Annotated in this window: 48 protein-coding genes (1 of these 48 cut by a window edge); 23 read left to right on the forward strand and 25 right to left on the reverse strand. The window is 54.3% G+C overall.

Annotated features, from left to right (window positions below; translation table 11 throughout):
• From L215_RS10260 to rlmN, 10 genes are all read left to right on the forward strand, one after another.
• Window positions 1-186: hypothetical protein (locus L215_RS10260; protein ID WP_211247120.1), on the forward strand; the 186-nt coding region annotated here is incomplete at its 5' end.
• A gap of 330 nt (window positions 187-516) precedes the next feature.
• The gene (locus tag L215_RS0104530) at window positions 517-1182 is read left to right on the forward strand and encodes a class I SAM-dependent methyltransferase (RefSeq protein WP_025884254.1); all 666 of its coding nucleotides are present in this window, start codon (window positions 517-519) and stop codon (window positions 1180-1182) included.
• An 11-nt stretch (window positions 1183-1193) separates the two neighbouring features.
• Window positions 1194-1814, forward strand: a complete 621-nt coding sequence (locus tag L215_RS0104535; RefSeq protein WP_027451411.1) for a TetR/AcrR family transcriptional regulator — start codon at window positions 1194-1196, stop codon at window positions 1812-1814.
• A 92-nt stretch (window positions 1815-1906) separates the two neighbouring features.
• Window positions 1907-4243 (forward strand): TonB-dependent receptor, encoded by a 2337-nt coding sequence (locus L215_RS0104540; RefSeq protein WP_027451412.1) that lies wholly within the window; start codon window positions 1907-1909, stop codon window positions 4241-4243.
• Between the two features lie 38 nt (window positions 4244-4281).
• On the forward strand, window positions 4282-5535 hold the full coding sequence (locus tag L215_RS0104545) for a hypothetical protein (RefSeq protein WP_025884253.1): 1254 nt from the start codon (window positions 4282-4284) through the stop codon (window positions 5533-5535).
• Window positions 5536-5837: 302 nt separating this feature from the next.
• Window positions 5838-6563 carry a UMP kinase gene (pyrH, locus tag L215_RS0104550; protein WP_025884252.1) on the forward strand — a complete coding sequence of 242 codons (726 nt, stop codon included), beginning with the start codon at window positions 5838-5840 and terminating at the stop codon, window positions 6561-6563.
• Between the two features lie 31 nt (window positions 6564-6594).
• Complete coding sequence (gene frr, locus L215_RS0104555; protein WP_025884251.1) at window positions 6595-7155, forward strand: ribosome recycling factor; 561 nt, start codon at window positions 6595-6597, stop codon at window positions 7153-7155.
• 161 nt (window positions 7156-7316) lie between these two features.
• Window positions 7317-8261, forward strand: a complete 945-nt coding sequence (rsgA, locus tag L215_RS0104560; RefSeq protein WP_025884250.1) for a ribosome small subunit-dependent GTPase A — start codon at window positions 7317-7319, stop codon at window positions 8259-8261.
• 34 nt (window positions 8262-8295) lie between these two features.
• Window positions 8296-10473 (forward strand): ribonuclease R, encoded by a 2178-nt coding sequence (gene rnr, locus L215_RS0104565; RefSeq protein ID WP_027451413.1) that lies wholly within the window; start codon window positions 8296-8298, stop codon window positions 10471-10473.
• Window positions 10474-10487: 14 nt separating this feature from the next.
• Window positions 10488-11513: a dual-specificity RNA methyltransferase RlmN gene (gene rlmN / locus L215_RS0104570; protein ID WP_025884248.1), complete on the forward strand. Its 1026-nt coding sequence runs from the start codon at window positions 10488-10490 to the stop codon at window positions 11511-11513.
• 266 nt (window positions 11514-11779) lie between these two features.
• Here the strand turns inward: rlmN and L215_RS0104575 are convergent, their stop codons facing one another.
• The 4 genes from L215_RS0104575 to L215_RS0104590 all read right to left on the reverse strand — a co-directional run bounded on the left by L215_RS0104575 (window position 11780) and on the right by L215_RS0104590 (window position 16345).
• Entirely contained in the window at window positions 11780-12379 is a 600-nt protein-coding gene (locus L215_RS0104575; RefSeq protein ID WP_027451414.1) for a hypothetical protein, read from the reverse strand.
• Between the two features lie 30 nt (window positions 12380-12409).
• On the reverse strand, window positions 12410-13024 hold the full coding sequence (locus L215_RS0104580) for a hypothetical protein (RefSeq protein WP_025883274.1): 615 nt from the start codon (window positions 13022-13024) through the stop codon (window positions 12410-12412).
• Window positions 13025-13342: 318 nt separating this feature from the next.
• On the reverse strand, window positions 13343-15025 hold the full coding sequence (locus tag L215_RS0104585; RefSeq protein ID WP_082239919.1) for a SulP family inorganic anion transporter: 1683 nt from the start codon (window positions 15023-15025) through the stop codon (window positions 13343-13345).
• A gap of 141 nt (window positions 15026-15166) precedes the next feature.
• Window positions 15167-16345, reverse strand: a complete 1179-nt coding sequence (locus L215_RS0104590) for a Coenzyme F420 hydrogenase/dehydrogenase, beta subunit C-terminal domain (protein WP_025883273.1) — start codon at window positions 16343-16345, stop codon at window positions 15167-15169.
• Between the two features lie 310 nt (window positions 16346-16655).
• Here L215_RS0104590 and L215_RS0104595 point away from each other — a divergent pair, with 310 nt between their 5' ends.
• The 8 genes from L215_RS0104595 (at window position 16656) to L215_RS0104630 (ending at window position 27539) form a co-directional block, all read left to right on the forward strand.
• A complete protein-coding gene (locus tag L215_RS0104595) occupies window positions 16656-17690 on the forward strand; it encodes a hypothetical protein (RefSeq protein WP_025883272.1) in 1035 nt (344 codons plus the stop codon).
• Between the two features lie 132 nt (window positions 17691-17822).
• A complete protein-coding gene (ileS, locus tag L215_RS0104600; protein WP_027451416.1) occupies window positions 17823-21236 on the forward strand; it encodes an isoleucine--tRNA ligase in 3414 nt (1137 codons plus the stop codon).
• Window positions 21237-21319: 83 nt separating this feature from the next.
• The gene (locus L215_RS0104605) at window positions 21320-21700 is read left to right on the forward strand and encodes a TraR/DksA family transcriptional regulator (RefSeq protein ID WP_027451417.1); all 381 of its coding nucleotides are present in this window, start codon (window positions 21320-21322) and stop codon (window positions 21698-21700) included.
• An 18-nt stretch (window positions 21701-21718) separates the two neighbouring features.
• On the forward strand, window positions 21719-22399 hold the full coding sequence (locus L215_RS0104610; protein WP_025883269.1) for a lipoprotein signal peptidase: 681 nt from the start codon (window positions 21719-21721) through the stop codon (window positions 22397-22399).
• Window positions 22400-22405: 6 nt separating this feature from the next.
• On the forward strand, window positions 22406-23368 hold the full coding sequence (locus L215_RS0104615) for a DUF4296 domain-containing protein (RefSeq protein WP_025883267.1): 963 nt from the start codon (window positions 22406-22408) through the stop codon (window positions 23366-23368).
• A gap of 42 nt (window positions 23369-23410) precedes the next feature.
• Window positions 23411-23641 carry a hypothetical protein gene (locus L215_RS0104620; RefSeq protein WP_025883266.1) on the forward strand — a complete coding sequence of 77 codons (231 nt, stop codon included), beginning with the start codon at window positions 23411-23413 and terminating at the stop codon, window positions 23639-23641.
• Between the two features lie 173 nt (window positions 23642-23814).
• On the forward strand, window positions 23815-26433 hold the full coding sequence (gene alaS / locus L215_RS0104625; protein WP_027451418.1) for an alanine--tRNA ligase: 2619 nt from the start codon (window positions 23815-23817) through the stop codon (window positions 26431-26433).
• A gap of 11 nt (window positions 26434-26444) precedes the next feature.
• Window positions 26445-27539 carry a 3-dehydroquinate synthase gene (locus tag L215_RS0104630; protein ID WP_025883265.1) on the forward strand — a complete coding sequence of 365 codons (1095 nt, stop codon included), beginning with the start codon at window positions 26445-26447 and terminating at the stop codon, window positions 27537-27539.
• A 123-nt stretch (window positions 27540-27662) separates the two neighbouring features.
• Here L215_RS0104630 and L215_RS10395 read toward each other — a convergent pair whose 3' ends face one another.
• The 21 genes from L215_RS10395 to L215_RS0104730 all read right to left on the reverse strand — a co-directional run bounded on the left by L215_RS10395 (window position 27663) and on the right by L215_RS0104730 (window position 52820).
• Entirely contained in the window at window positions 27663-27794 is a 132-nt protein-coding gene (locus L215_RS10395; RefSeq protein ID WP_262498991.1) for a hypothetical protein, read from the reverse strand.
• An 87-nt stretch (window positions 27795-27881) separates the two neighbouring features.
• On the reverse strand, window positions 27882-28220 hold the full coding sequence (locus L215_RS0104635) for a DUF2149 domain-containing protein (protein WP_025883264.1): 339 nt from the start codon (window positions 28218-28220) through the stop codon (window positions 27882-27884).
• Window positions 28204-28821 carry a MotA/TolQ/ExbB proton channel family protein gene (locus L215_RS0104640; RefSeq protein ID WP_025883263.1) on the reverse strand — a complete coding sequence of 206 codons (618 nt, stop codon included), beginning with the start codon at window positions 28819-28821 and terminating at the stop codon, window positions 28204-28206. Before L215_RS0104640 ends, L215_RS0104635 begins: the two co-directional genes overlap by 17 nt.
• A gap of 24 nt (window positions 28822-28845) precedes the next feature.
• Entirely contained in the window at window positions 28846-29550 is a 705-nt protein-coding gene (locus L215_RS0104645; protein WP_027451419.1) for a hypothetical protein, read from the reverse strand.
• Between the two features lie 3 nt (window positions 29551-29553).
• Entirely contained in the window at window positions 29554-33804 is a 4251-nt protein-coding gene (locus L215_RS0104650) for a cobaltochelatase subunit CobN (protein ID WP_027451420.1), read from the reverse strand.
• 31 nt (window positions 33805-33835) lie between these two features.
• Window positions 33836-35794 (reverse strand): TonB-dependent receptor plug domain-containing protein, encoded by a 1959-nt coding sequence (locus L215_RS0104655; RefSeq protein WP_025883255.1) that lies wholly within the window; start codon window positions 35792-35794, stop codon window positions 33836-33838.
• Between the two features lie 122 nt (window positions 35795-35916).
• Window positions 35917-36585, reverse strand: coding sequence for an HmuY family protein (locus L215_RS0104660; RefSeq protein ID WP_025883254.1), 669 nt, complete (start codon window positions 36583-36585; stop codon window positions 35917-35919).
• Between the two features lie 1048 nt (window positions 36586-37633).
• Complete coding sequence (locus L215_RS0104665; RefSeq protein ID WP_027451421.1) at window positions 37634-38134, reverse strand: OmpH/Skp family outer membrane protein; 501 nt, start codon at window positions 38132-38134, stop codon at window positions 37634-37636.
• A gap of 40 nt (window positions 38135-38174) precedes the next feature.
• Window positions 38175-38693: an OmpH/Skp family outer membrane protein gene (locus tag L215_RS0104670; RefSeq protein WP_025883252.1), complete on the reverse strand. Its 519-nt coding sequence runs from the start codon at window positions 38691-38693 to the stop codon at window positions 38175-38177.
• Window positions 38694-38790: 97 nt separating this feature from the next.
• Window positions 38791-41511 (reverse strand): BamA/OMP85 family outer membrane protein, encoded by a 2721-nt coding sequence (locus L215_RS0104675; protein ID WP_025883251.1) that lies wholly within the window; start codon window positions 41509-41511, stop codon window positions 38791-38793.
• 39 nt (window positions 41512-41550) lie between these two features.
• On the reverse strand, window positions 41551-42267 hold the full coding sequence (locus L215_RS0104680; protein WP_025883250.1) for an isoprenyl transferase: 717 nt from the start codon (window positions 42265-42267) through the stop codon (window positions 41551-41553).
• Window positions 42264-42998 carry a hypothetical protein gene (locus tag L215_RS0104685; protein WP_025883249.1) on the reverse strand — a complete coding sequence of 245 codons (735 nt, stop codon included), beginning with the start codon at window positions 42996-42998 and terminating at the stop codon, window positions 42264-42266. Before L215_RS0104685 ends, L215_RS0104680 begins: the two co-directional genes overlap by 4 nt.
• Window positions 42999-43016: 18 nt before the next feature.
• Window positions 43017-44387, reverse strand: coding sequence for a DUF6242 domain-containing protein (locus tag L215_RS0104690; protein WP_025883247.1), 1371 nt, complete (start codon window positions 44385-44387; stop codon window positions 43017-43019).
• A gap of 183 nt (window positions 44388-44570) precedes the next feature.
• Window positions 44571-45686 carry an Mrp/NBP35 family ATP-binding protein gene (locus L215_RS0104695; protein ID WP_025883245.1) on the reverse strand — a complete coding sequence of 372 codons (1116 nt, stop codon included), beginning with the start codon at window positions 45684-45686 and terminating at the stop codon, window positions 44571-44573.
• A 29-nt stretch (window positions 45687-45715) separates the two neighbouring features.
• Entirely contained in the window at window positions 45716-46510 is a 795-nt protein-coding gene (gene trmB / locus L215_RS0104700) for a tRNA (guanosine(46)-N7)-methyltransferase TrmB (protein ID WP_027451424.1), read from the reverse strand.
• A 19-nt stretch (window positions 46511-46529) separates the two neighbouring features.
• Window positions 46530-46865 carry a hypothetical protein gene (locus L215_RS0104705; RefSeq protein WP_238296405.1) on the reverse strand — a complete coding sequence of 112 codons (336 nt, stop codon included), beginning with the start codon at window positions 46863-46865 and terminating at the stop codon, window positions 46530-46532.
• Window positions 46866-46907: 42 nt separating this feature from the next.
• Window positions 46908-48011 (reverse strand): methylmalonyl Co-A mutase-associated GTPase MeaB, encoded by a 1104-nt coding sequence (gene meaB, locus L215_RS0104710; protein ID WP_025883242.1) that lies wholly within the window; start codon window positions 48009-48011, stop codon window positions 46908-46910.
• Window positions 48012-48098: 87 nt separating this feature from the next.
• On the reverse strand, window positions 48099-49196 hold the full coding sequence (locus L215_RS0104715) for a DUF1573 domain-containing protein (protein WP_025883240.1): 1098 nt from the start codon (window positions 49194-49196) through the stop codon (window positions 48099-48101).
• A 120-nt stretch (window positions 49197-49316) separates the two neighbouring features.
• Window positions 49317-49715: a DUF1573 domain-containing protein gene (locus L215_RS0104720; protein WP_025883239.1), complete on the reverse strand. Its 399-nt coding sequence runs from the start codon at window positions 49713-49715 to the stop codon at window positions 49317-49319.
• A gap of 726 nt (window positions 49716-50441) precedes the next feature.
• Window positions 50442-51605, reverse strand: a complete 1164-nt coding sequence (locus tag L215_RS0104725; RefSeq protein ID WP_025883066.1) for an OmpA family protein — start codon at window positions 51603-51605, stop codon at window positions 50442-50444.
• A gap of 51 nt (window positions 51606-51656) precedes the next feature.
• Window positions 51657-52820, reverse strand: coding sequence for an OmpA family protein (locus L215_RS0104730; protein ID WP_025883068.1), 1164 nt, complete (start codon window positions 52818-52820; stop codon window positions 51657-51659).
• 365 nt (window positions 52821-53185) lie between these two features.
• On the opposite strand from L215_RS0104730, the gene L215_RS0104735 reads away from it, so the two are divergent.
• The 5 genes from L215_RS0104735 to L215_RS0104755 all read left to right on the forward strand — a co-directional run.
• On the forward strand, window positions 53186-53968 hold the full coding sequence (locus L215_RS0104735; RefSeq protein ID WP_027451425.1) for a type III pantothenate kinase: 783 nt from the start codon (window positions 53186-53188) through the stop codon (window positions 53966-53968).
• 56 nt (window positions 53969-54024) lie between these two features.
• Window positions 54025-55332 (forward strand): BamG family beta-barrel-assembly machinery protein, encoded by a 1308-nt coding sequence (locus tag L215_RS0104740; RefSeq protein WP_025883069.1) that lies wholly within the window; start codon window positions 54025-54027, stop codon window positions 55330-55332.
• A gap of 36 nt (window positions 55333-55368) precedes the next feature.
• Window positions 55369-56739 carry a tetratricopeptide repeat protein gene (locus L215_RS0104745; protein WP_025883070.1) on the forward strand — a complete coding sequence of 457 codons (1371 nt, stop codon included), beginning with the start codon at window positions 55369-55371 and terminating at the stop codon, window positions 56737-56739.
• Window positions 56740-56871: 132 nt separating this feature from the next.
• Entirely contained in the window at window positions 56872-57480 is a 609-nt protein-coding gene (gene lptC / locus L215_RS0104750) for an LPS export ABC transporter periplasmic protein LptC (RefSeq protein WP_025883071.1), read from the forward strand.
• 68 nt (window positions 57481-57548) lie between these two features.
• Window positions 57549-57671 carry the 5' portion of a hemolysin family protein gene (locus L215_RS0104755; protein WP_027451427.1) on the forward strand. 1143 nt of this gene lie beyond the right edge of the window, so the window shows 123 of its 1266 coding nt (coding positions 1-123); its start codon is at window positions 57549-57551; the stop codon falls past the right edge of the window.

Genomic DNA, 57671 nt, shown 5'->3' on the forward strand with positions numbered 1-57671 from the left:
GTCTTAATCCTTGTTCTAATGGAAGATGCTCTGCGAGAGCCAATTTTAAGACGCACTGACTATCAGCTGGTTACAGCACCATTTTCGGAAAATCCGCTTGATTTTCAAGGAAAAAGTGTACCTAACTGCCCGCAAATATACGAATTTTCCAGATCTCCCCATGAGGCGACACATTATACAGAGTGACTTCATCTACGCCTCTATCAAGGAATTCGAAAGATGCCTCGGTGGAGATTGTGGATTATCCAAAGAGGTACGAACAAATTCTTCCGAAGTTTCATTTGATTCCTCCGAAGTTTCATTTCGCCTCCACGTGGAGGATTTTCATTTTCCACCTGGGAATCTTCTTTTCCAACGGCAGAAGTGATTCGTCCCAACGGGGAGGGTCGCTGTCTGGCTCGTGGGTTCGTGAGTGGTACCTACTACTGGGTAGGTTTGCGGGGGCGTTTCCTTCGTAAAGAGGTATAACTTTGCGGTGTAATAGATCCATACAAGCTGTACACCTCGCAGAAACTGATGGCTAAGGCTCAGCATAACGCATATACCAAGCAGATGCACCGCTACGATGCGCTCATGACGGGACGCTCCTGGTGGGGGCATCTCTTTATGAATGGTCTCTGGCAGGTGAATCAGCTACAGATGGCGGCAGAGGTCTTGGCCATGATCCCCGATGACTTTGCGGGGCGGCTACTAGATGTGCCAGTGGGGACTGCGGTCTTCACCTGCGACAAGTATAAGCAACTTGCCAAGGCTCAGATCACTGCGCTGGACTACTCCGAGAAGATGCTCGAGATGGCTGCCCACCGCTTTGAGGTGGAGGGGGTGACCAATGTATCGCTCGTGCAGGGTGATGTGGGGGCGATGCCCTTTGCCGATGGGGAGTTTGACTATCTGCTCACGATGAGTGGTTTGCAGGCCTTTCCCGACAAGGAGCGAGCCCTCCGTGAGATGCACCGTGTGCTAAAGCCTGGAGGGAGACTGTGTGGATGCTTTTACGTGCGTGGGGAGCACCGCGTGGGCGACTGGATAGCTCGCCATATATTGGAGCGCAAGGGGTACTACTGCCCGCCACACTACACAGCCCCGGAGGCGGTGGCAATTCTTCGGGACCTCTTTGGGGAGCGTATCTCCGTACATCAGTACCACGCTATGCTCATCTGCTCAGTAATCAAAGATAGGTAAGCAAACGAACTATGAATAGTCCGACACCAGATATACAGCAGCGTATCGAGGAGGGTGCCTTGCGGCTCTTCTCTCGGCATGGCTACATAGGCACCTCGATGCGTATGGTGGCCAAGGAGGCTTACGCCTCGCTGGGCAGTATATACTACTATTATGAGGACAAGGAGGCACTCTTTCGCTCGCTCGTAGAGCCTGCGATCAGAGGGCTAGAGGCACTTTACGCCTTACCGCCTGAGGATCAAGATATGGAGATGGATATGCTGGACCCCGAGGAGCGTAAGCGGAGGGGCTACTCGAAGTCACCCTTCTACCAGTACATCATCGATCATGCGGAGGCTCTGCGACTGGTCTTCTTCGCCAGTGCAGGCTCCTATCTGGATCACTACGAGGATCGGCTCAATCAGCTGAGCAACGAGGCGACCATCCGCTACTTCGAGCGGTATCGGGAGCTGCATCCCGACTGGAAAGCCGAGGTCGATCCTTCCTTCATCGATATTTACTCAGCCTTTATCACGGCAACCATCAAAACTATACTACAGCGGTCCGACACCAGTCCAGAGGAGCTGGCACGGTTCTGTCAGTGCCACGAGAAGTTTAGCTTCGGCGGTTGGCGAGCACTCTTAGGGGGCTAGTGAAACAGTTCACTAGACCCTTTTTTTGAACACTTAGCGAAAGACGTTCAGTTTCCCCTCTCTTCCCAATAAGCAAATCAACTAACTAATCAATGAGACGATACAGACTACTATTACTAATCACGCTACTCTCCCTCAGCGCAGCAGTAGCTCAGGAGTACCACTACCGTGGCAACGTACTAGATGACGCTACGGGCGAACCCCTCATCGGTGCCAATGTCTATGCCGAGCCAAAAGGTGCTGGAGCCGTCACCGATGCCGAGGGACACTGGGAGCTCACCTCCAAGCAGCGGGTCAAGAGACTCGTCGTGAGCTATGTGGGCTACAAGAGCAAGCGCATCACATCACCACGGCAAGATGGCAAGCCGATCAGCGTGAGACTAGAGGTCGACGAGACGACGCTAGGCAGTGTCGTCGTCGTTGCCAAGCGTCAGGAGCGCGCTCTGCGTGAGTCCGCTATGCCTATCTCGGTCATCTCGATGCGACAGCTACAAGGTACCGCCTCCTCGATAGACGAGGTGCTGTCTCGCACTACGGGTGTGACGCTGCGCAATACGGGCGGACTAGGGAGTGCCTCGCGCATATCGCTACGTGGACTAGAGGGCAAGCGAATGGGCATCTACATTGACGAGACACCCTTTGGCGAGATGAGCGACTTCATCTCGATCAATGACATCCCGACCGATATGATCGAGCGGGTGGAGGTCTACAAGGGGATCGTACCCTACAAGTTTGGCGGCTCAGCTATGGGCGGAGCGGTGAATGTGGTGCTCAAGGAGTACCCGCCGAAGTACTTTGACGCTTCGTATGAGGTAGGGTCGTACAATTCGCACATGCTCTCGACAGTCTTCAAGCGTACCCTGGAGGATGCAGGCGTGCAGTTTGGCGTAGGCGGTACGCTCGCCTACTCGGACAACAACTACAAGATGGAGTTGCCACACTACAAGGATCGGATCGTGAGGCGCGACCACGATCAGTTTCGGAAAGCGATCCTAGGCGGTAGCCTCAAGGCGACGAAGTGGTGGTTTGACGAGATCAAGCTAGAGTGCGCTGGGACCTACATTCACAGAGAAATACAGGGCTTCGAGTGGGACGTACGAGAAGCTTTTACCCTCTCCAAGGGATTGGCTGTGGAGAGTACCTTCAAGCGTGCAGACTTCTTCCTTCCAGGGCTAGATCTAGACGCATCGGTCGGGGTGGTCTTCGGGCAGAATGGACTGACCGACAAGGCTGCGCATCGCTACGATTGGGATGGCAAGGAGTACCCCGCGGGCTCCTCTTATGGGGGCGAGCTATCGAGCATACCTACCGATGGGGTCAATCGAACGATCAACTTGGTGGACAAGGTCAACCTAAACTATACGCTAGACCGCCATCAAGCTTTCAACCTCAACCTGTGCCACACCTACGCTTATCGCAATCCTACGGACACGCTTATGGATCGAGCTTTGGGCTATAAGGCGAACTTCAAGAGCCGTATGAACAGCCTCACGGCGGGAGCTTCCTACGACCTCACGCTCCTTGATGATCGGCTCCAGAATGCGGTCACTGCAAAGTACTACAACTACCGCTCTCGCTCTAAGGTCATCGGAACCATCAGTATGGGCGACCTCAAGGATGTGGAGACTAACCGACACTTCTTCGGCTGGAGCGAAGCTATCCGCTACCGCTTCACGCCAGACTTCCTGATCAAGGCTTCCTATGCGGACGAGGTGCGCATACCTACGAGTGAGGAGCTACTAGGCAATGGCTACTCGATCAGCGCCTCGACCGACCTGCGCCCCGAGCATAGCCGTGGGGGCAACGTTGGCTTAGTCTATCGCAACTTCTCGCCCACGTCGGGGCAGTTGATCGAGGCTGAGGTCAATGCTTTCGGCTCTTACGTCACCGATATGATCCGCTTCATGCCAGGGATTATCCCCTCCATGAGTTGCTATCAGAACTTCGGAAGCATCCGCACGTGGGGCGTAGAGGGCGAGGTGAAGTGGGATGCCCTCCCCTGGCTCTACCTCTATGGCAATGCAACCTACCAAGACCTCAGAGACACGCGCCGACTGATCCCCTCGACGAATGTCGCTAACCCGACTTACCTCAAGCGTATGCCAAACATCCCCTACTTCCTAGCCAATGCGGGCTTGGAGCTACACAAGGAGAACCTCTTCGGCGGGGAGGGCTACAACAGCCGTCTGATGCTCGATGCCTCCTATGTGCATCAGTACTACTACGACTTCGAGGTGAGCCAGTACCAAGAGCGCAAGATACCGACTGCTCTGCGCCTAGACTTAGGACTAGAGCAGAGCCTGCGCAATAATCAGTGGACGATCACCTTCAAAGTCAAGAACCTGACCAACCAGCGTCAGATGTCGGAGCTAAACCGTCCGTTACCAGGTATTAACTTCTCGGTAAAGCTGCGATACCTCTTCAGATGACAACTACATATTCACCAATTCAAATAACAGATTTCACTATGAACAGATTCAACAAACTAACCAACAGGCTCACCCTTATCGCTACCCTCCTACTAGGGCTAGCGCTCACCAGCTGTGACAAGGAGCCTAAGCCGACACCCCAGACGGGTAGCGAGCGGATTCTCTTCTCCACCTCAATAATGAATGCGGACGGTGCCTCAGGCAATGGTTACCTGCAGGCTATCGGCGCTATCGAGGCGAAGAAGTACGATAACAGCCGTGGCGTGCCGGTCGGGTTCGGCACGGAGCCTATCTACTGCGGAGATCATCTCTACGTCCTACCCGACTATATGGGTATGGGCAAGACTGAGCTCGTCTACTACACCGTAAGCAAGGAGTTGCAGTTCACCAAGCGTGGCGCTATGGAGCTCCCAGGAGGAGCTGGTGCCTGCAATGTGGTCGAGGTCTCTCCTGAGAAGGCTTACATCAGCTTCCAAAACATCGGACAGGTCTGGGCGTTTAACCCCAAGACGATGACCAAGACGGCCGTGATAGACCTCAACCAGTACAAGCACGCTGATACCAATGTGATGCCTGGTGCTATGGCAGTACGCGACGGCAAGCTCTACGTAGGGCTCTGCCAGTTGGACTCCAAGTGGATGCCACTACACAAGGAGGTCGAGCTGGCGCTCATAGACATCGCAACGGACAAGGTGGAGAAGAAGATTTCCTCCTCCACCTCGGGGCTCTCTGTCGCTACCCGTCCGATCGTGGCTAACTCGATCTTCCTCGATGACAAGGGCGATCTGTACATACTCTGCATGGGGAGCTTTGGCTTCAACCCTGAGTTCCCTGGAGGTATCGTTCGCATCAAAAAGGGTGAGACCGAGATCGACCCCTCATGGTCTATGAATCTCTCGGAGATCAACATCGAGGTCAAGGGCGTCCTACCCCAGACGACCAAGCTCCCCGCCAACTACATCGGATCGATGCGCTACGTCTCTGGCTCTAAGGCGGTCGCCATCATGGGCATCTATGCGCTCGACCCCACGAGCAAGAACCCCTACACGGCTCTCTACTGTATTCCTACGGTCATCGACCTAGAGCAGCGTACCATCCAGCAGATTGAGGGTATCCCAGCGTCCAATCCTCACGCATTGGCCCTCGGGTGGTACAACGATCGGATCATGATCGGCTCGGCAGGCAAGGAGCGTAGCGGATTCTACTCCTACGATCCTAAGACAGGCGCTGTCTCCGACGGCCCCGTCTTTGAAATAGAGGGCAATCCCGTCTCCTTCTACCAGATGAAGTAGCCCTGCCACATCACCAAGAGAGGCTCCATCGCTCATTCAGCGGTGGAGCCTCTTGCTTTGTACCATCTTCCAAGGAGGAAGTGTTCAATAGCTCACGAGGAAACGAAAATTCCCCACGGAGGGCCGAAATAAAAGTTCGGAAGAATGAAATGAAACTTCGGAAGTATGAAATCAAAGTTCCGAAGAATTTTCCGACTCCTCCGTGGCGAATTTCAATCTCTTCAGGAGATTTCCCCAGCGCGGCTTCACCGCTAAGCTCTTTTTCCCTATCTTTGTAGAGGATACAATGAGATAAGACCATTATGGCTCACTACAAACGAGTACTACTCAAGCTCAGCGGCGAGTCGCTCGCGGCGGGCTCTAAGCAAGGCATCGACACGACACGGCTACACGACTACGCCTCGCAGATCATCGAGATCAGCGATATGGGCGTCGAGGTGGCGATCGTCGTGGGCGGTGGCAACATATTCCGAGGGATGGCAGGCTCTGCCGAGGGGCTGGACCGTGTGTCGGGCGACCGTATGGGCATGCTCGCCACGGTCATCAATGCGCTCGCCATCAGCGCTGCGATCAATGCGCAGTGCCCCGCCATACAAGGCACGCCTCGTGCGGTCGTCATGACCAGTACGCCGATGGAGCCCTACGCTCGCTACTACGATGCGCTCACGGCTCGCCAACTGCTAGCGCAGGGGCATATCGTCTTCATCGCTGGCGGTACGGGCAATCCGTTTTTCACCACCGACTCTGCCTCAGCTCTGCGTGGCATAGAGCTACAAGCTGACATTATGCTCAAGGGGACCCGCGTCGACGGCATCTACACAGCCGATCCAGAGCGCGACCCCTCAGCGACGAAGCTCTCTCGGCTCACCTACCAAGAGGTGTACGACCGTGGGCTCAGGATTATGGACCTGACCGCTATGACGCTTTGTCAGGAGAACCACCTGCCGATCATCGTCTTTGACATGGACACGACGGGCAACCTGGCTCGTGTGATGCGTGGCGAGGAGATCGGATCAATCGTTTCCTAATCAATAACCTAGAAACCAATCACAACGAAATATGAGTACAAGCCAATTTACTAAACCTGCTGAGCAGTCTATGCTCAAAGCTGTCGAATTCCTCCAGGACAAGCTAGACCGCATACGTGCGGGTAAGGCGAATCCTGTCCTTCTGGACGACATAACCGTCGAGGCTTACGGGGCACCGATGCCTCTCAATCAGGTTGCCACTGTGACTGTACCCGATGCGCGCACGCTCGCTATCACACCGTGGGACAAGAAGCTCATCAAGGATATCGAGAAGGGTATCCTCGACTCTAACCTAGGCATCACACCGACCAACAATGGCGAGATGATCCGCATCGCTATGCCCCCACTCACGGAGGAGCGCCGCAAGGAGCTAGTCAAGCAGTCTAAGGCTGAGAGCGAGGAGGCTAAGATCAGCATCCGCAACGCACGTCGTGACGCTATCGACGCTGCCAAGAAGGCGGTCAAAGCTGAGGATCTACCAGAGGATACGATCAAGCAAACGGAGAACGAAGCCCAGAAGCTTCACGACAAGTACATAGCTCGTGTCGAGGAGGCGCTTGCGGCTAAGGAGAAGGAGATCATGACGATCTAACTCTGCGCCACTCCCCTATCACACTTCACTCTATGCAAGTCACACCTACAGCCTGAGCGGGCAGGCGGAGCAGAGAGACTCTCTTTCGCATCGTCTGACCTTTTCCCCTCAAGCTGTGGGCTGTGGCTTTGCTCTTCCCATTTTCCCCATTTTCCTATCCTATGCGAGGCAGAGTCATCAAGGTCATCGGCAACAACTGTGCAGTACACGTCCCCGAGGAGGGGCGGGTCTACTCCTGCCTGATCAAAGGGCGGGTGCGCATACAGGGCATCCGCAGTACCAACCCCGTAGTGGTCGGTGACTGGGTGCACTTCACGCCTGATCCACAGCAAGAGGTCACTTATATAGAGTCTATCGAGCCGCGGCGCAACTACATCATACGGCGCGCCACCAACCTCTCGAAGGAGTCGCACATCCTTGCGGCAAACATTGACCTAGCCCTCCTGATGGTCACCATCGCTCGCCCTCGCACTTCCTACACCTTCATCGATCGCTTCCTAGCTACAGCTGAGGCGTACCGCATCCCCACCGAAATCCTCATCAACAAGGTCGACGACCTCAAGCCCGACGAGGAGGAGGTGATGCGCGAACTGACCGAGATCTACACCCCACTAGGCTATCCCTGCCACCCTATATCGGCTCTACAACAGCAAGGCACCGATGCGCTGCTATCGCTCCTCGAGGGCAAGTGCACACTCATCGCTGGGCACTCCGGCACGGGCAAGTCGACCCTGCTCAATAGCTTGATACCCGACCTAGACTTAGCCACGCAGGCGATCTCTTCGCTCTACGAGACGGGGCAGCACACGACCACTTACTCGGAGATGTATCAGCTACCGAGCCCGCACTCGGGCTGGATCATTGACACGCCTGGGATCAAAGCTTTTGGCACACTAGAGATGAGCGAGGAGGACACGAGCCACTTCTTTCGTGAGTTCTTCGCCTATTCGAGCGACTGTCGCTTTGCCAATTGCACGCACCTCCACGAGCCTGGCTGCGCTGTCCTCAAGGCGCTGGAGGAGGGACGCATAGCCCCCTCACGGTACAAGAGCTATCTGAGCATTCTCCAGGACGAGCACAGCGGGCCCTACCGACCCGAGCAGTAAGTCCCAAACGCATACACACATTAACCAAACGATTATGACGAAACCATCTAGAAAGAAAAACACACCCAAGAAGAATCCCTCCAAACGGTCCAAAGCTAAGCAACTTAACCTTGACGAACTGACACGAGCCGTCGTCAAGCTTTTTGCTGCAAACCCGACCCACACGTGGAACTACAAGCAGGTCTCCAAGCAGCTTGACATCACGGAGCACCCGATGCGCCTGACCATCAGCCGCATCCTGGATGTGCTCGCGATGGACGACACGCTCACACGTGTCAAGCCAGGCACCTACCGCTACAATCTCTCGGGGGCTCTGCTCTTCGGCACCTTCGAGCGTCGCTCCAATGGACGCAACGCGGTCATCTCTGACGAGGATGGCAAGAGCATCTTCATCGCTGAGCGCAACTCTATGCACGCACTCAACGGTGACCGGGTGCAGGCTCGTCTCTTTGCCAAGAGGCAGGGCGGAGAGCTAGAGGCTGAGGTGATCAATATCATTGAGCGGTCAAAGCATACCTTCGTCGGGCGACTAGAGTTCAAAAAGGACTGGGCCATCTTCGTCACCGAAGACCGCACCCTCTCGACCGACATACTGATCCCGCTCAGCGAACTACACGGCGCTCAGCGAGACTCCAAGGTGGAGGTGGCTATCACCGAGTGGCCTAGCTCGGACAAGATACCCACGGGGCGTGTCCTCAAGGTACTCGGCAAGGCGGGCGACAACGACACCGAGATGCGCGCCATACTGACCGAGTACAATATAGATTACGACTACCCACAAGCAGCTATTGACGAGGCGGAGCGACTTTCGGGAGAGATTACCCAAGAGCAGCTGGCACAGCGAGAGGACTTTCGCGAGGTGCCGACGCTTACCATTGACCCAGCCGACGCTAAGGACTTTGACGATGCGCTCTCCTACCGTGACCTCGGCGACGGTCGCCACGAGGTGGGCGTGCACATTGCCGATGTCTCCTACTTTGTCACCGAGGGATCCAAGATCGACGAAGAGGCTTATGCACGTGGTACCAGTGTGTACCTCGTGGACCGCACGATCCCTATGCTCCCCGAGGTGCTGTGCAACAATCTCTGTTCGCTACGCCCCAACGAAGATAAGTACGCTTACTCCTGTATCCTCACGCTAGACAACGCAGCGCACGTTCAGCAGTACCGCATCTGTCGCACGGTGATACGGAGTGACCAGCGCATGACTTACGAGGAGGCGCAGGATGTAATCGAGGGGCGCAGTGACACCCAGCAGGCGATCATCCAGCCACTCTTCGAGCTGTCCCAGCAGTTGCGCAAGCGTCGCTTTGACGATGGCGCGATCAAGTTCCAGAGCCAAGAGGTGCGCTTCACGCTAGACCCCAAGGGGCGCCCCACGGGTGTCGAGGAGGTGGTAGATAATGAGTCGCACCACCTCATCGAGGAGTTTATGCTTCTGGCCAATCGCACCGTTGCCGAGGACATTGGGCAGGTTCGTGCCAAGGGCAAGAAGGCGAAGAACTTCGTCTACCGTGTCCACGCACAGCCTAGCGAAGAGAAGCTGATGGCGCTCGCCTCTTTTGCCGGTAAGTTTGGCTACAAAGTCAACCTCAGTGGCGAGAATCGTCAGGTGAGCCGCTCCTTCAACAAGCTCCTCGACAGCGTCCAGGGCAAGCGTGAGGAGAATCTCATCGAGACGCTCGCCATCCGCTCTATGACTCGTGCCGAGTACTCGCCTGACAACATCGGGCACTACGGACTCTCCTTTGCCTTCTACACCCACTTCACCTCGCCCATCCGTCGCTACCCCGACCTTATGGTGCACCGTCTCTTGACACGCTACTATGCGGGTGGTCGCTCTGTGACAAAGGGCAAGCTCGAGGAGCAGTGCCAGCACTGTAGCGAGCAGGAGCAGATCGCTACGCAGGCAGAGCGTGACTCGGTGAAGTACAAGCAGGTGGAGTATATGAAAGCTCGCATGGGACAAGTCTTCGACGGAGTCATCAGCGGGGTCGCCGAGTGGGGCCTTTATGTCGAGCTCAAGGGGTCGCACTGCGAGGGGCTCATACCGATTCGCAAGCTCGAGGACGACTACTTTGAGTACGACGAGAAGAACTACCGCCTCCGTGGGCGACGCACCGGCAAGCGCTACAACCTTGGCGATCCGATCACCGTACGTGTCGCTCGTGCCGACCTAGAGCAGCGACAGCTCGACTTTGACCTTGTCTGATACGCCATTTCCTCATGACAGCAACGCATCAGATCCTCGGCAAAACACCCGCGCAGCTCACCGAGCTAGCCGTCGGCTTGGGACTGCCCAAGTACACGGGTCGACAGATCGCTGACTGGCTTTACCAGAAGCATGTCTCCTCGTGGGACGAGATGACGAACCTGAGCAAGAAAGCGCGCGCTCTGCTCGCCTCGCACTACGAGATAGGTCGCGCTGCACCTCATCTTCAGCAGACTTCACGAGACGGGACGGTCAAGTATCTCTTTGCCGCTGGTGGAGGCTTCGTTGAGACCGTCATGATCCCCGAGGGAGACCGCGCCACGCTCTGCGTCTCTTCCCAGCGAGGCTGCAAGATGAATTGCCTCTTCTGCATGACGGGCAAGCAAGGCTTCGGCGCCAACCTCTCGGCGAGCGAAATCCTCAACCAGATCCTCTCCGTGCCCGAGGTCAATGAGCTGACGAACATCGTCTTCATGGGGATGGGCGAGCCGATGGACAATATAGACACGCTCCTACAAGTGATCCGCTGTCTGACCGATCCGCAGGGACTAGCGATGAGTCCGAAGCGCATCACCGTATCGACCATCGGACTGCGTCCAGGTTTGGAGCGTTTTCTGGAGGAGTGCACTTGTCATCTCGCTATTAGCCTGCACAACCCTCTGCCGGAGGAGCGTTTATCCATTATGCCCGTGGAGCGCGCCATGCCCCTTGCCGACACGGTGGCACTCCTACGGCACTACGACTGGAGCCATCAGCGTCGCCTCACCTTCGAGTACATCGTCTTCTCGGGGCTCAACGACACGCCCCGCCACCTCGCCGCACTCAAGCGTCTACTCGCCCAGCTCGACTGCCACGTCAACCTGATCCGCTACCACCGCATCCCGCACATCAACCTGCCCAGCTCCGATATGACCCGCATGGAGTGGCTACGCGATCGGCTCTGCGAGGCGGGCATCCCGACCACCATCCGCACCTCCCGTGGCGAAGACATCAGCGCCGCCTGCGGTATGCTCAGCACCCAAGAGCAGCAAGGCGCATAAGCTCTCACACCCCTATTACGAGACTGTTGCAAAAGTCAACAGTCTCACAATCTTGCTTGCAAGATTGTCCTGACTTTGCAGAAAGGATGAAGCGCAAGGCGCTCAGGGTGAGGTCTGAAGGGAGCATACCTCCGTATGTGACCGAAGCCGAATCCCGAAAGCAACACAGCGATTCGCCTTTATGCAACAGTCACATTATGACAAAAGGTTCTAGCCTCACGAGAGAGGTTAGAACCTTTTTTGTTTCGCCCAGAGCTTGACACTCGCTAGAAGCGGTAGCCCACAGAGATCGCGGGGTATATGTAACCCCCATTTCTATTAGATGCTTTCACAAGATTACGACCTAGACGCAGACTCGCCTCTGCACTCCAACCATTTCGCGTTACATACTTAAACCCAGCCCCTAGACCGATACCGAACGAAGTGCCGCTCACGATCTCTTCTGTTCTCTTCCAGTTTAGCCAATTACCCGAATAGTGCACATTTTTCAGTTTGTCATAGTAGCCAATAGCACTATTCACCTCTATCAAGAACCCCGCATTAGGGCTAGCAATAGAGAACCAATTCCCGCCAAAGTACCAGCGTCCATAAGGCATCACCCCAAAAGTTGGGAAGAAGAGTCTACAAGCCGATTTATCACCTATATAGGCACTCATAGTACAACCAATACTAAGGTTTGGCGCTGTCGCATATTCATACTCCGCAGAGAACTCAGATGCAAAAGGCAACGCAAAAAGGTTAAGCCGAACCTCGTGATACTTGATGAGATATGAAGACTCCCCAACCTCCTGAGCAGCTAGCCCGAGTGAGCCTAGTGTCAGGAAGATCGTCAATAGCGTTAGTTTCGTCCGTATCCGCGGTATCATCGTAGTCTCTTGGGATCTATCACAACACTGCTAGAAGCGGTAGCCCACAGAGATCGCAGGGTATATGTAAGCGATGTTCCACTTACTCACCTTCGCGATATTACGTCCTAGACGACAGCTTATCTCTCCGCTCCAGTTGCTGCGAGTGACCAGCTTGAATCCACCTCCTAAGCCGATGCCCCACGAGATGCCTCTTCGATCTTCGATCTTCTGCTCCCACTTACCAGAAGATTTGTCATAGTGCACATTGTGCAGATTGTCGTTGTAAGCGATCGAGCTATTAGCCTCTAGGAAAAAGCCAGCATTAGGCTTGGCCATAGAAAACAAGAGACCACCAAAGTACCAGCGGCCATAAGGCATCACGCCCGCCGTGGGGAAAAAGAGGACGTTAGCCCGCTCAGTGCCAAAGTAAGCACTGGCCATAACCCCGACACCCACATCTAGTGCCACCGCACGCTCATACTCCAGTGAAACAGCCTGATAAGGTATCGGAGCTTGTAGATTCAGTCGTACTTCGTTGCGCTTTTCGGGCGTCGGAGGCTCAGGCTCGCCAGGCACCACGACTTCCTGAGCAGCTAGCCCGAGGGAACTCAGTGCTAGTAGCATCGTGCAGAGCATCAGTCGCATCAATCGTTCTGTCATCATCGTAACGTCTTTGGGTTATGCCCCAAAGTTAATACTATTCCTGAGATCTGATCTCTGTCGCACTGATTTTCCTAGGACTGACGCATGATAAAAATGAGCTCGTTTCAATTGCTACCTAGGAATTGCCAAAATTCCTCCGTAGATATTTCTGATTTGCTACCTAGGAAATAAAAAATTCTTCGGACTTATTTTTTGATTCCTCCGAAGTTTCATTTGATTCCTCCGAAGTATTTTTTATTTCCTAGGTAGGAATTGGGCAAATTCCTAGGTACCTATTTGGCAAATTCCTAGGTAGGAAATCAGACAAGCTCGTTTTTATCATGCTTCACCCCTACTGATCTCCTCGTAAAGTGCCACGGCACGCTTCTGCGCCTCGGCAAAGGTCGGTAGCACATTCTCACGCCCCAGCTGATCGATGATACCCGTCTGCTCCAGATGCGTATAGACCGCAGGACGCACACCACTCAGTACGACATGCACGCCACGCCTACGCTGTCGCGATAGGACCATCTGCAGGTTGTGTAGCCCCGTGCTATCGATGAAAGGCACGCGACGCATGCGAATGATGCGTACCTCTGGATGGTCGTGAACCGTCACCATCACCTCCTCAAACTTATTGGCAATGCCAAAGAAAAACGGACCCTCCACCTCGTAAACCTCCACTCGAGACGGGAGTTCCACATCTTCATCAGCGAGAGGCTCGTCCGTAATCTCGCCCACGCCGATCTGCTCGACAGAGCTCACGTCGAGGATACGACGGAAGAGCAGCGCGATCGCCAGCAGCATACCCACCCCGATCGCCACCGTCAGATCTGTCAGCACCGTCAGCAGGAAGGTCACCAGCAGGATAACCGTATCCCCTCGTGGGCCTCTAAAGATCGAGACGAAGGAGCGCCAGCCACTCATATTATAAGAGACCACCACCAACACGCCCGCCAGCACCGCCATCGGGATATGCGCCGTCAGGGGCGAGAGCAGGAGCATGATCAGCAGGAGCACCACCGCATGGATGATACCCGCCATAGGAGTCCGTCCACCGCTATTGATATTGGTCATCGTACGAGCGATAGCCCCTGTCACCGGGATCCCCCCGAAGAAAGGCACCACCACATTAGCCACACCCTGACCGATCAATTCGCTGTCAGGGTTGTGCTTTGACCCGATCACACCGTCCGCCACCGAGGCCGAGAGCAAGCTCTCCATAGCGCCCAGTAGCATGATCGTCAGCGCAGAGGGGAAAAGCGCCACGATACGCTCCACCGTGATCGTAGGCATGACGAAGGTCGGCAGCGCACGCTCTATCGTATAGTTGTCCCCGATGTTTTCTGGTCTGAGGTAGCCCAGTTGCTGGAGTCCAAAGCTCACCAGCGTGAGCAGCACCAGCGCCACCAGCGTACTAGGGATCTTCGCATTTACCTTAGGCAAAAGCCAGATGATCAGTATCGTGCAGACCGCAAAAGCAAAGGGAATCCACGACCCCGTCGCAAAGTTGGCGATCAGCACCTGCCACTTGCCGATGAAGTCCCCAGGCATTGACTTGATATGCAACCCGAAAAGATCCGCAATCTGCGTCGTGAAGATGGTCACCGCGATACCCGCCGTAAAGCCCACGATGATCGGATAAGGGATGAAGCGCACCAAGCCGCCCAAGCGCAAGAAGCCCAGCAACATCAAGAGCAAGCCCGCCATGATCGTCGCAATGGCCAGCCCATCCAGTCCGTGCTGCTGGATGATCCCATAGACGATCACGATGAATGCCCCCGTCGGTCCCCCGATCTGCACCTTGCTACCGCCCAGTAGCGAAACAAGGAAGCCACCGATGATGGCCGTCAGCAAGCCCTCCGTCGGCGAGACCCCACTAGCGATACCGAAGGCAATAGCCAGTGGCAGGGCGACCACCCCGACGATGATACCCGCTGTGAGATCCTTGAGAAAGTCCTGTCGTGAATAACCACGTAGAGAGAGAAAAAACTCAGGCACGAGTCCCTTCATGATAGACATAAGCGTAAGATAACGGTTGGTACTGCTACAAAGATACTGAAATTAGAGGTTAGAAGTTAGAGATTAGAAGTTAGAGGTTAGAGGTTAGAGATCCGATCATTCCGACAGCTCTGACAGCTCCGAGGGGTCTGATAGCTCCGATTAGCCTCTAGCCAGTCGGCGGAGGCGTAGCTTGATGCGGTGTGCTTGGTGGTGCAGACGGCGCCAGAGGCGTTTGTGGAGGGGCGTGACCGTGAGACGAGCGATCAACGAGTCTAATGGCTCTGCATTGATTTGCTCGAAGAAGAGCTGGCGCTTCGGTGGCTCCGCGACACTCTGCTCGATAGCGGGATTGCCCGCCACGGCACTTGCGTAGCTCGTCTCCTGAGAGCGACAAGTGAGCTCGGACCAGAGGCGTTGCCCCTGTGCGCTGTGGATCAGCACGACACTAGTGCCTTTGTTCTCGTCCAGCGCTCGATCTAGATCGGGGCAAGTGCGCTCCACGCCCCAATAGTCGCCCAGCGTCAGGTCGCTCTGACTGCGGCCCCCCTTCGCCATGCAGGCGTAGCAACTGGGACGCAAGTAGAGGTCGTGCAGGAAGCCCCGCATATAGATATTGTCTCCGTAAAACTGTCGCACGCCCTCCCCCTCAGTGCTCTGTACCACAAAGTCATAGCGTCGCCACCCCGAGACCGATTTATCACGAAAGGAGATTCCCGTGATCTGTCCCTGCCCTGCTCGCAGTGTTGTCAGATATCTTTGCCACACCATCGGTGAGGGTACGCCGTGACAGACCACATCAACCGTTGTCAAGTTGTCGTAGGCACGCCCGAGGTAGTGGACCAGCCCTTTGATCTGACAGGGAGTCCCAGAGAAGAGGACGGGTCGCCCCTCTTTGAGAAACTGCTCCGCCCGCTGATAGTTATCGCCTATACGGCTCTGCAGGTACTTACTACCCCGAAAAGGTGCCAGCCCCGCCACCGCCTCCGTGTAGTCGTGACAGACGCCCCAGGTCTCATCAAATCGCGCCCCAAAGACCACGCCCCCACGACGTAGCGTCTCCTCAGCAAGCAGCGTAAAGAGCCCTCCCGACGAACTCGTCTCGCGGAGCCCTTCGTCGGTAGCACATGCGGCATAGACAGCCAGTGGCTCACGAGGCGCACCCAGCTTCATAAAGGGGCAGACGCGCTCACACCTATGGCACTCAATGCAACGCTCCAGATCGACGACTGGATAGCCAAAGCCCTCCTCGTCACGCTCCAGTCGTATGCACTCCTTGGGGCATACCTGTCGGCACGCTTCGCAGCCACAGCAACGCTTCTTGTCCTCTATCTGTATCATCGTGTCTCAGTCTCTAGTGCAGTGCAAAGGTAACTATTCGAATCCGAACAGATTCTCTTAATCCTTATACAGCAGGACTGACGTATATACAGACACCTTCGAGTTTTACTCCAATGGGCACCTAGATGTTTTTCATTTCTAGGGAGGATATTGCAAACTCCTCGGTGAGGATTGACCTATCCCCAAAAGAGATACACAAACTAGTGGATACTTATAGATTTTTTTCTATCTTTGTGATAGAGACAGTTTCGTTAGTGACGACCTGCGTCCGGATACTTCTCGCATAACATACTTAAATCACACTATAGCTATGAAAAAGATTCTTTCTACTCTAGCTCTTGTAGCTCTCCTTCTAGGATTCAACGCCTGCCAGTCAGACTGTCCTAACAATGAGCCAACACCTACCCCGACGCCGACGCCTACCCCAACACCAACGCCGACGCCAACGCCGACGCCGACGCCTGGAGAAGACAGTACCTACATCTTGCCTTTCCTCAGATGGTGGGACGGAAGTGATGGAATCAAGGCTTTTGAGTCTGCTCGTGGTAGCAAGCAGGAGTCTTACGATCCCTCTTTCGATCTCTACGTCTATAGCACGGGCAACAAGCTACAACCCAAGATCTCATACATCGTCGGTATGTATGCACAGATGGAGATGGCCACTGAGGTCCTGACTAGTCCTAGCTTCTACGCCTTTATGAAGGAGAATGGATTCGAGCCTACAGGTGAGCCTCAAAACTCAATGCAGTACTTTACCTCTAAGAAGTATAAGCAATTGACCGTCTACTCGGTAGTGGCACCTATAGATCTAGGCGAGGGAAATGTTATGCCTACAGCTCTTGTCTTCGCGATGAAGGCGCCAGAACTAAGTAGCGTACCCTATCCTCTGCTAAATTGGCAAGCCTCACTGGATGATGTCAAGGCCTTTGAGACTCAAGCAGGCTTCACCGGTCCCAAGGAGTCTACGGTCAAGAATGGGGAAATAAAGCGTTACCAATTCTCCAAGAAGACGGAAAAAGATGAGTTTACCGAGCTATTCATTCGTCTATACGACTTCCAGGGCGATAAGCTCATCAAGGCCACCTCTATCGTAATCCCTAATGACTACGTTTACCAGCTCAGTGGAGATGCCATCAATCCTTACCAATACTTTATCAATATGATAAAGAAGGATGGATACGTCTCTCGCAAGGGTGCCAACAATCGTCAGGTTTACGACAATAAGGACAAGGCTAGCAAGTTCACCTTTGAGACCTGGAGCAAGGTCAAAGTGAATAACTTCACGATGAAGGGCGCTGGCATGGCTTTCGTACCCCTAAATGGTCCCGACGAGATTGACTACTAAGCAATAAACCGTACTAGCTACGGTTTGCACTCAAAGAGAGAGGCTGCTGCATTTGCAACAGTCTCTCTCTTTGCTAGTCCTATTTGGACAAGTTTCTGTATCTTTGTGGGCATATCTTATACGAAAGCTCCAATGAAGAAACCGTTTAAGGAATACCAGTCTGCCGACTTCGCACAGATCAACCAGGAGATGCTAGCTCTGTGGGAGAAGGAGCAGCTCTTCCACCGCTCGCTACACCAGCGTGAGGATGCGCCGCTATTTACCTTCTACGAGGGTCCTCCCTCTGCCAATGGTATGCCCGGCATACACCACGTCATAGCGCGCTCTATCAAGGATATCATCTGTCGCTACAAGACGATGCACGGATACCGTGTAGATCGTCGCGCGGGCTGGGATACGCACGGTCTGCCCGTAGAGCTGGGTGTCGAGAAGAAGCTCGGCATCACCAAGGATGCGATCGGTAAGACGATCTCTGTCGCTGAGTACAATCAGACCTGCCGCAAGGAGGTGATGAAGTACACCGCCGAGTGGGAGTCGCTGACCAAGCAGATGGGTTACTGGGTCGACATGGAGCACCCCTACGTAACCTACAAGAATAAGTACATCGAGACGCTCTGGTACCTTCTCAAGGAGCTATACAAGAAGGGTTTACTATACAAAGGTCTATCCATACAGCCCTACAGTCCTGCCGCAGGTACGGGGCTGAGCTCGCACGAGCTAAACCAGCCAGGGTGCTATCGTGATGTCAAGGATACGGTCTGTACCGCACAGTTTCGCATCATTGATGCTCCCGAGTCACTTCGTGGGCGTGGCGAAAGCTTTTTCCTAGCTTGGACCACAACCCCGTGGACGCTTCCGTCGAATACGGCTCTCTGCGTGGGGCCCTCGATCGAGTACTGCGCCGTGGAGACGTTCAACCCCTACAGCGCTATGCCGATCACGGTAGTACTCGCCACGACGCTCCTCGGCAGTTACTTCGACGCTGAGAGCGAGGTGAGCGAACTCCCTGAGACGTGGGACAAGGAGACTTACAAGAAAGCTCCCTGGCACCGCATCTCAACTTGCAAAGGTAGTGACCTCGTTGGCATTCGCTACGAACAACTCATCCCGTGGGTCAATCCTGGTGAAGGAGCCTTCCGAGTCATCCCTGGCGACTATGTCAGCACCGAGGATGGTACTGGTATCGTGCACATTGCACCGACCTTCGGAGCAGACGATGAGCGTGTCGCTAAGGCGGCGGGCATTCCTCCTCTTCTAATGATCGACAATAAGGGGCAGCAGCGCCCGATGGTCGACCTAAAGGGACGCTTTTACAAGATTGAGGCGCTAGATCATCAGTTCCTCAAGGAGTCGGTCAATGTGCCTCTCTACGACACCTACGCTGGGCGCTATGTCAAGAAGGATTACGATCCTAAGGACACACCTGACAAGGAGACCCTGGACGTAGACATATGCGTCATGCTCAAGCATGAGAACCGCGTCTTCCGAGTTGAGAAGCATACGCACAACTATCCCCACTGCTGGCGCACCGACAAGCCTATCCTCTACTATCCGCTAGATAGTTGGTTCATCCGCTCTACAGCGTGCCGTGAGGAGATGATGCGCCTCAATGAGACAATCGACTGGCATCCCGCAGCGATCGGTGCAGGACGCTTCGGCAAGTGGCTGGAGAACCTCCAGGACTGGAACCTCTCCCGTAGTCGCTACTGGGGTACTCCCCTACCTATCTGGCGCACCGAGGATGGCGATGAGGAGATCTGCATCGGCTCTGTCGAGGAGCTTTACAAAGAGTGCGAGCGCGCAGTGCAGGCTGGCGTCATGTCGGCCAATCCGCTCGCAGGCTTTACCCCTGGCGACTACAGCGAGGAGAACTACGACAAGATCGATCTGCACCGTCCCTATGTTGACGAGATCACACTTGTGGCTCAGGATGGCAAGCGTCCGATGCGTCGTGAGAGCGATCTGATCGACGTATGGTTTGACTCGGGTGCGATGCCTTTTGCACAGGTGCACTATCCCTTCGAGCATCGCGAGGAGGTCGAGAGAGGAAAGGTTTTCCCCGCCGACTTCATCGCTGAGGGTGTGGATCAGACACGTGGTTGGTTCTTTACGCTCCACGCTATCGCTACGATGACGCAGGGGAGCATAGCCTTTAGAAATGTCCTCGTCAACGGGCTCGTCCTCGACAAGGATGGCAACAAGATGAGCAAGCGTCTAGGCAATGCGGTCGATCCCTTTGGGGTCATCCAGCAGTATGGCTCAGACCCCCTTCGCTGGTACATGATCACCAATGCCAATCCGTGGGAGAACATTCGCTTTGACCCAAAGGGTGTCGAGGAGGTGAGCCGCAAATACTTCGGCACGCTATACAACACCTACCAGTTCTTCGCCCTCTATGGCAACTTGGACGGCTTCGATCCTGCCGTGGCTCAGATCCCCTATGCGGATCGTCCTGAGATAGACCGCTGGATCCTCTCGCGTCTCAACTCGCTCATCAAGGAGGTGGACGGCAAGCTGGCAAGCTACGACCCCACACCTGCGGGACGTGCCATCGAAAACTTTGTCACAGAGCATCTGAGCAACTGGTATGTGCGTCTCTCGCGCAAGCGTTTCTGGGCTGGCTCTATGACCGACGACAAGCTGAGTGCCTACCAGACGCTCTACCAGTGTCTCTCGGTGGTGGCTCAGCTGATGGCGCCCATTGCGCCCTTCTACGCAGATAAGCTCTACCGTGACCTGCACGAGGAGTCTGCGTCGGTGCATCTCTCCGACTACCCCGTAGCAGACGAGGCGCAGATAGACCTAGACCTGGAGCGCAGCATGGAGCTCGCTCAGATCTACTCAACACTGGTCCTCTCCCTGCGTCGCAAGGTCAATATCAAGGTGCGTCAACCGCTCAGTGCTATCATGCTACCGGTCAACAACCCTGCGGACAAGATCCACATCGAGCAGGTACATGATCTATTGCTCAGCGAGGTCAACGTGAAGGACATTCGCTTTGTCGATCCCTCAGACTCGATCTGGGTACGCACGGTCAAGCCTGACTTCAAGGCTCTAGGCCCTAAGGTGGGCAAGAATATGAAAGCGCTCGCAGCTCAGATCAGCACGCTCTCTACTGAGCAGATCAATGAGCTAGAGCAGACAGGTCAGCTCACCCTGACGATCGGGGATCAGCCTATTGTGGTTGATCTCGGGGATGTACAGATCATTGCTCAGGATATACCTGGCTGGACAGTCGCCAATGAGGGCCGTCACACGGTGGCTCTGGACATCACGCTCACGCCCGAGCTCATCGCAGAGGGTACAGCTCGTGAGTTTGTCAACCGTATACAGAACCTTCGCAAGCAGTCTGGCTACGAGGTCAACGATCATATCGAGCTACTCGTGATGGCTCCCGAGGAGGTTGTACAAGCGCTTCGCACTCATCAGGAGTACGTCCAGACGCAAGTACAAGCCGACACGATAGACTACTCCGAGGTGCTCAGCGATGCCGAGGAGATCGACCTTGACGGCACCCTGATAGCGGTACAAATCAGCAAAGCATAATACAAACCACGGCGCCTGCAGGCGATAAAAGCCTTTTACCTAAAGAGCTTCGCCTACAGCGCACCAATAGATTCACAGATAGTATGGAAGATAGCAGCAAGAAAAGATATAACCCCGAGGAGCTGGAGGAGTTTCGCATCCTCATTGAGAAGAAGATCGCTCAGGCGCGTGAAGACCTCAATATGCTTCGTGCGGACAATGTCAACGACATCAGCGATACGACGCCTACCTACAAGGATCTAGACGAAGGCTCCATCACTCAGACTCGTCTTGAGAACGATGCTCAGGCACAGCGTCTGCAGGACTTCATTGAGAAGCTCGAGGCAGCTCTCCTACGTATCCAAAACGGCACCTACGGCATTTGCTCCGTCACGGGCAAGCTCATCCCCAAGGAGCGTCTCCGTGCGGTACCTCATACGACGAAGAGCATCGAGGCTAAGCTCAATCGCGACAAGCGTAAGTAAAGTCATACCGCTCCCTATATGACTCGAACTAGCCAGCGCCACTGGATTGTCGCAGGGCTCATTCTGCTTCTCATCGTCATTGATCAGGTCGTCAAGGTCTGGATCAAGACGCATATGTACGTTGGTCAGGAGTACCACATCTTCGACTGGTTTCGCATCTACTTTGTAGAGAACCGTGGCATGGCATACGGCGTGGAACTAGGGAGCAAGCTCCTCCTGACCGCCTTTCGCATCGTAGCGATGGCTGGGCTAGGCGTCTGGCTCACCCGCTTCGTTCGGCAGTGCAGGCACTACTCGCTAGGCTTTTGCATTGTCATAGGACTCGTACTGGCAGGAGGCATTGGCAATCTCATTGACTCTCTCATCTATGGACAGCTCTTCACCTCCTCCATCGGGCAGGTGGCACAGTTTGTTCCTACGACAGCAGGAGCGGTGGGCTATGCCCCGTGGCTTGAGGGACATGTGGTCGATATGCTCTACTTCCCCCTCTTCACGACGGTACTACCCGAATGGTTCCCGATAGGAGGTGGGTCGGCGTATACCTTCTTCAGCCCCATCTTTAACATTGCCGACAGCTGCATCACCGTAGGCGTGCTGTCGCTACTCTTCTGTTACCCACGCACCACGACCCGCGCGCTTGATCGTCTCTGGATCTACCTCCGAGGCAAGCATCGCCACTCTAGTAAACAAGCTAAGTAAGCTATAATGCGGGCTTTCAGCGTCAAGGCATCTCTGCTCAAGCTTGGGCTACTAAGCGTACTGCTCCTCCTACTCGGGAGCGGTTGTAAGAAACGCTCCTGGCAACGCATACCGAATGGTAAGCTCGAGCAAATACTCACCGAGCTCTACTCAGCTCGTGGCATAGGTCAGACGCTCTACCTTAGCTCCGACCAGCAAGACTCGATCTACGTCTCCATACTTCAGGCTCATGGTGTATCTCAAGAGGATCTAGACAGCACCATCTACTACCTCTCCGCTTCCAAGGCAAAGCTACTTCAGAAGATCATCGCTCAATCCTCAGCCAGCATACAGAGAGAGGTCGAGATATTGGAGCGCACGACAGGCTTCTTCAGGGCAGGCTCAGAAGGCGACGGGGGCTACTTCTACTCGCCACTACCGGACACCATCTCTTGTCCTGTCGTCCCGCTGTCCTCCTATCCTATCTGCATCAATAATAGACAGAGCGACTACCTCTGGAAGGTAGCTCTCGCAGACATACCCCACCTCCCCGACACCATACATCAGATAGAGATACAGGGACTCATCAGTGGCTCACACATACCAGAGCAGGGACAGATGCCCTGCATAGCGCTCTCCAAGCAGTTAGATGCTAAGATGCCACCTTTAGCTATGGAGAGTGTATCAACAAGGTTGCCCATCGGAGGAGTCTTCGTACTCACCCTAGGGGAATCCGCTTCAGAGAGTACAGCAGAGCCAAGCGAGCCTGAAGAGCCTACCATCCCAACCGATAGTCTATTAAGTAGTCTGACGGATGGCATGACGGATAGCTTCTCCGTGAGTGGTCCGCACAAAGAGCGTGCACGTGCTGTCCCGCACTTCTCTGCAAAAGACACCGTCACCATCTCCATCTACAGCCTACCAACAGACTATCTGGGTACGCAGTCGCTACACTTCAAGCTACATGACCTACGCATCGTCGCTCGCTAGCGTCTACTCGTAGCCCCGTGTGGCAAGCGCAGCATCACATCGATGGCACAACAAATCATCCTACACCCAGGCGAACGGATTGCACTCCGACAGTTGCTTTATCGTGGGGAGCTCCTGCACTCCGTACTACTCACCTATCATGACCGTGAGCGAGGCATCGAGCTAGCCTCATGGCATCACGACGAGCCCCCGTACACACTCTACTACTCAGGCACCTGGCGCCTCATCGAGGACGACAAGACTGACCACCACTACCTATTACGCCACGAGTAGCTGTTGGCTGTTGGCTATTAGCTGTTGGCTGTTGGCTAGTGCCACTAGGAACACTAGAGCCACTAGAAACCAGCCTCTAACTTCTAATCTCTAACTTCTAACCTCTAATCCCTAACCTCTAATTTCGTACCTTTGTAGCGTATTAAGTATTGGCATAGCATGCTTTATAGATTATGATGACAGCACACGATATACGAAAAGCCTTCCTCGACTTCTTTGAGGAGCACGGACACCGCATAGTCCCTTCGGCACCGATGGTGATCAAGGACGACCCCACACTTATGTTTACCAATGCCGGGATGAACCAGTTTAAGGATATCATCCTGGGCAATAAAGAGCCTCAGTATCGTCGTGCGGCAGACTCGCAAAAGTGCCTCCGCGTCAGCGGTAAGCACAACGACCTCGAGGAGGTAGGACGCGATACCTACCACCACACCATGTTTGAGATGCTGGGCAACTGGTCCTTTGGCGATTACTTCAAGAAAGAGGCTATCGGGTTCGCCTGGACCTTCCTCACGGAGCGCCTCCAGCTACCCAAGGATCGGCTCTACGTGACCGTCTTCGGCGGTAGTGCCGAGGAGGGACTGAGCCGTGACGATGAGGCGGCAGGTTACTGGCTTCAGTACACCACGGAGGATCGTATCATCGACGGCTCTCGTAAGGACAACTTCTGGGAGATGGGCGACACGGGCCCCTGCGGTCCTTGCTCCGAGATACACATTGACCTGCGTAGCGAGGAGGAGCGTCAGGCGGTCTGCGGACGTGATCTAGTCAATAAGGACCACCCGCTGGTCATCGAGATCTGGAACCTTGTCTTCATGCAGTACGACCGCAAGGCTGACGGGCATCTAGAGCCCCTACCCCACAAGGTGATCGATACGGGCATGGGCTTCGAGCGCCTCTGTATGGCTATGCAGGGTAAGAAGTCTAACTACGACACCGACCTCTTCACCCCTCTGATACGTGCCATCGAGACGCTCAGCGGGGAGCAGTACGGTCAGAATGAGCAGGTGGATATCGCCATGCGTGTCGTCGCTGACCATATCCGCACGATCGCTTTTGCCATTGCCGACGGACAGCTCCCGAGCAACGCTAAGGCGGGCTACGTGATCCGTCGTATCCTACGTCGTGCCGTGCGCTACGCCTACACCTTCCTCCATGCCGATGAGCCGATGCTCTACACGCTCCTACCCACGCTCAATGAGGTGATGGGCGGTGCTTATCCCGAGATCGTGGCGCAGCGCGAACTGATCGCCTCGGTGATCAAAGAGGAGGAGGAAAGCTTCCTACGCACCCTCGCTCAGGGACTCAAGCTTCTAGAAAGCAAAATCCAAGAGCTACCCCAGGACGCGAAAGTTCTATCGGGTGCCGACGCTTTCGTCCTGTACGACACCTACGGCTTTCCACTAGACCTCACAGAGTTGATTCTGTCGGAGCGTGGCATGACGCTCGACCAGGTTGCTTTTGACAAACTGATGCAGGAGCAGAAGAGCCGTGCCCGTCAGGCTGCAGCTGTCGATGCTGCCGACTGGGAAGTCCTCGACGAGGAGACCTCCGAGAGCACCTTCGTAGGCTACGAGACGCTCCAGATCGAGACGCATATCCTGCGCTACCGCAAGGTGGCTGACAAGAAGCACAGCTACTATCAGGTGGTGCTGGCAGAGACTCCCTTCTACGCTGAGATGGGTGGTCAGGTCGGTGACAAGGGCGTGCTGATCGCCCAGGACGGCACCGAGTACCCGATCCTAGACACCAAGCGGGAGAACAACCTCACCGTCCATATCCTCTCCACCCTCCCCGCAGATCCCAAGCAGCCGCTCATCGCTCGTGTAGGGGCTGAGCTACGTCACCTCACGGAGGCTAACCATACGGCGACGCACCTGATGCACCACGCTCTGAGAGCCGTGCTCGGCACTCATGTAGAGCAAAAGGGTTCGCTCGTTTCGGCAGACCTATTGCGCTTTGACTTCTCACACTTCAAGAAGTTGACCCCCGAAGAGATTGCTGAGGTAGAGCGTCTGGTCAATGCGGAGATTCGTGCCGACAGACCTCGTGACGAGCATCGCAATGTGCCGATTGCTCAGGCTAAGGAGATGGGTGCGATGGCACTCTTTGGCGAGAAGTATGGCGACGAGGTGCGTGTCATCAAGTATGGCGACTCGGTCGAGCTATGCGGTGGTACCCACGTGGCTAGCACGGGGCAGATAGGCTTTTTCAAGATCATCAGCGAGGGTTCTATTGCCGCCGGCATCAGACGTATCGAGGCGGTCACAGGTCCCAAGGCGGAGGAGTATGTACACCATCTGGAGGAGCAGTTGCAGCTCTTCAACGAGCGACTCAACAATGTGCCCGATCCGCTCAAGGCGCTAGACCGACTGATTGCCGAAAGTGCCGAGCAGCGCAAGGCTATCGAGCAGTACACCAAGGCTCAGGCGGAGCAAATAGCTCTGCAGGCTCTAGCCGATCAGACGAAGCATGGCGAGACAGCCATCGTCACCGTCAATAAGTCCATGAGTAGCGACGTGGCTAAGGATGTCGCTGGCACCATCCGCGAGCGCCTACAGGGCTCTTACCTAGCGCTCATCGGTGCTGCCGAGGAGGGCAAGTGCACCCTCACGGTAATACTCTCGCCAGACCTTGTCGACAAGGGGCTCAACGCAGGCAAGCTCATCAAGGAGGTCGCCTCGCTCATCAAGGGCGGTGGCGGTGGCCAGCCACACTTTGCGACGGCTGGTGGACGCAACCCCGAGGGGCTCCAAGCAGCCATCGACCATATCGTCTCGCTGATTTAGCAGCTAGCCAGATGCCACCCCTAGCCTTCATCTCCACCCAGTCAAGGGTGCTCGTGGGCAATCTAATGGGCGACTACCTGCGGGAGTTGCTCCGCCAAGGCAAGCCCGAGAGCTACTACCTACTGGCAGATGAGCAGGTGTGGCATCTGAGCCAAGAGCTTATAGCGAAAAACTATCCCGAGCTAACGGAGCTACCCCGCTATCTGATCAATGACCCTGAGGAGGCAAAGAGCCTTGAGGGCATCGCCGAGATGGCTCGCTGGCTCCTAGAGCAGGGTGCCCATCGTGGAGCTACACTCATCGCGCTAGGCGGTGGAGCCGTGAGCGATGCCGTCGGCTTCCTCGCTCAGATCTATATGCGGGGCATCTCGATTGTCCTACTCCCCACGACGCTCCTCGCCATGGCAGACGCTGCTGTGGGGGGCAAATGCGGAGTCAACTTTGCGGGTGTCAAGAACCTCCTCGGAGCTTTTGCCGATGAAGCTGACACGCTGACACTCTGCGACACAGCTTGGCTGGAGAGCCTCCCAGAGGAGGAGCTACGCTCAGGCTGTGGCGAGCTGATCAAGTATGGCCTGCTCGTTAGTCCCGACCTGTGGCGCCGACTACTGCAGGTACTGCCCGAGCAACCGCTCTCCTTAGAGCAACTAACCCCGCTCATTCGTGAAGCGGTGCAGTTCAAGCTCGACATCGTGGCTCAGGATCGTCTAGATCAGGGGCTCCGTCACCAGCTTAACCTCGGACACACCTTCGGACATGCCTTTGAGGCGTGGAGCCATCAGCACGGCGACAAGCCTTTGCTGCATGGCGAGGCGGTCGCTCTAGGACTCGTGCCCGAGCTATATCTCTCGCATGTCAAGCTGGGCTTCCCCAAGAAGGTGCTACACCAGTTGCTCGCCGTAGTGCAGGAGCTATACCGTCCGCTCGCCATCACCTGCCGAGACTACGATGCGCTCAGAGAGCTGATGCTCCACGACAAGAAGAATAGCGACGCACAGCGCATCACCACTGTCGCCCTCTCGGCCATCGGTGAGGTCCACGAACTACAAAACGCATCTCTCGACATCACCGAGGCGCTCGACTACTACCAAGACACGATGCTCTAGTCCTCGTAGTCGAAGCATCATATCGCACTCTATTTCTGACACATACAAGTTCCAAAAAGGGTTCCCTTCTTGGAACTTTTTAGTTCCAACGGAGGAACTCTTCGGTTCCAACGGTGGAACTTTTTAGTTCCAAGGGTGGAACTGTTCGGTTCCTCGGTAGGAAACTCTAGGTTCCTCCGCATGAGCGAGCGAAGCATTGGCACAAACGACAGCCCCCACGGGGCTCTGGTCGTAGAGAGCCGTGGGGGCTGTCATGATTTAGGGGCTACTTAGGGGCTGGTTAGCGCCCGTTGAGCGATGAGTTAGGGATGGCTTAGCGGTCTGTGAGCTGTCTGCTCCGCTTTACTCCTCGGGGATGTAGATGACCTCGCCATTTTCCAGCTCGTAGGCGATGCCGACGCGCTTACCGCGGCGCTGACTGGAGGCGTCCTCGCTGTCTGTCGGGGTGTACCGCTCGATGGTGGAGCCTTTCTTGGAGATAATCTCCATATTGTCCTTGCCTGGGTTCTTGATGATGGTAAAGTCCTCCTGCGTGAGCATCTCGGTCATGCTAAACTTCGTGACCAGTGCCACCATGAGTGCCACGGCAAAGACCATCGCCACGTCAAAGAGGTTGCTCACGAGCGACGATGGATCGGTATCGTCGTGGCGTAGGGGGCGTCGCTTACTTCTTCGTCTCATCTTCAGCTTGAGTTAGGAGTTCGTCGATGTAGTCAATGTAGATGAGCTCTTGGTGGTGATAGCGGTGGAGTCTCTGCAAGGTTAGATAGCCGATGGCGGAGACGAAGAGTCCCAGCACGGTGGTCGCAAAGGCGACCTGCATATTGTACGCCATGGTCGCCATATCGCCACTGCTAAGCCCGACGAGCGCTGGCCCCATTGGGATGAGGGTACCCATCAGTCCGAGGATCGGGCCGAACTTGGTCAAGACTTGCGGGTAGACGAGTCGCTTGTCGAGGCGTAGCTCATACTCGCCGATGAGTAGGCTACGCTCAGCAGCGGGAGCCGTGAGGAGCGAGCGCAGTAGCTCCTCAAAGAGGTCTAGCCGTGCTGTCTCTGGACTTTCACCGCCTAGCTCTTGGCGTAGTCTGCCGAGTAGTGCGCTAGCGTCTTCACGCTGATGGGAGAAGTAGCGTCGCTGTAGTCGCTTGTAGCGCTGTGCCCGCTCGATAAGTCCGCCCAGCATGAGGAGGGCTAGGAGGAAGAGTAGGAGTAGTCCAATGATCACCGGTATGAGGAGACCATTGGAGAGGAGAAACATAGTGTCTGAAATGAATTTCATAGTAATCTGTTGTGTGTAACTGTCTTATTTGCGTGAGCCTTTTGCCTTGATGAGCATGGCTATATAGCCGACGAGCACGCCACCTGCGAGGGTCGCGAGGAGGATGCACAGCTCTCTAGGCGAGGAGCTGTCTAGCTGAACCTCCGGTGCTTGGGTGCGCTCTGGGATGAGGATGTAGGCTATGACGCTACCCACGGCTAGCACCCCAGCCAAGAGCATGGCGAGCAGACGGAGGAACTCCCGATCACGGATTAGGCGAGGTGTCAGCTCGATGAGTAATAGGAGCACCACAGCAAAGGTTATGGTCACTGCCCAGTAATGGACCCCAGGCATGCTGTAGATGACGAAGCTCCTCAGGTAGCATAGCGCAGGTAGCATCAATAGCGAAGGCAGCCATACGGCTATCTGGTGGCAGGCGGTCATGACCGCTACGACTAGTCCCTCCCGATGATAGATCGTACGCAGAGGTCGGCGCGCGGGTCGGTAGGTGACGACCGCCATCGTGAGCAGTAGCTCTAGCGAGACCATCATGGCGAGTGTGGAGAGCTGCTCCGCCTGACGTAGCATAGTGTCGAGGGCTAGCTTGCTCACCCGCAGGGTCGCCTGATGGGTCGCCACCAAGCCTACGATATAGAGTACCGCATGTGCTAGTCGCACCCTACGGTCAGATCGTACGGCTGTGGTGGTGAGCGCCACTAGGAGCGCAAAGATGGAAACGATGAGTATCATCTCTTACTTCGTACGCTTCCTACGTCTGCTGTAAAGGATGGAGAGTACCAGTATGAGGACGAGTACGACGCCTCCGATGACAACTACCTCGGTTGTGGAGAGACTATCATGATCCTCTGCAGAGGCAGAGCCTGAGGAGTGCTTCTTGCCTTGGGCCTTGTCCGAGTCCTTCGAGAGTACCTGCTGCTTTTGGTCAGACTGTGAGGTCACCTTGAGCGCTTTGTCTAGGGCGGCGGTGTACTCTTGCTGCTGCTCGGGTGTGAGTTGATCTTGGATCATCTTACGCAGCTTAGCATTGTCACAAACCATACCGCTACAGCCAGCACCCGCCTTTGCCAAGCTCTCAGCATGGAGCCGAGCGATGGTCTGCTTTTGCTCAGCAGTCGCCTGCCAGTAACCCTTGCGAATGGTCTCCATCATGGAGGCGGTGAGGTCTTGCAGGGCTGCAGGGTTGTTTCGCTCGAAGAAGTCGACCGTGCCGAGCTGATGCTTGTCCACGACATACATATCGTAGAGGGCATCCCAAAGCTCCTTGTCGATGGCGGAGGGCTTCATAACGTTCCACGCATAGGTATTGCGGATGGTCTCGTCGATAGCGTCTGCCGCTCCAGCGCCCTCTTTGAGCTGCTCACGCACATAGGTGGGGTTGAGGATAGTGGTGCGAGCTTCGATCCCGATAGCTTGCTTGATCTCCTGCGTCTTGACACGACGACGGTTGCGCAGATCGGTGAAGTAGCCCTCGGGATCCTTGCCCGTGACGTGACGTACGGAGAGGGTGAGCCCACCCATAAACTCATAGACGTGATCCAAGCTTAGCGCACCCCACGTATTGCTCTGACGGGGCTGAACAACGGCATCGGTGTTTTGCAGTGCCGCCTCAAAAATACCCTTGGCGGTCTCGCCCCAGAGCTCTTCGTCTCCATAGATGGCGCCCATATTGTTCATGTAAACCTCAGCAATCTCGCTCTCTTTCTCCCAGCGGTCACCGCTCTCGACCATCTCCTGAATGCCAGTACCGTAGGCACCGTTGAGACCGCCGAAGATGCGCTTGCCACTAAGCTTACGAGCCTGCTCGGGGGGGACGCCATGCTCTAGGAGCACACGCTCCGCCTCGACACGTCCGAGGGCTATCTGGTTGGGAGTCTTGCCATCCTTGGTCTCTGCGACGAGGTCCATAGCCTTTTGCAAGAGGAAGAGTCGGGAGGCAGCGATGTCTCGGAGTTGGCCCGAGGTCTGTATGACCACATCCACACGAGGTCTGCCGAGCTCCTTGATGGGGATGACGCGCACGTCGATCACCTTGCCACGGCGGTCACGCACGGGCTCGACACCGAGGAGCGCCATAATCTCAGCGATGGTGGTGCCCTCGCTCTCGATGAAGCTACTGCTCCAGAGCGTGAAGCTCACCTTGCGCGGTATCGAGTCGTTGTGACGAGAGCGGTAGTCGGCGATAAGCGCATCGGCTAGTTGCTGTCCGTCTTCCCACGCCTTTGCCGTGGGTGTCATCTCGGGATCAATGGCGTAGAGGTTGCGCCCTGTGGGTAGTACGGAGGGGCTAGCGATGAAGTCACCGCCTGGTGAAGGTGCCGTGTAGCCACCACTGAGCGCATTGGCGAGCGAAGCTAGCTCGAGCTGTGGCGAAGTGACCAGCATACGCTTGTAATATGGTATCTGCGCTACGGAGCGACGCAACAGACTGACCCCCTCGGCGAGGAGTACCAGCTTGGGATCTTTCTTCGTCTCGGCACTGGCGGGCTTGCCGTGAGGAGGCATACCGCCTCCCATTCCTTTGGGCATACCTTTGGGCATACCTTTAGGCATATCCTTTGGCATTCCCTTAGGCATTCCACCGCCCATCATACCTGCAGGCATTCCGCCCGTCATACCAGCCTGTGCGCTCTCCTCTTGTTGTGCTTTGAGGAACTGATCGGCACGAGCCAGCTCGGCACCACTAACGCCTAGCGACTGAATGAGCGCATCGACCTCTCCCGAGGCAATCTCCCGATCCTGAACACGAGCCACGAAGCGGTCGGCAGGACGGAGGTAACGAGCGTTGAAGTAGACATCGTCCTTGATCTGAGCGTCGGTGATCCGTCCGCGAGACTTGTCCACCTGCGCCAGTGCATAGGCTATTGGATCGACCGAGAGGAGGCGGACACTGGAGCGAATCTTCTCCGAGGAGAATGGGACGCCTGTCGTGTACATACCGCCCACGATCTTAGCATTGGCTAGCTCGTCAATGAAGCTAGCGACCAGCTCAATCTCGTCTCTCGTGTAGGGTTTGCTCATCGTGGAGTCTAGCTTGAGGTCTCTGTGGAAGCCCTTAGCGATGGTCATCTCTTTGATCCGCTTGGAGAGGGCGTCGTCATCTTTTTCCGAAGCTAGATAGCGATCGGTCAAGTCGCGTAGCGGTTGCATCTCTTTGTCTAGCTGCGTATCGATAAAGGGCGGAGCCAAGTAAGAGACCGCCTGCCCGTAGGAGCGACGCTTGGCGATCATACACTCGCCGACGTTGGCCGTCGTGTAGTAATAGATGTGTGGCAGGTCACGCACGAGTCTGTCGGTGTAGTCATAGTTGCTTAGCGCCACCTGCTTGCCAGGGATAAACTCCAGACTGCCGTGCGTACCGAAGTGCATCAGGACATCAGCGTGCCAGCCGTTGCGAGCCCACAAGTAGCTCGCTATGTATGGGTAAGCGGGTACGGAGGTGGAGCCATGTACCATCTTGAAGTCTAGCTCTCCGCTACCAGATCCTGGCTGAGGAAGGAGAGCTACCTTACCATAAGTGAGTCGGGTCACCGCAATGCCCTCGACACCGTCACGCTCTAAGACGAGGTCGTGACCAGGTATCGCCCCGTAGCGACCTTCTATGCTGTCCTTGAGTGCAGGGGGGAAGGTATCGTCAATCCACTGCGTCAGCTCTTTCGTCGAGACAAAGGCGGGGTAGTTGCTACTTAGGAGCAGCTGCTTGTTGCCCTCCGCATAGTTGTTGTAGAGCGCGCCACGAGACATCAGATCCTTGGCAAAAGCCTCCTCCGTGTCGGGCAATCCCGTCAGGTCGTACCCTTGGCTCTGTAGATACTTCAGGACATTGTAGAGCGAGGGCACTACCTCGATGCCTTGCGCCACGAGACTGTTTTGTCCAGGACCCTTGAAGTAGAAGAGGGCTATGCGCTTGTCCGCATTACTCATCGTCTGTAGCTTGATATAGCGGTGGAGTAGTGAGCAGAAGTCGGGCAGACGCTCGGGGATCGTGTGAAACTCCTTAAAGCCCTGCTTGTTCTCTCGCAGTGTCACCAGCGCAAAGGGGTTGATCGCGCCATCTATCTCAGGCGTCACGACCGTCTGGCTGAGATAGCCTCCCCACATGCCTTGCTTGTCTTTGATCCAGTCGTCATATAGCTCCGATACGATGAGCGGAGTGAAGATAGGCACGTTGTGCTCCTTGAGCCAAGCGATGGCGGGGTCGCCACCGAAGCGACCGTGTGCGAAGTAGATGACCGCCTGTGGCTTGATCTCCGAGAGGAACTCCAGTCGGCGTGTCATAGCACTGATCGGATAGACGTTAAATCCTGACTCCTCCAACGCTCCGATCAGCTCGTCCAAGTAGTCGCGGCTCGATCCGAAGGGTCCTGCGATACCTGTAAAGAGCGCAATGCGAGGAGCTCCCTCCTTGTAGCCATGCTCCTTGTAGTACTTCTGAAAGCTCTCGACACTGTCGAAGGCGAGATCGGGATCTTCGTCCGTAAAGAGCAGGTCGTAGCCGTACTCTATCGGCTCCTCGATAGTACCCGTGCGGAGCGACTTGCCGAGGACTTCCTTACGAATGTAGTTAAAGCCCGAGCGGTAGTTGCTCGTACCGCCATTGGCCAGATAAGACTCCAGCTTCTCTCGCTGTAGCGAGTCTAGGTTGGAGATGTTATTCTCTGGCGTCGTGGTCATGTAGGCGAGGTACTTCAGTCCCTTCTCTTCGCCCAGTTGCTTGATTAGCGCACGGTCCTCGTCGGTCCACTTGAGCCCCATGCCGAAAGCGATCATAGCGTCGTAGTTCTTCAGCTCGGAGAGCTCCGTGACGGCTGTGAGGCGCACATTCTTCTTGTCGACCGCCACTGCCATACGAGAGGCTACGAAGTCCGGCATATTGACCAGTGCGACCCGTACTGGCTTAGGCCACAAGAGATAGGTACCGAGGATGATGAGTATCAGTAGTACTGGTGCTCCTATGTAGTAGAGATGCTTCTTAGAGAGAGTCATACGTAAGAAAGTCTTAAGGGGGAAGCCCTTTTTAGTAGTTCAGTGAGAGCGAAACGAAGTAGCTACGTCCAGGCGATAGCGAAGCGCCCTGCTCGACGATCGGGGTCATGTAGTTGAAAAGGTTGTCGCAGCCCAGCGTCAGGCTAAGGTCTAGGAGGGTCTGCCAGCGCTGCGTGACGCTCGCCCTAAAGAGTGCGTAGCCCGGGTAGGAGGCGTAGCTGTAGTCATCCTTATTGACATCGTAGACGGCAGAGGTCACGCCACTGAGGTAGCGCCCTGAGACCTGCCCCGAGAGGGTGTACGAGCCCCAGCGGTGCCCATACTGCACGGAGCCATTGATGTGGTGTGGTCTCGTGTTGCGGATATGGAAGGACTGCGTCTTGCCCTGCACCTTCATCTGCTCTAGGACGAGGGCGTAGTTGAGGTTGATATCAAAGTTTGCAAAGGGTGTGACCCGTAGCATCGCCGTACCGCTCCACAGGTCTAGGGGCTTCTCCCCGTTGCGATATTGGAGTACACTGCCCTCCTGCTCGGGACGCAGATAGATGCGGTTATTGATACGATTGTAGGAGGCCGAGAGGGAGAGATTCATAAAGGAGTTGTTGTACTCAGGAGTAATCATCACGAGGTGGCTGATCTCAGGCTTGAGGTCGCTAGAGCCCTTGATGCGAAACATGCCTCTGTGGTCCCAGTCCATAAAGAGCTCCTTGAGCGAAGGCGATCTAAAGCCCTCGGAGTAGCTAACGCGTAGGGCGTAGTTGCGATTGCGCCACATGATCGACAGGCGAGGCGTCAGGTGCGTGCCATAGGTCGAGTGCATATCCTGACGGAGCCCCACGGTGGTGCTCCAGTTATTGTCCATACGCCAGAGCATCTGCCCGTAGAGCGTCTTGGTCGAAGCGCTGTGTACGTCATTCATATTGGTCACCTGTACGCTACGCAGGTTCTCGTGGAGGATCTCCACGCCCGCATTGAAGCTCGGCTTGTAGGGATCTTCCGTCGGGTCGTAGTTGTACTGCATGCGCGCCGTCTGCGTCAGGTAGTTAAACTGTGGATCCCAGGGGCCCTCCTCCTTCGTGGCGAGGAAGAAGTACTTGTCTCGCTTGTACCCCTCGATATGGTAGCTGGTCTCTATGGAGTGTCCGTCGGTGGGTTTGTAGAGTACTTGCAGATTACCCGTGGGGCTCTGGTAGCGGTTCTTCTCCTTATCGTCAAAGTCCTGCATGCGTGAGTGAAAGCGTCCCGTAGCGGTGATCGAGAGACGCTTGTCTGGGGAAAGGTAGCGTAGCTTCTCTCCAATGTGAAAGGTGTAGAAGCCTGGCATCGTGCGTGGTCTATCGGCACTGACGCCTGGCAACTCGTAGTCGTGCTGCTTGGCATAGCCGCCCGTTGTGGTGCTGGTCACACGACCCAGTCTCATCACCAGACGACCGTTGTAGCGCTGTATGCTCTGCGTATCATAGTGGCTAGAGAGGTTGGCACCAAGCTTCTTGTGGCTCCGCTTCGTGATGATGTTGATCACGCCACCTATGGCATTGCTCCCATAGAGAGCCGAGCTAGAGCCTTGTAGCATCTCGATGCGCTGTATTGATGAAGGGTCTATACGCTCCAGGTCTACGCTACTGGCCGAGCCCTCGTTGGTCATGCGCTCACCATCTACGAGGAAGAGGTAGTAGTCTGCCGAGAGCCCCCGTATGCTCATTCGATTTTGCGTACCGTGAATACTTGTCTGCACTCCAGGGAGTACCATCTGTAGCAGATCCTCCACGGATCGTGCCTGCACCGCTTCGATCTCCTTGGGCGAGACGACGCGGATCGGTATGGAGATATTTTTCATCGGGCAGCGTGTGCGGGTACCCGTGACGACCACTACGTCAAGGCACTTGACCTTCGTACTATCTACGAGTGTCGAGTCTTGCAAAGTGGGTGTGGCAGAGAGAGCTCCTGCGAGGGTGAGTAGGGAGAGGAGGGTGTATAGAGACCTTTTCATATAGTGAAGCTTAGGGAGTAAAAGGAAATAGGCTCAGTGCGCTTAAGAGACGCTTAGAGCCAAGAAAGTTCGGAGCTACAGAGAGGGGTCTCTCTAGTAGCTCCGAGCTGGTAAAGGGGTGATTACTTCTTGTCTGCCTGCATGGCATACTCGAGGGTGATGTGTCCCGTCTTCTTCGTAGCATTCCGATAGTCTAGGACACGGACGCGGACGATCTGACCAGCTGCCGAGCGAACGAGAAAGACGGAGGGATCTACCGTCACCGTGGGAGGCATACCAGCCATGCTGATGATACCCTTATTTAGGTAGCCAGGCTTCCCGTTGCCCTTAGGCTCTGAGGTGAGCAGGAAGTTGGCCGACTGCTTCTTGTACTCTATATCGTGCTTGCCATCCTTGTTGGCACCAAACTTCATCAGGAGCATACCCTCACGGTCTAGCGTCCACTCGCTATCCTTAGGTGTGGCGATGTCTGCCTTTAGGTCCTTTTGGGTGGTGCGAGTGGCAGCGCCCTTGCCCTTGCCAGAGGTACCGCCATTGGTCTTGAAGTCGTAGCGGTGCAGACCTAGATCCCACGAGAGATCGGTCTCAGGAGCGGATACGGTGACCACTTCGCCCTTGGCAAAGTTGATGTAGACCCACTTCGTATAGTCGGAAGCGTCTACAACGATCTTCTTGGTCACCCACTCGCCTTGTGAGGGATTAGGCTTCGGTTCGTTATTGTCCTTGTCGCACGAAGCGCATAGTAGCAGCGTCATAAGCGCCACTAGAGAGAGTAGGATTGTTTTCTTCATTATACTTTGATTGCTTTGAAAAGTTGATTACCTGATTGCACTGCAAAGGTATGAAGGAGAGCCTACGCAAATCAATACCTAAACGTCGGTAATTAAGTTTGTGCCGTCCCAATGCTTAGCTATGAGCGCTCCCCAGCACAATCCTCTCGATCAGCCTCTCGGTAGCCGTTTCGTGTGGGGAGGCGAGCGTTTTTGTAAAAGTTCCAAAACGGTTCCTGCCTTGGAACTTTTCAGTTCCAACGGAGGAACTTTTCGGTTCCAGCGGAGGAACCCTTTAGTTCCAGCGGAGGAACGAAGAAATCCCTACGGAGGAACGAAGAAATCCCTACGGAAGGATTTGAGTTTTCCAACGGAGGAAAGTTAGTTTTCCTATAGTGGAAAGTTAGTTTTCCAAGGGAGGAAAGGAGCAATGCTTCGGACTTGTGATTTCTTTCTTCCGAAGTTTTATTTCGCACATCGGAGCAAATAAGAGATCTCCAGCGAGGAGTCTAGGATTTCCTCCGTGGAGATCGAGCAGGTGTGCCCTGCATGCTAGCAATTCATCTAGACCGCTCGTGAGAGCTATGCCGAGGGTCAGGGCTGACGCATTATAACCCAACCGTCTAGAAGCTATACATGACTATAGCTAGGAAATACACGGTTTGATTATTACTACAGAGTGGCTACGAGACCTCTCTGATTACACCTTTCTCCCGAAGAATGGAATTCCTACCTAGGAATTTGCCAAACAGCTACCTAGGAATTGCCCCAATTCCTACCTAGGAAATAAAAAATTCTTCGGAGGAATCAAATGAAACTTCGGAGGAATCAAAAAATAAGTCCGAAGAATTTGCCCATTTCCAGGTAGCAAATCAAAAATATCTCCTGAGGAATTTTGAAAATTCCTAGGTAGGAAATGAAACGTGCTTATTTTTATAATGCGTCAGCCCTGTACCGAGGGTAGCAAAAAAGCCCCACGTCTGCTGAGCAGAGCGTGGGGCTTCGTATGATGGGAGCCGAGGGGGACTATCGATGAGTCCGCTGGCTCGCTATGCTGGTCGTGAGCTTACTAGAGGCCTAGCTGCTTCTTGACCTGAGCCGTGATATCTACCGCAGAGGGACCTGAGTAAAGCATCATCGTGGCCTCCATGACATAGGTATAGCCACCTGCATCGCCTACCTTCTTGATGGCCTCTACAATCTTCTGCTGGATAGGTGCCATAAGCGTGCCTTGCTGCTTCTCCATGTCTTGCTGCATAGCCTGATAGGAGCGCTGGATGCGACTTTGCAGGTCAGCGAGCTCCTGCTCACGACTCTTGAGGAGCGCCTCGGAGAGCCCCCCTTTGTCCTTCATATAGAGCTCGAGCTTCTTCTGATACTCGTCGTTCATCGTCTGCATCTCTGCGGTGTACTTCTTGTCTAGCTCTTGGAGACGATCCTGAGCAGCCTTCATGTCAGGCATAGCTGCGATGAGTTCCTGTGAGTTGACGACAGCTATCTTCTGCTGAGCCGTAGCTACAACAGGTAGCAAGAGGAGGAGTAGGGATAGAAACAGATTCTTTGTCTTCATTGTTCTGTATTTAAGTTATTGATAATGCGTATGTATAGGGTTAGCGCTTGCGCCCATAGCCTAGCTTCTCTAGGACCTGGTCGCTGATATCGATAGATGGATTGGCAAAGACGATGCCTGCCGTAGAACGGTCGAGGACTAGCTGGAATCCGCTCTGCGATGCGATCTCCTTGATCGCTTGCCATATCTCGTCTTGCAGAGGCTTGACCATCTTAGAGCGACGCTCGAAGAGCTCACCCTCGGGCCCGAAGTACTTGCCTTGTAGCTCGGTAGCCTGCTGCTCGGTTTTGACGATCTCCTCTTCGCGCTGACGCTTTTGCTCGGCGGTGAGGAAGACGAGGTCGCTCTGATACTTCTTGTAGAGCGTCTCGGCCTTGTCTTGAAGTGTCTTGACTTCCTGCTGCCAACGCTTAGAGACGGTCTCGAGCTGCTCATTCATCATCTCATAGTTGGGGATGTTCTTGAGGATATACTGCATATCCACAAGGGCAAACTTCTGTGCTGATGCTCCTAGCGTAAGAGCTAGGAGGAGTGTGAGGAGATATAGATGCTTTCTCATAATATTGATGTTTAGAAGGTCCGTACTAGTGTGTATAGATGGCTTGGGGAGCTCATTGTTTAAGGAGGTCAAGCTGTCTGCGCACGCACTCAGAGGGTTAGAACTCCTGACCCATGACGATGTGAATGTTGCTACCGCCACGCTGTGAGGAGCCGTCGGGCTTGTCAAAGCCATAGCCCCAGTCCAGTCCGAGCATACCAAGGAAAGGTAGCGTGATACGGAAGCCGACACCGGCGGAGCGCTTGAGGTTGAAGGCGTTGAAGTTGCTGATGTCTCGCCACGCATTACCAGCCTCGAGGAAGGCGACGGCCCAGACATTGTACTGCCCCTCGAAGAGGATCGGCATACGTAGCTCAGCCATCATACGCATATAGGCGTAAGCGTAGTCATAGTTGCCACCAGCGATCGAGCCGTTGCTATATCCACGTAGCGGGATGGTCTCGTTGAGGAAGTTGCCTACGTAGCCACTCATATTGTCACCACCCATGTAGTAGGTGCCGAAGGGTGAGCGCTTGAACGGTGTGTAGTGACCGATGAAGCCCGCATCTAGACGCGTCATGAGGACGGGCGTATACTTCACAGTGACAGGGTTCATGAGCGGGGTGAAGACCTTGCCCGAGAACTTCCACTTGTGGTACTCGACAAAGCGGTAGCGATCCTCCGACTTGAGATTGATGTTGGAGTAGTCGATGCCGTCCCAGAGGGAGTATGGAGGTGTGGCACTGACGGACAGCGTAAAGGAGGAGCCACGACGGGTGTAGATCGGGTTGTCGATCGAGTTGCGCGAGAGCGCCAGTGTGAGGCTTATGTCGTTAGCGTGACCATTGTGAAAGCCTTGGAAGGTTTCGTAGACCCAATCACGGAGGTAGTAGTGGGTATAGTTGAGCGTAGCATTGACATTAAACCAGTTGTCTGGCCAGTTGAGTCGCTTACCGAAGCCGACCGTTGCTCCGAAGATGTGCATGGACTGGTTGGGGTTGTAGGAGTTTTCCATCAGCGACTGCCTGTACCCACCATCGTAGCCATAGCCACCGTAACCGCCATAGCCGTAACCACCGTAACCACCATAGCCTCCGTATCCGCCATAGTAGCCTGGGTAGTAGCCCATCCCCTGCGTACGGTTGTTATAGTAACGGGTATCGATAGCGGTCTGCATGGAGTAGAAGAGCGACGCCGTAAAGAAGTTCGGGCGCTTGCCACCAAACCAGGGATCGGAGAATTGTAAGCTGAAGGAGTGGTAGTAGCGACCATTACTCATCGCATTGAGGGAGAGGGTCTGGCCATCGCCCTGCGGGATGAGACCACGGTACGCCTTCGGGTGGAAGAGGTTGTAGATCGAGAAGTTGGTAAAGTTGATACCCGCACGTCCGATGATACCGGCCTGAGACCAACCGAAGGAGAGCTCAAACTTGTCATTGTTCCTGCGCTGCAGCGAGTACTCTATATCTACGGTACCCTCCTGAGGGTTGGGGATTGGCGTGGGGAAGCTCTTCTCTGGATCAAAGTGTCCGAGCTGGTTGAGCGTCATCCAGGAGTTCATCATATCCTCCTTGCTAAAGAGCTTGCCTGGCTTCGTATAGAGCTCACGACGGATCACCTCCTCGTAGATGTCATGGTTGCCTCGTATGATCACCTTGTCGATGGTAGCCTGCGGGCCCTCGACAATGCGCAGATCGAGCGATACGGAGTCGCCCTCGACGTAGGTCTCCACGGGGTCTATGCCTGAGAATATATAGCCGTTGTTGTAGTAGAGGTTGGCGACAGCATCGTCCTCGGCGTAAAGACGCTTCGTAAGACGATCCTGATCATAGACGTCTCCGTGCTGCATACCGAGCATAGCCTCGAGAAGGGGCGTGGGGAACTTCGTATTGCCGACGAAGTTGATATCCTTGATGTAGTAGCGATGCCCCTCGGAGATGTTGATGAAGATATCGATCTGCTTATCGTTCTTCGGATTGCGAGCGATGGAGTCTGAGAGAATCTCCGCATCGCGGTAGCCCGCCTTGTGATAAGCATTTAGGATGTTGCGCAAGTCCTCCTGATAAGTGTCTTGGATAAACTTCTTGCTCTGGAAGAGCTCTAGGAGCGAGTTCCAGAGGTTGCCACGATTGAGACGGAAGGTTTCGTTCGTCTTCTTCATCGCCTTACGCAGATCGGTGTCGGATAGCGCCTTATTGCCCGAGAAGTAGATGTTAGCGATCTTCGTCTTGTACTTCTTATCGACCGTGATGCCGAGCTTGACATACCCTTCACGAGATAGGTCAGGTTGCTGGTCGAAGGTGACCTCCATCTCGCTATAGCCCTTCTCATTGTAATACTTCTGTATCAGTTGCTCCGTGCGGTCGAGGACGTTGGGCGAGAGCTGCATGCTCTCTCGTAGCCCCGTCTTGGTCTGCAGGTCTTCCTGCTCGGACTTCTTAATGTTGTGGTAGGTGACCGAGGCAATACGAGGATGCTGCTCCAGCTGCACCTCCAGCCACACTTTGTCGCCCACATACTTAGTCACGAGTACACGTGCATTGGCAAAGGCGCCATTGCGTGTGAACTGCTGTACCACAGCACTCGTCGCCACTCCTGGTATCTCTATCTGATTCCCCACCTTGAGACCCGTATAGCCTAGCAAGACCTCCTGATCGTACCCTTGAGCACCAGTGATGGTCACGCCCGCGATGGTCTTGGTGACGGGATGAGCGTAGTCGATCTTGGGGGCATAGATCGTGTCGGCTGGGGTGGTAGCAACTTGTGCACTCGCTGTGGTCACCGCGAGGAGCGCTATAAGTGCGAAGAGTATATTGTGATATCGTTGCATTGTCATCATTAGGAGATCAGATGGGTCTGTGATGTATGGGTCTTTGTTTTACTGTGGCACCGTGCCGAAGCGTCGCTGGCGTAAGGCAAAGTCTGCAAGCGCCTTGTCCAGCTCTGCCTCATCAAAGTCCGGCCATAATGTGTCTGTGAAGTACAGCTCTGTGTAAGCTGATTGGAGTAGGAGAAAGTTCGAGAGCCTCTGCTCTCCACCTGTACGAATGAGCAGGTCGGGCATCGGCATGCCACTGGTGTAGAGATAGTCATTGATCAGATCGGTGCGTGACAAGTCGTCATTACTGAGACGTCCCGACTGCACATCCGCAACGATATGCTGTATCGCATGACTGACCTCCGTATAGGAGGAGTAGCTCAGCGCCATGCCTAGGGTGATCCGCTTGCCATCCTTGGTCTGCTCCATGGAGTCTCTGAGCTGCGCTGCTGTCTCGGCGGGGAGCTGGTCAATATCTCCGATAGCTCGTAGCCGCACCCCCTCCTCGATGAAGCGAGGCGTGTAGTGATGTAGCCCCTCTGCTAGAAGCTGCATGATATAGTTAACCTCAGGCTCTGGGCGGTTCCAGTTCTCTGTACTGAAGGCGTACACCGTCAGGTATGGGATGCCCCGCTCGGCTACGGCACTGAGGATAGTCTCCAGCGCGTCGACACCCTGCTTGTGTCCATAGCTACGCGACAAGCCTCGTCGCTGAGCCCAGCGCCCATTGCCGTCCATGATGATGGCTATATGTTGCGGTGTCTGCTGTTTCATCATTTTGGTGTCTGCCAGTTAGGGTAGCTGTCCGATCCGTGGCAAGGTTCGCTGCGCTTGCCAAATTCATAGGTTATACTCACGATCAAGCCTATCGTAGCGTCGCCCCCCTTGATCCAGTTCGCAGGCATCCCGTAAGGGTTGTTGAGCCAGCCCGTCTGCTCCGTAGGCGTGTCCAGGTGGGAGCTAAGGTAATAGATACCTTGCAGCGCGGCGATCAGGTTAAGACGATTGCGAAGCTTGTACTTGATCCCCGTCTTGATGCCAGCCCCTGGCAGGAAAGCCATCTTGTGCCCCGAAAGCGTCGTACCGACACTGAGGCCAGCACCTATATAAGGTACCAAAGAGCGAGTCTGCAGGTAGCGAAACTTGTCGCTGTAGTGAGCGAAGTTGTACTCCGCCCAGCCGTTTAGCGTCAGCAGATGAGAGGCTCCACGGGTAGCTTGATTAGCCTCTCTAGCCTGCGGATAGTCTGTCTGCGCATAGCGACAGTCGAAGGGGAGGAAGCTGTAGCCCAGTTCACCCGAAAAGGCCAACCGGAAGTTGTGATTGTAGCGAAAAGCCACTCCGCCCGTTCCCCCTATCGGTACGAAGGGAATACGTCTATTGGCATTCCCCAGATAGGACGCAGCACCTACATATCCTCCCATCTCATAGCGATACTCCTGCGCCGTCAGCGAGACAGCACAGAGCATCAGGAGGAGAGGAGCCAGAAGGCGAGAGCGGGTCGACATAGGTCTGCGAGGGTATACTTACTGAAAGCGAATAGGCTGCCCGATCCAAAGCGTGGGAGCCCCACCCTTCAGTCCGCCAAAGAGGTAAATGCGACCATCATCGCCACGGTAAAGCGCTAAGCCACGCTGCTGCGTCTGCGACTTGTCATAGTAGAGAGCTGGAAGTATCGACTCCTCTGTCAATGGCTGCCATACAGTGCCGTAGTCTAGCGATACGTAGACACGCATCACTGGTTGCTCAGCATGCTTAGGACGAGCTGCAGGCTTGACAAGCAGTATCGTCTGGTCTTGTGGCTCATAGATCATAGCTCCTGGCAGATTGCTCGGCCAGATCTTGCTTACGACTTTGGCATCGTGAGGCGTAAGCCAGTCACGGCCGTTGGAAGAGGTGTAGACCAGTGCCGTGGTATCTGCTACGGAGCCTCCGATGAGAAACGCTACAGGATGATGCTCGACGGTGAACGAGAGACGAGCGTTGTCCTCTAGAGGGAAAGCCTTCGGAACTCGTATGCCACGCTCACTGCCGAAGTGTACGCCATCGGTAGACTTCACAGCCACAAGAGGGGTATTCTCTCCTCTGTAGTATAGGTTGCCCAAGAGGTAAGAAGCTCTACCAGGCAAAGCGTTGCTCTGGTTCCACTTACCACCCTGATGCTCATAGATAGTCGCCTGTCCGCTCTCCTGCAGACAGAGGATTGCATCACTGCCACCCTGCTCTGCGATGTCCATAATGGGTGAGTCGAGCATCGTAGGTATCGTCACCTCTTGCCATAGCTCAGGCTCCTTGTGTGAGGCGCGCCATAGATGCCTCTCGGTAGCGGTACGGGCAAAGTAGTAGTAAGCCTCGCCATTGTCCACGAGACGGCTCAAGACGATATTCTCATTCGTCGCTGTGGCTGGCGCTGCGTGCGCTGACTTCGTCCATGTGTGGGTGTAGGGATCACGGTCATAGACGTTTATCTTAAGCTCGTACTCCTTGGTTAGGGAGGTATTCTTACGATGATGCATCACGATGCGCACCCCATCGGCATACTTGGACATGTTGACCGTGTCCAGCCCAGACGTTGAGGACTGCTCGACACCGCCTATGTAAACCTTAGGCAGTGCATCTGGTGAGGCCGTAATCTTCAACTTGACCGTTCCAATTTTTGTTCCCTTAGGTAGCGGACGAGCGTTGTATATCAGTCCTTTCCGGTGATCTATAGAGAAGATCGTTTTCTCCAGTTCAGGGACAGACTTGTCACTCATCTTGAGCTCTGAGATCAGTACGCTCTCTACCTGCACATCCTCTACGAGCGCCTTGCGCTGGCAGGAGGGCAAGCTGATGAGCGGTAGCAAAGCTACAGCGAGGAGTAGGTATCTATGGAGAGATTGTATGGTGCGAATCATATAGAATACTTGATATGAAGACAAAGATACTACTTCCCGCGAAAATAGAGATTAGACTTTAGAGATTAGAGGTTAGAAATTAGACTTTAGAGATTAGAGGTTAGAGACGCTACACGCTCCCAAGAGGATACGAGAAGAGATCTAATCTCTAACTTCTAAACTCTAACTTCTAAAGTCTAAAGTCTAATGCGACACGTGCACCCGCTTGGTGGCGGGAGCCATCGTTAGTCTCTCCTGCACGCGCTCCGTCACAGCCGTGGCTAGTTCAGTGAAGTAGTGACTCATCACCTGGTCACTCTGTGCTGCTATCGGCTCTCCCGCATCGCCAGCCTCGCAGACACTCTGCACGAGTGGCAGCTGACCCAGGAGCGGGATGTGGAATTGCTCGGCCAATCGCTTACCCCCGTCACGACCGAAGATGTAGTACTTATTGTTGGGTAGCTCGGCAGGCGTAAACCAAGACATATTTTCCACCAAGCCGAGGATAGGTACATTGACAGGATCCGTTTGGAAGAGGTTGATCCCCTTCATCGCATCAACGAGAGCCACCTCTTGCGGTGTGGTCACCACAATAGCGCCCGTGAGCGGTAGTGTCTGTACCAGCGTCAGGGCTATATCGCCTGTCCCAGGAGGCATGTCGATGAGTAGGTAGTCCAGCTCTCCCCAATGACCCTCGGTGAGCAACTGCTTGAGCGCATTCGAAGCCATCGTACCACGCCATAGGAGCGCTTGGTTGGGACTTACGAAGAAGCCGATGGAGAGCATCTTGATCCCTTCCGTCACGACGATCGGAGCGATGCGATCCTTGCCGTCCACCTCCTCAGCCACAGGTCGAGCGTCCTCACAGTGAAACATCTTAGGCATCGACGGACCATAGATGTCGGCATCGAGGAGCCCTACTCTATACCCTTGGCGAGCTAGAGCCACCGCCAGATTGCTCGTGACTGTACTCTTGCCCACGCCCCCCTTGCCACTGAAGATGGCGATCGTGTTAGAAACCATCGGGAGCGGGTTCTCCACCTCAGGCTGCTCCGGCTCCTCTCTAAAGGTTGCCTTGATACGACCCGCCACATCTGCCTTGGCGTCCAGGAAGGTGAGGATAGCGGTCTCTGCCGCTTTGACCACGGAGCGAGCAAACGGATCTCGCACACGGGGGAAGTGTAGCGTCAGAGAGATCTGCCGTCCATTGATCTGTATGTCGTCTGTCACGATACCTGACGTGACAATGTCTGTACCCGTACCTGGATAGCGCACATTGCGCAGCGCATCAAGTACCTGCTCGGTTGTATAGCTATTCATATCTTGTTTCGATTACTTGGTCTGAGCTTTTATTCTTCCTGAGCAAACGCCCGCTCCACTTGATGCAGGAGTCCACCCGGGACCTGCGACCAACTGGTATAGTCGTCATGCTCCGGCTCACTCTCGGGCTCTAGCCACTGCTCGCGCATAGGTAGGGCAAAGCGGATATACTTGATCACCTTACCTCTCCCCAGCCACTGCTTCTCGTAGTGAGTCAGGACACGTGGTATGCCGTACTGTGTCAGCGGAGCTTCCTCTTGATAAAGGTCTGGCAGCGCCACGATAGGCTCCACGCCATTGACCTCCAGCAAGCTCAGCGTGTACTCATAGAGGAAGGTGCTGTCGGTCTTAAGGTGCACCACCCCATCGGGCTTGAGATAGCGGTTGTAACTAGCCAAGAAAGCTGACGAGAGAAGTCTAGCACGTGTGCGCTTCATCTGCGGGTCGGGGAAAGTGATCCAGAGCTCACTCACCTCACCAGGGGCAAAGGCAAGTGGCAATAAGTTAATGTCCGTGCGCAGGAAAGCTGCGTTGGTCAGCCCTTTGTCTAGAGCCTCCGTAGCGCCATGCCACATACGTGCGCCCTTGCGGTCCACGCCAATATAGTTGTGCGTAGCATCTTGATGAGCCAGAGCCACCGTGTACTCACCTCGTCCGCAGCCCAACTCTAGGACGAGCGGACGATCCGCGTCAAAGGCTCGCTGGCTCCACCCGCCAGCTATCTCTCCCGCCACCTCTGGTGAGGAGAGCTCCGCATAGCCATACTCATATACGTTGGGATAGCTATGCAGGTCGGCAAATTTCTCCAGCTTACGTCTAGCCATAGGCGCTCCTCAGGATCGATTATTCCTGATCCTCATCGGTGTCTATGACATCGACCAGCCCCTCCTCGGCATAGTAGTCGTAGAGCGTAGAGACAAGATCGTACGCATCGTCCTCGTGCATCTTGACGCCCATATCCTGACTCAAGTGATCAGAGACATAGGCTGCCATTGCGTCTATGTCTAGGCAGACCTCCTCATCATCGCCCTGCGTCTCAGTATAGTCGTCACAGAGATCCATCACGTAGAGAAAGATCTCATCATCGTCATACTCCTTGATAAAGGAGGGATCGAGATGATCGCGCAGGTAGTGGACCGCGCCTCGATCGATCTGCTCAAAGTCTAAGTCTGCCATCATACTATAATTATATGTGTAGGTTAAATGTTGTCACTCGCTCCATCACTTCAGGGACTGGTAGAAAGCCTCCAGAAGCCGTCCCGCACCCACGAAGGGGGTCATACGATTCTCTAGGACCTCGTGCTCTATCGACTCTTGGAGCTGCTTGACCTGCTCATTGTCGTAGAAGGAGCGACGGAGCTCCTCATTGACCGTCTCATACATCCACCACTTCTCCTGCCGGCGACGATTGTACTCAAAGTAGCCACTCTCCTTAGTCGTCTGACGATAAGTATCGATCATGTCAAAGATCTCCTTGATACCTATCCCCTTCAGTCCGGAGTAGGTCATGACCTTCGGCTCCCAGCCCGACTCGGTAGCGGGAAAGAGCTGTAGCGCATTGCGAAAGTGCTGCGCTGCCAGACGAGCCTTGTCGACGTTGTCGCCATCAGCCTTGTTGATGATGATTCCATCGGCCATCTCCATGATACCACGCTTGATGCCTTGTAGCTCATCGCCTGTGCCGGCCAGCTGAATCAGGAGGAAGAAGTCGACCATCGAGTGTACTGCCGTCTCACTCTGCCCGACCCCCACCGTCTCAACGAAGACCGTGTCAAAGCCTGCAGCCTCGCAGAGGATAATGGTCTCACGCGTCTTGCGTGCCACACCACCCAGCGAAGAGCTACTAGCGCTCGGACGAATGAAAGCATGCTCCTCACGTGAGAGTCGCTCCATACGAGTCTTGTCGCCTAGGATACTTCCCTTCGAGATCTCACTACTAGGGTCTATCGCCAGCACCGCCAGCTTGTGCCCCTGCTTGATGAGATGCATACCGAAGGCATCTATCGACGTACTCTTGCCTGCGCCAGGCACGCCCGTGATGCCGACACGCATCGACTGCCCACTGTATGGCAGACAACCCTCTAGGATCTGCTGTGCCTTGAGCTGGTGGTCGTGGCGTGTACTCTCGACGAGCGTCACGGCACGAGCGAGGAAGGTACGATTGCCCGCTAAGATCTCCTCTATATAGCGCTCAGCGGGATAGTCCTCACGCTGCACCCGTTGCTGGCGCAGATAAGGATTGACCATAGGCTGGGCGGAGACACCTTTATTCACCTTGAGACCTTCATAGCGAGGGTCATTCTCAGGATGATCATTTGTGAGCATGGAGGATTTTAGAGGTTAGAGGTTAGAGATTAGAGGTCAGTAGTAACTTTAGCCAACAGCCAACAGCCAAGGGCTAACGGCCAACATCTACCGCTTAGGAATGACGATCAGGACGTTGCGCAGCGGAGCGTTCGGATCGTTGACCAGAAGGTCAAAGTTTGCCTTGACAGCTCCACGTGAGCGATCCACGCCCTCCAGCTTGAGCTGATAGCGTATGTCAGCACTGGCACCTGGGGCAATCGTCTCGGGATGATCCAAGATGGTCAGGAAGGCGGTATTGCTCTCCACGGAGTAGAGCTGCATAGGAGCTTCGCCTTCATTCTTTAGTGCGACCGTCCCCTCATAGACCAGTTCTTCTGGAGCTAAGTCAGTCAGACGCTGGTAAGTCTTCAGCTCGGCACGAGGTGCTGCGGCATCCTTGACAAAGTGGGGTGGCATCACAAGACGTACCATCACACCACCAGAGAGGTCTGGCTCGCCATCCTGCGTGTGCACCGTGATGCCTATCCACCCTTTGTGGATGCCAGGCGTCACAGACCCATCACTATGTGCCGTCAGGAAGATCTCCTCAGGCTCGTAAGCCGCTAGCGTAGCTCGGCTTATACTACTAGATAGAAAGTTGGGAACTGTATCCAGCGAAACCTCCAGAGGCTGACCCGTCGGATTATTGAGCATCAGACGAATCGTATTCTCCTCGCCTGCAGGCTGTAGTGGAAAGTCCAAAAAGAGGTTACTCACCTGCAGTGCTCCGATCTCTTGCTGGTAGAGCGCACTCGCTGGGGTCTGCCTACCGAGTGTAGCCACATTCCCCTTGATCGTCAGCTTGACAGGCTTATTCGGATCTGCAGAAGTGTAGACACGCGTGTACTTGACGAAAGAGCCAGGACGATTTAGCGGATTGTAGGTAATCTGGATAGGTATCGAATCCCCAGGAGCTACAGCAGTACGATCATAACTAGGGGTCGTACAGCCACAGTCCGTATTGACGCGCAGGATGACCATCGGCTGATCAGAGACGTTGTGCAAGGTGAAGCTGTGCGACACAGTGCCCCGCTCCTCAGCAATCGTCCCGAAGTTGTGGATTGCTGAGAGCGAGTCTATCATCTCCCTCCTTTGCTGAGCTCGCACTACACCTAGCGTAGTAGCGAGGCAGAGCAGGAGAGCTACTATTCTTCTTGTAGCCATACACTATCTATCTTAGTTCGCTTGAGACACGCCCTTCCACCCCACGGCCTTCGTCATGAAGGCTCTGGGGCGTGTAGCGTCGCATCAAGTGACTGTAGACTTATCTCTCGCGAGTAAGGGCTACTCGACAATACCCTTGATGCGTAGGATGTAGCTACCATCCTTGCCATTGCTATAGACCGAGATAGTTTTGACGAACTGTCCAGGACGTCCAGCAGGATTGTAGGTTACCTTGATTGTCGTGCTCTTACCTGGAGCTATAGGAGCTGTCTCAAACTCAGGCTTCGTGCAGCCACAAGAGGCTACGACACGTGTGAGCACGAGGGGTGCTGTGCCTGTGTTCTTGATCGTGAAGGTGTGACTTACGGGGCCATCGACCTCCTTGATCGTACCAAAGTCAAACTCAGTCTCCGTAGCAGTAATCTGAGCGCCAGACTGCTTGCCAGTTTGCTTGTTCTGAGCTCCAGCTAGTGTAGCACAGAGGAGGAGGATTGTTGTAAGGATTGCAATGCGTTTCATAAACTTTGTAGTCTTAAGATTTATACTCTATATCATCGGCGCGACTATAGCACTCTGACCAAGCTAGCAAGCCTCTCAGCGCTTATAGCCTCACCCGGCAGGTCGTCCAAACGTATGCCACACTCGCGACAGAACGGAGTGAACACAACCTACGCTCTGCAAATATACTACTTTCTGATGATACGGGTGATCACCTCCTAGGGCTAACGCATTACAATCAGCCGTCTAGGAGCGGCGCATGAGGATAACTAGGGATACACGGTCCGAGCATCACTACTCAGTAGCTACGGATTCCCTCTGATTACGCCTTCCTCCCGAAGGATTGAATTCCTACCTAGGAATTTGCCAAATAGCTACCTAGGAATTCCTCCAATAGCTACCTAGGAAATAAAAAATTCTTCGGAGGAATCAAATGAAACTTCGGAGGAATCAAAAAATAAGTCCGAAGAATTTGCCATTTCCTAGGTAGGAAATCAGAAATATCCACGGAGGAATTTGGGCAATTCCTAGGTAGATATTGGTTTGTACTCATAGACAGTCCATTGACCTATCCGATGACCTAGTCTCTAGATCAACTGGTGTAGTGAGCTTGGACAGGGTATAACGAAAGAGAGGTGGCAACCTTGTGTCGGTCACCACCTCTCTCATTTGTTACTTGCTCGTCTGACTAGCGCTTATATAGGATGTGTCCTGTCTAGCCTTATGACGGTAAGTTATAGCTGTCTCTTACTTGATATCGATGATAGCAACGCGGTTCCACTCGTTTGTAGCGAATGGCTGTACTGTATCACCCTTGAAGTCGATGACGATGTTGTCTGCGCTGACACCATAGTTGTCTATGAGAGCCTTCTTGACAGCCTCGGCACGACGCTGAGAGAGAGTCATGTTGATGTTAGCATTACCAGTCTGCTCGTCAGCATAGCCTACGATGTAGATCTTACCACCGTTTGCCTTTGCAGACTCAGCGGAGTTGTACACGTTGATCATCTGGTTCTTGTCGATCTTAGCGCTACCGATACGGAAGGCTACGACATTCTCGATGACGCTCTTAGCAACAGGAGCAGCCTCTGGGCACTCAGGGCAAGATACAGGACGCTTGCTGAGCTCAGCATTCTGAGCACGGAGTGAGCTGATCTGACCGTTGAGGTCGTTGACGAGGTCATAATCCATAGGAGTAACAGGCTGGAAGGCTACACGACCGAGCTTGAAGGTTAGGCCAGCAGATACAAGAGCCGTAACGTCTGCAGGCTCATGTACTGTATGAGTACCCTGGAAGTCATTCTTAGATACCATCATCTGTCCCTCAAGGTTGAGGTCGACGCGCTTACCTAGACGGAACTTGAGAGCTAGACCACCATTGAGGAGGCCGCTGATTGTGTTCTCAGCACCAAGCTTGTCACCACTCTTATCGTCAGCTGAGTAGAACTTCATATGACCACCTAGACCAACGAAGGGGACGAGGTGGAAGACGCGGTTCTCTCTGTATGGAGCGAAGTAGTTGACCAGGTCAAACATAAACTCTAGTGAAGCAGCACCGAAGACGTTCTGATAGCGAGTGAGCTCGGTAGCTCCAGGGAGCTTGTCAAAGCTATATACGTTCCATGCGTAGCCACGTAGACGAGTAGCAAAGTAAGGAGAGTGCCAACGTCCGAACGAAAGGCTGGCAATGGGAGATATGCGGTCTACAAACTCAGCCTCCCTATTAACCTTATTGCCAAAAGGTAGCATAGCTGCACCTCCGTGTAGCTCGATGAACCAATGAGCTGCAGGATCTTGCTCAAACTCCGTCATGTATGCGGGGCGGTTGTCGACCTGTGAAGCCTCCTGAGCCTGAGCCACGAATGCTGTTAGGGCAACAACGAGTGATAGCATAAATACTTTTGCTTTCATATTTCTAGTGTGTTTAATTCGTAGATTGATGATTTGAGTGAGCTATACGACTTACTTAGAGCGTATGATAACAACACGGTTCCAAGCCTTCGTATCAAACAGCTTGTCTGTAGCACCCTCCCACTGAGTGGTGATCATATCAGCTGATACGCCGAAGTCATTGATGAGGGCATTTGCGACAGCCTTAGCACGACGCTCAGATAGACCCAAGTTGTAATTGGCATCACCCGTTGTGTCGGTGTAGCCGATAACTAGGATAGGCGTGTTGTGAGCCTTGACATACTCGCTAACGTTGTAGAGCGTGATCATCTGGTTCTTGTCGATGCGAGAGCTATCGAACTTGAAGAGGATCGTCTTGTCAGACATAACCTCTGTCGTAGTAGTCTGTGCGGTTAGCTCAGGGCACTCAGGGCAAGAGACAGGACGCTTGCTGAGCTCAGCATTCTCTGCACGGAGTGAGCTGATCTGGCTGTTGAGATCGTTGATTAGGTTGTAGTCCATCGGGACAACCTCAGTCCACTCGACACCACCCATGCGGAAGTTAAGACCTCCTGTGAGGGCTCCGTAGAGACCGTTGTAGGCATTAGGATTCCAAGCAGTAGACTTGGGGCAGTGGCTGTAGTTAAAGTTGAAGTTGTTGTAGATAGCCTTACCCTCGATGACGAGATCAGCACGACGACCTAGACGGAACTGGAGCTGTAGACCAGCGTCGATAGCTGCTGTGTGATGCAGATCCTCAAAAGCCTTGTTGAACTTCATGTTGTAGCCCACACCTGCAAATGGGATGATGTGGAAGACACGCTTAGCATTGTAGCGGCTGAAGTGATTGACCATGTCAAACATGAAGTCGTAGTGAGCACCTACGAAGCTCGTCTCGTAGTTCATCACATCGTTCCCTACCTTATAGTAGGTGTGAGCCTGAGCGCCAACTAGATTGAGGCGTGTAGCAAAAGAAGGCGTGTGATACTTGCCCAGAGAGAGCGAGTAAGACATCTGGAGGCGATCACCGAAAGGCTTCTCCTCATTGCCTTCTAGGAACTGAGCTCCCACACCACCCTGTAGCGTAAGGAACCAATGATCTGCTGCTGTGCCACGCTCAAAGGTTGTCTTGTAGACAGGCTTTGTGCCAGCTTGAGGTGCTGCAGTCTCCTGAGCACTCAGCGTTAGAGTAGTAACTCCCAACAAGAGGGAGATCAGAAAGAACTTTACTTTCATAATTATACTTTAGTCTTGTTACTGGTTTGTTTCTGATTAGTTTAGTGCGTCTTAGCGTGCTCTTCGCGCTCGAAGATTGGCATTCCAAAACACGTAGTACACTGCAAAAGTAGTATTATTTATTGACTTAACCAAATGAGATGCAAGATTGAGAAGGAATTTGACCTACAAAGTGCTCCATACTGAAGCTAATTACACCGTTCGTAGCCCCTCCAGACGGCTATAGTACAGCCTTTCACAGCCCTCACTACACTACTATAATAGGAGTGCTCTTCAATCCTGATGAATCTACGCTCCACATATGCCACTCCGTCCTAATCCCCAAAAGCTGTACCTTTGTGCCGCGAAGCTGTAGTACGACCCATATGTCTCCTACGTACATCCTCATAGATCAGGGTAATAGTCGCCTGAAGATCGCTCTAGCGACAGACGAACAGCTCTACCCGACACGACTCTACCCCGAGCCTCCCACCAGCGACCAACTACTGGAGCTGATGCACTCGTACCAGTTGCCTACACAGCCCCTCTACGCTATCTACAGCTCCGTGGGAGAGCGAGAGGCACCTTGGCTGGAATCGATCCAAAGCGTCTGCCAACTCTTTGTCACACTCGACGCTGAGACTCCACTACCTCTAGCAGAGGTACAGTATGACAGGCAGTGTCTGGGGGTGGATCGCGTAGCTAGCGTCGTCGCTGTAGCACAGCTCACGACGGAGCCTTCGCTAGTCATCGACATTGGCACTGCCATCACCTACGATCTGCTCCTGCCCGAGAAGCGCTATATGGGGGGCAACATATCCCCAGGTCCTGAGCTACGTCTACAAGCACTGCATGACTACACGGCTCGGCTACCTCGTGTGCCGTGGTCTGACATCCAGTCACACGCTGATTTATGGCACCAAGAGCTAGGCGGGCAGACTGATCAAGCGATATGGTTGGGGGTGGCACGAAGCATCGTTCACGAGATAGACGCCTATATAGAGGGTCTACGCAAGCGCTACCCTAGCTTAGCGGTCTGGATCACGGGTGGATATGCAGTGGATTTTGTCAAGTGGCTAAAATATCCGACCTTTGTGGAGACAAACTTAGTCGAGCGGGGGCTACGTGACATCCTTCAGTATCAAGTAGCACGCTCGCACGACAGTTGATCTATCCGTGACTTGCGACGGTCACAGCTACCACTCCTTATTATAATACAGCATATATGTCTCGACACATAGCACGCATCACTACCATAGTAACGCTCCTAGCGGCTGCCTTCCTAATTCCGAGTACAGTCTCTGCTCAGAGCAACGTTACGGAGTCACCCTACAGTCGCTTCGGCTTGGGCAGACTAGATAAGCAGACACCTCATGCCCTCAGAGGAATGGGTGGACTGACTACCGCTATACGAGACAACATGATCATCAACCCTGCCAACCCCGCTTCCTACACGGCGGTGGACTCGATGACGTTTCTCTTTGACTTCGGACTCTCTATGGGCATGAATATGCTCACCGAAGCGGGAAAGCGGGATGCACGTATGGTGGGCAACTTTGACTATGCTACGGCTCTGATACCGCTCGGCAAGCACTTTGCAGCCAGTGCTGGACTACTCCCCTACTCGACTGTCGGCTATCGCTATGGCACACGCGTACCTGTACCTGGAGTCCAGGATCACTACGCTGCGCACGCTTACAAGGGACAGGGCAACCTGCAGGAGGTCTATCTAGGCTTCGCATGGAAGATCCTCCCCTACTGGTCACTCGGTGTCAACGCTTCCTACCTCTTTGGCAATCTACAGCATGAGCGTCGCATCACATACGATATTAAGGAGAGTCTGAATCCGACTTTCCTCGACCACCTTCGTATTCGCTCGGTGGGTGTACGCATCGGGTCGCAGGGCATCATACCGCTCTCAGCTGATGGGCACAAGATTAACATAGGCTTCACTTACGAGCCCCAGCTTCCTATGTGGAGCAGACAGCTCTCTCTCCAGACGGAGACCGTGTCTGGCAAGGGGGCTCAAGTCATCCATGCCGACACGATCACGAGCAAGTCACTCTTTGCCCGTCCACACGTCTTCAGCGCAGGTCTAGCGTATCAAATAGAGAATAAACTTATCGCCGGGGCGGATGTCAAATATAGCAGATGGGGCAAGGCTCTTGCCACGAACCAATCACTAGACTACCAGGGGGTAGATCAGTGGCAAGTGGCACTAGGTATGTCGTGGATACCTAACGAGCGCTCCTCACGCTACGGGCAGCGCATAGCCTATCGCGCTGGACTACAAGGTGAGAACGCTTACTTACGTATCCCCAACAGCTTAGGAGGGCACAACTCCTACTACCAGATAGGAGCTAATCTGGGACTCGGACTACCACTCGTGGATAGACGCTCACATGTGGACGTAACGCTCGGATACTCCTACCTGCTCCCCTCTAGCCGTACAGGACTAGCGGAGCATTACTTGACACTGGGTGTGGCGCTACGCTTCAACGAGTCGTGGTTCAACCCAATCAAACTGGATTAAAACCTTTTATATAAGCACTAAGCCATACAGACAACTATGAAACTGAAGAATCTACTGATAACCTCCATACTCGTCCTGCTAGCGACCTCACTAACACTGGGAGCTCAGACGGGCGTAGAGACGGGAACACCCTTTGGCTCTGGAGATGATAGCATTCAGTGCCGGCAAAACATTAGCCTTTTCACCACTTATGTCAAGGCTAAAAACTTTAAGGAGGCTTACCCCTTCTGGCTTGAGGCCCTAGAGAAGTGTCCAGGCTCGACAAAGAACATCTACCTCTATGGCGTGCAGATCATGAACTGGAAGATCGAAAAAGCCGAGAACGATGCTGCTCGTCAAGACGCTATCGAGAAGCTTCTCAAGCTATACGATATGCGTATCAAGTACTTTGGCGATGACCCTAAGTATGGTAAGGACTACATAACCACGGCTAAGATCAACGACTACCTACGTCTCTACGGTGACAAGGCTAGCTACGACAAGATCTATGAGTGGGCTAAGCCTATCGTCGATGAGATGGGCGATCAGACGGAGAGCCAGCTCGTATACTTCTTTGTCTTCGCATCTATGAATAAGGCGATCGGAAACCCCGACTGGCACGAGCACTATGTCGATGACTACATGACGGGCAACGGTATCCTACAGGCTGACGTAGACAACCTCACCGAGGCAGGCGACACGGTCAAGCTACAGAACCTCCAGGCGCTCAAGGGTCAGCTCGATGAGCTCTTTGCCACGAGCGGTCTCGCCGATTGCAACATGCTCATCAAGATCTATGGTGACGGCCTAGAGAAGAACAAAGGTAACATCAAGTACCTACAGGCGATGCTGGATATGTTTCGCTATGCTAAGTGTGAGAACAGTCCTCTCTACGCTACCGCTAGCCGCTACCTCTATAACATCAAGCCGACCGCAGCCTCTGCTATGGGACTAGCCTCAGACTGCATCAACAAGGGTCAGATGAGCCAAGCTAAGCAATACCTCACGGATGCTGTTTCGCTTACCTCAGACAAGCGTCTCCAGGCCACGGCATACTACACACTCGGCGTCATCGATATGAAGGCTCGTAGCTACGCATCTGCACGTCAGTACTGCAACAAGGCGTTGGCTGCTAATCCTTCCTTTGGCGCTCCGCTTATCTTGATCGCACAGATGTACGCGGCCTCTGCTAAGAGCATCTTCCCCGGTGATCCTATCAGACAGCGTCTCGTGTACGGTCTAGCTATTGACAAGCTACAGAGAGCTCGTAGCATAGACAGTAGCGTCGCTGGTGAGGCTGGTAGACTCATCAGTCAATACTCAAGGCAGCTACCCTCTCAGCAGGATATCTTCTTTGATCCTAACCTGAATGTGGGAGACTCCTTCTACGTAGGCGGTTGGATTGGAGAGTCTACACGCATCCGCTAAGGAAGTCACGTCCCCACACACTGTGGGGCACATCTATAGATCTCACAACAACTAGAAAAGTCAGCCAGCTTAGCAAGACAATGAGACTCGCTATACTGGCTGACTTTTGTTATATCCCTCAACCATCACCCTATGAGACACGACAAGAGTAGCACCGTGCAGATGATGCGGACACTCCTATGCCTCTTGGCGGGGAGTCTGCTTGTCGTGACCAGTTGTCAGCGCAAGGATCCCCCGCCACTCTCTGACGTAGGTCTAGACCCCGAGACGGCCTACTCGATGTATACGAGAGATGTGCGTGCTCTCGTCGCTGACTCAGGCATCACTCAGTACAGATTGATCACGCCTGAGTGGTACGTATATAATAAGAACGACAAAGTGGGCCGTGAGGCTCACTGGTACTTCCCTCACGGGCTCTACACGGAGCAGTTTGACGAGCGGGACAGTACGACCGTCTTTGTAGAGGCTGACTCAGCTTTTTACTGGACAGACCGCAAGCTATGGGAGCTACATGGCGAGATCAACGTACGCAACCGTGCGGGCTCACGCTTTTACTCGCATCTCCTCTATTGGGATCAAGAGGAAAAGCGCATCTACACACCAGATAGCGTCTGGATAGACACCCCAGAGCGAAAGATTCAGGGGTGCAACTTCGAGAGCGACGAGCAGTTTACCCGCTACGCCTTCCACGGGAGCAGTGGTCAGATGCTCGTAAAAGATGATCCCGAGATGAGTGAGTAGCGTGTCGTGATGCACATATTTCCACTATCTTTGCAAATGTATGAATCACACAGCTAGAGATCCATTACATGGCTGATACGATTTGGCTAATAGTATACATCGTCCTGCTCTTACTCCTCTCGGGGTTCTTCTCAGGGACTGAGATCGCCTACCTCTCGGCAGATCGTCTGCGCTTGAAGCTAGACAGTAAT

It is taken from the genome of Porphyromonas uenonis DSM 23387 = JCM 13868 (assembly GCF_000482365.1).
Lineage (GTDB): Bacteria > Bacteroidota > Bacteroidia > Bacteroidales > Porphyromonadaceae > Porphyromonas > Porphyromonas uenonis.

What these genes read in the sequence shown, in the direction of transcription:
- L215_RS0104575 (WP_027451414.1), bottom strand. Translation starts at nt 12,379, where the DNA reads ATGATACCGCGGATACGGACGAAACTAACGCTATTGACGATCTTCCTG.
- rnr (WP_027451413.1), top strand. Translation starts at nt 8,296, where the DNA reads ATGACGAAACCATCTAGAAAGAAAAACACACCCAAGAAGAATCCCTCC.
- L215_RS0104725 (WP_025883066.1), bottom strand. Translation starts at nt 51,605, where the DNA reads ATGAAAGCAAAAGTATTTATGCTATCACTCGTTGTTGCCCTAACAGCA.
- L215_RS0104540 (WP_027451412.1), top strand. Translation starts at nt 1,907, where the DNA reads ATGAGACGATACAGACTACTATTACTAATCACGCTACTCTCCCTCAGC.
- ileS (WP_027451416.1), top strand. Translation starts at nt 17,823, where the DNA reads ATGAAGAAACCGTTTAAGGAATACCAGTCTGCCGACTTCGCACAGATC.
- L215_RS0104720 (WP_025883239.1), bottom strand. Translation starts at nt 49,715, where the DNA reads ATGAAACGCATTGCAATCCTTACAACAATCCTCCTCCTCTGTGCTACA.
- L215_RS0104665 (WP_027451421.1), bottom strand. Translation starts at nt 38,134, where the DNA reads ATGAAGACAAAGAATCTGTTTCTATCCCTACTCCTCCTCTTGCTACCT.
- L215_RS0104695 (WP_025883245.1), bottom strand. Translation starts at nt 45,686, where the DNA reads ATGAATAGCTATACAACCGAGCAGGTACTTGATGCGCTGCGCAATGTG.
- L215_RS0104670 (WP_025883252.1), bottom strand. Translation starts at nt 38,693, where the DNA reads ATGAGAAAGCATCTATATCTCCTCACACTCCTCCTAGCTCTTACGCTA.
- L215_RS0104580 (WP_025883274.1), bottom strand. Translation starts at nt 13,024, where the DNA reads ATGATGACAGAACGATTGATGCGACTGATGCTCTGCACGATGCTACTA.
- L215_RS0104530 (WP_025884254.1), top strand. Translation starts at nt 517, where the DNA reads ATGGCTAAGGCTCAGCATAACGCATATACCAAGCAGATGCACCGCTAC.
- L215_RS0104610 (WP_025883269.1), top strand. Translation starts at nt 21,719, where the DNA reads ATGACTCGAACTAGCCAGCGCCACTGGATTGTCGCAGGGCTCATTCTG.
- L215_RS0104680 (WP_025883250.1), bottom strand. Translation starts at nt 42,267, where the DNA reads ATGATGAAACAGCAGACACCGCAACATATAGCCATCATCATGGACGGC.
- L215_RS10395 (WP_262498991.1), bottom strand. Translation starts at nt 27,794, where the DNA reads ATGACAGCCCCCACGGCTCTCTACGACCAGAGCCCCGTGGGGGCTGTC.
- rlmN (WP_025884248.1), top strand. Translation starts at nt 10,488, where the DNA reads ATGACAGCAACGCATCAGATCCTCGGCAAAACACCCGCGCAGCTCACC.
- L215_RS0104645 (WP_027451419.1), bottom strand. Translation starts at nt 29,550, where the DNA reads ATGATACTCATCGTTTCCATCTTTGCGCTCCTAGTGGCGCTCACCACC.
- L215_RS0104615 (WP_025883267.1), top strand. Translation starts at nt 22,406, where the DNA reads ATGCGGGCTTTCAGCGTCAAGGCATCTCTGCTCAAGCTTGGGCTACTA.
- L215_RS0104655 (WP_025883255.1), bottom strand. Translation starts at nt 35,794, where the DNA reads ATGAAAAGGTCTCTATACACCCTCCTCTCCCTACTCACCCTCGCAGGA.
- L215_RS0104545 (WP_025884253.1), top strand. Translation starts at nt 4,282, where the DNA reads ATGAACAGATTCAACAAACTAACCAACAGGCTCACCCTTATCGCTACC.
- lptC (WP_025883071.1), top strand. Translation starts at nt 56,872, where the DNA reads ATGAGACACGACAAGAGTAGCACCGTGCAGATGATGCGGACACTCCTA.
- L215_RS0104735 (WP_027451425.1), top strand. Translation starts at nt 53,186, where the DNA reads ATGTCTCCTACGTACATCCTCATAGATCAGGGTAATAGTCGCCTGAAG.
- L215_RS0104605 (WP_027451417.1), top strand. Translation starts at nt 21,320, where the DNA reads ATGGAAGATAGCAGCAAGAAAAGATATAACCCCGAGGAGCTGGAGGAG.
- rsgA (WP_025884250.1), top strand. Translation starts at nt 7,317, where the DNA reads ATGCGAGGCAGAGTCATCAAGGTCATCGGCAACAACTGTGCAGTACAC.
- L215_RS0104585 (WP_082239919.1), bottom strand. Translation starts at nt 15,025, where the DNA reads ATGTCTATCATGAAGGGACTCGTGCCTGAGTTTTTTCTCTCTCTACGT.
- meaB (WP_025883242.1), bottom strand. Translation starts at nt 48,011, where the DNA reads ATGCTCACAAATGATCATCCTGAGAATGACCCTCGCTATGAAGGTCTC.
- frr (WP_025884251.1), top strand. Translation starts at nt 6,595, where the DNA reads ATGAGTACAAGCCAATTTACTAAACCTGCTGAGCAGTCTATGCTCAAA.
- L215_RS0104635 (WP_025883264.1), bottom strand. Translation starts at nt 28,220, where the DNA reads ATGAGACGAAGAAGTAAGCGACGCCCCCTACGCCACGACGATACCGAT.
- L215_RS0104630 (WP_025883265.1), top strand. Translation starts at nt 26,445, where the DNA reads ATGCCACCCCTAGCCTTCATCTCCACCCAGTCAAGGGTGCTCGTGGGC.
- L215_RS0104660 (WP_025883254.1), bottom strand. Translation starts at nt 36,585, where the DNA reads ATGAAGAAAACAATCCTACTCTCTCTAGTGGCGCTTATGACGCTGCTA.
- L215_RS0104745 (WP_025883070.1), top strand. Translation starts at nt 55,369, where the DNA reads ATGAAACTGAAGAATCTACTGATAACCTCCATACTCGTCCTGCTAGCG.
- L215_RS0104535 (WP_027451411.1), top strand. Translation starts at nt 1,194, where the DNA reads ATGAATAGTCCGACACCAGATATACAGCAGCGTATCGAGGAGGGTGCC.
- L215_RS0104715 (WP_025883240.1), bottom strand. Translation starts at nt 49,196, where the DNA reads ATGGCTACAAGAAGAATAGTAGCTCTCCTGCTCTGCCTCGCTACTACG.
- L215_RS0104740 (WP_025883069.1), top strand. Translation starts at nt 54,025, where the DNA reads ATGTCTCGACACATAGCACGCATCACTACCATAGTAACGCTCCTAGCG.
- L215_RS0104650 (WP_027451420.1), bottom strand. Translation starts at nt 33,804, where the DNA reads ATGACTCTCTCTAAGAAGCATCTCTACTACATAGGAGCACCAGTACTA.
- L215_RS0104595 (WP_025883272.1), top strand. Translation starts at nt 16,656, where the DNA reads ATGAAAAAGATTCTTTCTACTCTAGCTCTTGTAGCTCTCCTTCTAGGA.
- L215_RS0104590 (WP_025883273.1), bottom strand. Translation starts at nt 16,345, where the DNA reads ATGATACAGATAGAGGACAAGAAGCGTTGCTGTGGCTGCGAAGCGTGC.
- L215_RS0104640 (WP_025883263.1), bottom strand. Translation starts at nt 28,821, where the DNA reads ATGAAATTCATTTCAGACACTATGTTTCTCCTCTCCAATGGTCTCCTC.
- L215_RS0104675 (WP_025883251.1), bottom strand. Translation starts at nt 41,511, where the DNA reads ATGATGACAATGCAACGATATCACAATATACTCTTCGCACTTATAGCG.
- alaS (WP_027451418.1), top strand. Translation starts at nt 23,815, where the DNA reads ATGATGACAGCACACGATATACGAAAAGCCTTCCTCGACTTCTTTGAG.
- pyrH (WP_025884252.1), top strand. Translation starts at nt 5,838, where the DNA reads ATGGCTCACTACAAACGAGTACTACTCAAGCTCAGCGGCGAGTCGCTC.
- L215_RS0104705 (WP_238296405.1), bottom strand. Translation starts at nt 46,865, where the DNA reads ATGATGGCAGACTTAGACTTTGAGCAGATCGATCGAGGCGCGGTCCAC.
- L215_RS0104730 (WP_025883068.1), bottom strand. Translation starts at nt 52,820, where the DNA reads ATGAAAGTAAAGTTCTTTCTGATCTCCCTCTTGTTGGGAGTTACTACT.
- L215_RS0104690 (WP_025883247.1), bottom strand. Translation starts at nt 44,387, where the DNA reads ATGATTCGCACCATACAATCTCTCCATAGATACCTACTCCTCGCTGTA.
- L215_RS0104685 (WP_025883249.1), bottom strand. Translation starts at nt 42,998, where the DNA reads ATGTCGACCCGCTCTCGCCTTCTGGCTCCTCTCCTCCTGATGCTCTGT.
- L215_RS0104620 (WP_025883266.1), top strand. Translation starts at nt 23,411, where the DNA reads ATGGCACAACAAATCATCCTACACCCAGGCGAACGGATTGCACTCCGA.
- trmB (WP_027451424.1), bottom strand. Translation starts at nt 46,510, where the DNA reads ATGGCTAGACGTAAGCTGGAGAAATTTGCCGACCTGCATAGCTATCCC.